This window comes from Kitasatospora sp. MAA19 (genome assembly GCF_029894125.1).
GTDB lineage: Bacteria > Actinomycetota > Actinomycetes > Streptomycetales > Streptomycetaceae > Kitasatospora.
In genome coordinates this window covers 1-46,976 of record NZ_JARXYZ010000052.1, presented here as the reverse complement: position 1 = coordinate 46,976, position 46,976 = coordinate 1, and the positions used below count along the sequence as shown (strand labels likewise).

The 46,976-nt window shown below is 73.9% G+C and carries 45 protein-coding genes; 17 read left to right on the top strand and 28 right to left on the bottom strand.

Annotated features, from left to right (window positions below; translation table 11 throughout):
* Positions 1-462: 462 nt before the first annotated feature.
* The gene (locus P3T27_RS38825; protein WP_280686060.1) at positions 463-1,467 is read right to left on the bottom strand and encodes a stage II sporulation protein M; all 1,005 of its coding nucleotides are present in this window, start codon (positions 1,465-1,467) and stop codon (positions 463-465) included.
* A gap of 283 nt (positions 1,468-1,750) precedes the next feature.
* Between P3T27_RS38825 and P3T27_RS38820 the strand changes: the two genes are divergently transcribed.
* Entirely contained in the window at positions 1,751-2,713 is a 963-nt protein-coding gene (locus P3T27_RS38820; RefSeq protein ID WP_280686059.1) for an RDD family protein, read from the top strand.
* Between the two features lie 8 nt (positions 2,714-2,721).
* Here the strand turns inward: P3T27_RS38820 and P3T27_RS38815 are convergent, their stop codons facing one another.
* Positions 2,722-3,357 (bottom strand): hypothetical protein, encoded by a 636-nt coding sequence (locus P3T27_RS38815; protein ID WP_280686058.1) that lies wholly within the window; start codon positions 3,355-3,357, stop codon positions 2,722-2,724.
* 119 nt (positions 3,358-3,476) lie between these two features.
* Here P3T27_RS38815 and P3T27_RS38810 point away from each other — a divergent pair, with 119 nt between their 5' ends.
* Positions 3,477-3,989 carry a SigE family RNA polymerase sigma factor gene (locus P3T27_RS38810; protein ID WP_280686057.1) on the top strand — a complete coding sequence of 171 codons (513 nt, stop codon included), beginning with the start codon at positions 3,477-3,479 and terminating at the stop codon, positions 3,987-3,989.
* Positions 3,986-5,017, top strand: a complete 1,032-nt coding sequence (locus P3T27_RS38805; RefSeq protein ID WP_280686056.1) for a hypothetical protein — start codon at positions 3,986-3,988, stop codon at positions 5,015-5,017. The genes P3T27_RS38810 and P3T27_RS38805 overlap by 4 nt, the downstream gene beginning before the upstream one ends.
* Before the next feature lie 71 nt (positions 5,018-5,088).
* Here the strand turns inward: P3T27_RS38805 and ahcY are convergent, their stop codons facing one another.
* From ahcY to P3T27_RS38775, 6 genes are all read right to left on the bottom strand, one after another.
* A complete protein-coding gene (gene ahcY, locus P3T27_RS38800; protein WP_280686055.1) occupies positions 5,089-6,537 on the bottom strand; it encodes an adenosylhomocysteinase in 1,449 nt (482 codons plus the stop codon).
* 368 nt (positions 6,538-6,905) lie between these two features.
* Entirely contained in the window at positions 6,906-7,883 is a 978-nt protein-coding gene (locus tag P3T27_RS38795) for a cation diffusion facilitator family transporter (RefSeq protein WP_280686054.1), read from the bottom strand.
* A 118-nt stretch (positions 7,884-8,001) separates the two neighbouring features.
* Positions 8,002-9,252: an SIS domain-containing protein gene (locus tag P3T27_RS38790; RefSeq protein WP_280686053.1), complete on the bottom strand. Its 1,251-nt coding sequence runs from the start codon at positions 9,250-9,252 to the stop codon at positions 8,002-8,004.
* A gap of 83 nt (positions 9,253-9,335) precedes the next feature.
* A complete protein-coding gene (locus tag P3T27_RS38785; RefSeq protein WP_280686052.1) occupies positions 9,336-9,518 on the bottom strand; it encodes a Trm112 family protein in 183 nt (60 codons plus the stop codon).
* Between the two features lie 105 nt (positions 9,519-9,623).
* The gene (locus P3T27_RS38780; protein ID WP_280686051.1) at positions 9,624-11,009 is read right to left on the bottom strand and encodes a phosphomannomutase/phosphoglucomutase; all 1,386 of its coding nucleotides are present in this window, start codon (positions 11,007-11,009) and stop codon (positions 9,624-9,626) included.
* Between the two features lie 177 nt (positions 11,010-11,186).
* A complete protein-coding gene (locus P3T27_RS38775; RefSeq protein WP_280686050.1) occupies positions 11,187-11,552 on the bottom strand; it encodes a DUF3499 domain-containing protein in 366 nt (121 codons plus the stop codon).
* 163 nt (positions 11,553-11,715) lie between these two features.
* Between P3T27_RS38775 and P3T27_RS38770 the strand changes: the two genes are divergently transcribed.
* On the top strand, positions 11,716-12,168 hold the full coding sequence (locus tag P3T27_RS38770) for a metallopeptidase family protein (protein ID WP_280686049.1): 453 nt from the start codon (positions 11,716-11,718) through the stop codon (positions 12,166-12,168).
* 54 nt (positions 12,169-12,222) lie between these two features.
* Here P3T27_RS38770 and P3T27_RS38765 read toward each other — a convergent pair whose 3' ends face one another.
* The 3 genes from P3T27_RS38765 to P3T27_RS38755 form a co-directional block, all read right to left on the bottom strand.
* Complete coding sequence (locus P3T27_RS38765) at positions 12,223-13,923, bottom strand: DUF5719 family protein (RefSeq protein WP_280686048.1); 1,701 nt, start codon at positions 13,921-13,923, stop codon at positions 12,223-12,225.
* A gap of 6 nt (positions 13,924-13,929) precedes the next feature.
* A complete protein-coding gene (locus P3T27_RS38760) occupies positions 13,930-17,814 on the bottom strand; it encodes a glycosyltransferase family 2 protein (RefSeq protein ID WP_280686047.1) in 3,885 nt (1,294 codons plus the stop codon).
* 217 nt (positions 17,815-18,031) lie between these two features.
* Entirely contained in the window at positions 18,032-18,304 is a 273-nt protein-coding gene (locus P3T27_RS38755) for a WhiB family transcriptional regulator (protein ID WP_063349134.1), read from the bottom strand.
* A 628-nt stretch (positions 18,305-18,932) separates the two neighbouring features.
* Here P3T27_RS38755 and P3T27_RS38750 point away from each other — a divergent pair.
* From P3T27_RS38750 to P3T27_RS38740, 3 genes are all read left to right on the top strand, one after another.
* Positions 18,933-19,556, top strand: a complete 624-nt coding sequence (locus tag P3T27_RS38750) for a cysteine dioxygenase family protein (RefSeq protein ID WP_280686046.1) — start codon at positions 18,933-18,935, stop codon at positions 19,554-19,556.
* An 80-nt stretch (positions 19,557-19,636) separates the two neighbouring features.
* The gene (gene cofD, locus P3T27_RS38745; RefSeq protein WP_280686044.1) at positions 19,637-20,596 is read left to right on the top strand and encodes a 2-phospho-L-lactate transferase; all 960 of its coding nucleotides are present in this window, start codon (positions 19,637-19,639) and stop codon (positions 20,594-20,596) included.
* 150 nt (positions 20,597-20,746) lie between these two features.
* Positions 20,747-22,039, top strand: coding sequence for a coenzyme F420-0:L-glutamate ligase (locus P3T27_RS38740; protein WP_280686043.1), 1,293 nt, complete (start codon positions 20,747-20,749; stop codon positions 22,037-22,039).
* Positions 22,040-22,243: 204 nt separating this feature from the next.
* Here the strand turns inward: P3T27_RS38740 and P3T27_RS38735 are convergent, their stop codons facing one another.
* Positions 22,244-23,161, bottom strand: coding sequence for a DNA-3-methyladenine glycosylase 2 family protein (locus tag P3T27_RS38735; protein WP_348534200.1), 918 nt, complete (start codon positions 23,159-23,161; stop codon positions 22,244-22,246).
* Positions 23,162-23,215: 54 nt separating this feature from the next.
* Between P3T27_RS38735 and P3T27_RS38730 the strand changes: the two genes are divergently transcribed.
* Positions 23,216-23,707 (top strand): SgcJ/EcaC family oxidoreductase, encoded by a 492-nt coding sequence (locus tag P3T27_RS38730; RefSeq protein ID WP_280686041.1) that lies wholly within the window; start codon positions 23,216-23,218, stop codon positions 23,705-23,707.
* Here P3T27_RS38730 and P3T27_RS38725 read toward each other — a convergent pair.
* Positions 23,704-24,246, bottom strand: a complete 543-nt coding sequence (locus P3T27_RS38725) for an N-acetylmuramoyl-L-alanine amidase (protein ID WP_280686040.1) — start codon at positions 24,244-24,246, stop codon at positions 23,704-23,706. The genes P3T27_RS38730 and P3T27_RS38725 overlap by 4 nt on opposite strands.
* Positions 24,247-24,361: 115 nt before the next feature.
* On the opposite strand from P3T27_RS38725, the gene P3T27_RS38720 reads away from it, so the two are divergent.
* From P3T27_RS38720 to P3T27_RS38710, 3 genes are all read left to right on the top strand, one after another.
* A complete protein-coding gene (locus P3T27_RS38720; protein ID WP_280686039.1) occupies positions 24,362-25,153 on the top strand; it encodes a TIGR03089 family protein in 792 nt (263 codons plus the stop codon).
* Between the two features lie 141 nt (positions 25,154-25,294).
* A complete protein-coding gene (locus tag P3T27_RS38715) occupies positions 25,295-26,536 on the top strand; it encodes an LCP family protein (RefSeq protein WP_348534199.1) in 1,242 nt (413 codons plus the stop codon).
* A gap of 193 nt (positions 26,537-26,729) precedes the next feature.
* Positions 26,730-28,394, top strand: a complete 1,665-nt coding sequence (locus P3T27_RS38710) for an LCP family protein (RefSeq protein WP_280686038.1) — start codon at positions 26,730-26,732, stop codon at positions 28,392-28,394.
* A gap of 41 nt (positions 28,395-28,435) precedes the next feature.
* Here the strand turns inward: P3T27_RS38710 and P3T27_RS38705 are convergent, their stop codons facing one another.
* The 5 genes from P3T27_RS38705 to ssuE all read right to left on the bottom strand — a co-directional run bounded on the left by P3T27_RS38705 (position 28,436) and on the right by ssuE (position 34,724).
* The gene (locus P3T27_RS38705) at positions 28,436-28,927 is read right to left on the bottom strand and encodes an acyltransferase (protein WP_280686037.1); all 492 of its coding nucleotides are present in this window, start codon (positions 28,925-28,927) and stop codon (positions 28,436-28,438) included.
* A gap of 48 nt (positions 28,928-28,975) precedes the next feature.
* Positions 28,976-30,016 carry a glycosyltransferase family 2 protein gene (locus P3T27_RS38700; RefSeq protein ID WP_280686036.1) on the bottom strand — a complete coding sequence of 347 codons (1,041 nt, stop codon included), beginning with the start codon at positions 30,014-30,016 and terminating at the stop codon, positions 28,976-28,978.
* A gap of 412 nt (positions 30,017-30,428) precedes the next feature.
* Positions 30,429-32,996, bottom strand: a complete 2,568-nt coding sequence (locus tag P3T27_RS38695) for an ABC transporter permease (RefSeq protein WP_280686035.1) — start codon at positions 32,994-32,996, stop codon at positions 30,429-30,431.
* A 19-nt stretch (positions 32,997-33,015) separates the two neighbouring features.
* Positions 33,016-33,804, bottom strand: coding sequence for an ABC transporter ATP-binding protein (locus P3T27_RS38690; RefSeq protein WP_280686034.1), 789 nt, complete (start codon positions 33,802-33,804; stop codon positions 33,016-33,018).
* A gap of 365 nt (positions 33,805-34,169) precedes the next feature.
* Positions 34,170-34,724, bottom strand: coding sequence for an NADPH-dependent FMN reductase (gene ssuE, locus P3T27_RS38685; protein WP_280686033.1), 555 nt, complete (start codon positions 34,722-34,724; stop codon positions 34,170-34,172).
* Positions 34,725-35,199: 475 nt separating this feature from the next.
* Between ssuE and P3T27_RS38680 the strand changes: the two genes are divergently transcribed.
* Positions 35,200-36,519, top strand: coding sequence for an LCP family protein (locus P3T27_RS38680; RefSeq protein ID WP_280686032.1), 1,320 nt, complete (start codon positions 35,200-35,202; stop codon positions 36,517-36,519).
* 41 nt (positions 36,520-36,560) lie between these two features.
* Complete coding sequence (locus P3T27_RS38675) at positions 36,561-36,806, top strand: hypothetical protein (RefSeq protein ID WP_280686031.1); 246 nt, start codon at positions 36,561-36,563, stop codon at positions 36,804-36,806.
* 6 nt (positions 36,807-36,812) lie between these two features.
* Here P3T27_RS38675 and P3T27_RS38670 read toward each other — a convergent pair whose 3' ends face one another.
* Both P3T27_RS38670 and P3T27_RS38665 read right to left on the bottom strand, forming a co-directional pair.
* Positions 36,813-37,367: a hypothetical protein gene (locus P3T27_RS38670; protein WP_280686030.1), complete on the bottom strand. Its 555-nt coding sequence runs from the start codon at positions 37,365-37,367 to the stop codon at positions 36,813-36,815.
* A gap of 116 nt (positions 37,368-37,483) precedes the next feature.
* Positions 37,484-38,296, bottom strand: a complete 813-nt coding sequence (locus P3T27_RS38665) for an arylamine N-acetyltransferase (protein WP_280686029.1) — start codon at positions 38,294-38,296, stop codon at positions 37,484-37,486.
* A 305-nt stretch (positions 38,297-38,601) separates the two neighbouring features.
* Here P3T27_RS38665 and P3T27_RS38660 point away from each other — a divergent pair, with 305 nt between their 5' ends.
* On the top strand, positions 38,602-39,336 hold the full coding sequence (locus P3T27_RS38660; RefSeq protein ID WP_280686028.1) for a hypothetical protein: 735 nt from the start codon (positions 38,602-38,604) through the stop codon (positions 39,334-39,336).
* Positions 39,337-39,472: 136 nt separating this feature from the next.
* Positions 39,473-39,832, top strand: a complete 360-nt coding sequence (locus P3T27_RS38655) for a 5-carboxymethyl-2-hydroxymuconate delta isomerase (RefSeq protein WP_280686027.1) — start codon at positions 39,473-39,475, stop codon at positions 39,830-39,832.
* Between the two features lie 102 nt (positions 39,833-39,934).
* Here P3T27_RS38655 and P3T27_RS38650 read toward each other — a convergent pair whose 3' ends face one another.
* The gene (locus tag P3T27_RS38650) at positions 39,935-40,429 is read right to left on the bottom strand and encodes a peptidylprolyl isomerase (protein ID WP_280686026.1); all 495 of its coding nucleotides are present in this window, start codon (positions 40,427-40,429) and stop codon (positions 39,935-39,937) included.
* A 72-nt stretch (positions 40,430-40,501) separates the two neighbouring features.
* Entirely contained in the window at positions 40,502-41,599 is a 1,098-nt protein-coding gene (locus P3T27_RS38645; RefSeq protein WP_280686025.1) for an alkene reductase, read from the bottom strand.
* Between the two features lie 94 nt (positions 41,600-41,693).
* Here P3T27_RS38645 and P3T27_RS38640 point away from each other — a divergent pair, with 94 nt between their 5' ends.
* Complete coding sequence (locus P3T27_RS38640; RefSeq protein WP_280686024.1) at positions 41,694-42,089, top strand: MerR family transcriptional regulator; 396 nt, start codon at positions 41,694-41,696, stop codon at positions 42,087-42,089.
* 9 nt (positions 42,090-42,098) lie between these two features.
* On the opposite strand, the gene P3T27_RS38635 is transcribed toward P3T27_RS38640, so the two are convergent.
* The 3 genes from P3T27_RS38635 to P3T27_RS38625 all read right to left on the bottom strand — a co-directional run bounded on the left by P3T27_RS38635 (position 42,099) and on the right by P3T27_RS38625 (position 44,974).
* Positions 42,099-42,548, bottom strand: coding sequence for a MarR family transcriptional regulator (locus P3T27_RS38635; protein WP_280686023.1), 450 nt, complete (start codon positions 42,546-42,548; stop codon positions 42,099-42,101).
* 80 nt (positions 42,549-42,628) lie between these two features.
* Positions 42,629-44,200 (bottom strand): alpha/beta hydrolase, encoded by a 1,572-nt coding sequence (locus P3T27_RS38630; RefSeq protein WP_280686022.1) that lies wholly within the window; start codon positions 44,198-44,200, stop codon positions 42,629-42,631.
* 114 nt (positions 44,201-44,314) lie between these two features.
* A complete protein-coding gene (locus P3T27_RS38625; RefSeq protein WP_280686021.1) occupies positions 44,315-44,974 on the bottom strand; it encodes a class I SAM-dependent methyltransferase in 660 nt (219 codons plus the stop codon).
* Between the two features lie 113 nt (positions 44,975-45,087).
* Here P3T27_RS38625 and P3T27_RS38620 point away from each other — a divergent pair, with 113 nt between their 5' ends.
* Positions 45,088-45,237 (top strand): hypothetical protein, encoded by a 150-nt coding sequence (locus tag P3T27_RS38620; protein ID WP_280686020.1) that lies wholly within the window; start codon positions 45,088-45,090, stop codon positions 45,235-45,237.
* On the opposite strand, the gene P3T27_RS38615 is transcribed toward P3T27_RS38620, so the two are convergent.
* From P3T27_RS38615 to P3T27_RS38605, 3 genes are all read right to left on the bottom strand, one after another.
* Positions 45,234-45,701 (bottom strand): GNAT family N-acetyltransferase, encoded by a 468-nt coding sequence (locus tag P3T27_RS38615; protein ID WP_280686019.1) that lies wholly within the window; start codon positions 45,699-45,701, stop codon positions 45,234-45,236. The two genes, P3T27_RS38620 and P3T27_RS38615, sit on opposite strands and share 4 nt — an antisense overlap.
* Positions 45,702-45,829: 128 nt before the next feature.
* Positions 45,830-46,696 (bottom strand): oxidoreductase, encoded by an 867-nt coding sequence (locus P3T27_RS38610; RefSeq protein ID WP_280686061.1) that lies wholly within the window; start codon positions 46,694-46,696, stop codon positions 45,830-45,832.
* A 185-nt stretch (positions 46,697-46,881) separates the two neighbouring features.
* A partial coding sequence (locus tag P3T27_RS38605) for an acyl-CoA dehydrogenase family protein (RefSeq protein WP_132919430.1) occupies positions 46,882-46,976 on the bottom strand: 95 nt, incomplete at its 5' end.

The following is a 46,976-nucleotide window of genomic DNA, read 5'->3' as shown; positions in this document are numbered from 1 at the left end:
TCCAACCCCAGAAGAATCTGAGGCCGGGGATGTCAACATATCTGGCGTTGACTTTTGGCACGCTGTTGAGTTCTCAAGGAACGGACACTTCCTTCAGGCTGCCTTCCAGCAGGCCCTCCGGGCGCTTCGTTCTTTCGTGTTTCCAGCTTATCAGATCCTCGCGGCCGTTCTTACCGGCTTCGTTTCTCCGAATTCCCGCTGGCGGGATTTCCTGCAAACTTCGCTCCGAAGCTTATCAAAGCTTTCGGTGTGCTCAGTCCGTGGGATTTGCTTCGTCAGAGGGCGCGCATTTCGTGAAACACGCCCACCTCGATTCGGCGGTGTCGTAGACACTAACGCCCGGGACGACCGTTGTCCAGTCGCTCCCAACCGTTCAAACCTACTAGCCCACCCCGACCACGTCAATGGTTTGGCTGAGATGCGAGAAGAGTAGCAGGTCAGAGGCGTGTGGATCACATCGCCTCAGGCCGCGACGGGCTGCAGGTCCGCCCGATCGGCGGCGTCCAGATCGCCGAGTTCTCCCGCCTCGGCGGCCTTCCGGCCCAACACCAGTGCGTAGAGGAGGAATGCCGTCTCCGCCAGCACGCCGATCGAGATGCGCGCCCAGGTGGGCAGGCCGGACGGAGTGACGAAGGCTTCCAGCACACCGGAGACGGCCAGCACCGTCGCGAGGCCGATGGCCATGCCGATGATGGAGCGGCCCTGTTCGGCCAGGGCCATTCCACGGGTCCGCGGGCCGGGGTCGACGACCGTCCAGCCGAGGCGCAGGCCGAGACCGCCGGCCACGAACACCGCGGTCAGCTCCAGCAGGCCGTGCGGGATGAGCAGGCCGAGGAAGACGTCGAGGCGCCCGGCGGAGGCCATCAGCCCGATGCCGACGCCGAGATTGACCACGTTGGTCCACATCACCCAGAGCACGGGGAGGCCCAGCGCGATCCCGAACAGCAGGCACTGCACGGCGACCCAGGCGTTGTTCGTCCAGACCTGCGCGGCGAACGAGCTCGCCGGACGGTCCGAGTAGTACGACTCGTACTGCCCGCCGGGGCGGGTCATCTCCTGCAGATGCTCCGGGGCGACGAGGCTGTTGCGGACCTCGGGGTGCGTGGCCATCCACCAGGCGAGCACCGCGGTGGCGAGCAGCGAGACGGCCGCGACCGGCAGCCACCAGCGGCGCGAGCGGTACAGCGCGGCCGGGAAGCTCACCGTGTAGTACCGGGCGACGTCGTGCCAGCCGCTGCTGCGCGAGCCGGTCACCGCACTGCGGGCCCGCGAGACCAGCCCGGTCAGCCGGCTCAGCAGGGCCGGGTCCGGCGCGGCGGCCTGGACCTTGGCCAGGTGGCCGGTGGCGCGCTGGTACAGGGTGACCAGTTCGTCGGCCTCCTCCCCGCTGAGCCGGCGCCGTCGGGCGAGGGCGTCCAGCCGTGCCCACTCCCCCTGGTGGGTGGCGACGAAGACGTCCAGGTCCATTCGGCGGCTCCATGGTCGGCGGTGGGCGCGAGGGGCCCGGGCGCGGGCGGCGGGTACGTACGGACACGCGCGGCCCAGCATGCCAGGAGCGGCGAGCGCCCCGGCCGCCGGGATCTCACTTCCCGTGCGGCCGCCGGGCGCCGTATGTTTGCGGCTGCGGATCGGACTGCGGAGAGCGGGTCGTGGGGGCCGGTCCGGGTGGTGTCCCTCCCCTCGACCGTGCCGCCCTCGGCGGCCTCCACTGGAGCCGTACGGGCTCCACGAGCGTGAACGGACAGGTGTCTTGAGCGACCTGGTGACGGGTGAGGCGGTCGTCCTCGACCTGCAGACGGCGAAGCTTCCGAGCCGGGCGCTGGCGATCGCGCTGGACCTGCTCGTGGAGTTCGCCGCCCTGCTGCTGGTCTCGCTCCTCCTGAGCGTCGCCCTGATCGGTCTGGACGGTGCCGCGCTGGCCGCCACCCTGCTCGGGCTGCTGGTGTTCTTCCTGGTGGCCGTGCCGGTGATGGTCGAGACCCTCAGCCACGGGCGCTCGCTCGGCAAGGCCGCGCTCGGCCTGCGGGTGGTGCGCACCGACGGTGGCCCCGTGCGGTTCCGGCACTCGCTGGTGCGCGGGCTGGTCGGCTTCATGGAGCTGGTCGCCCTGACCGGCGTGCCGGCGGTGATCACCTCGGCGGTGAACGTGGACGGCAGGCGGCTGGGCGACATCTTCGCCGGGACGGTGGTCGTCCGCGAGCGCACCCCGGGCGGCGGCACGGCGTCCCCGCTGCCGCCCGTGCACCCGCACCTGCTGCAGGCGATGGGCCGGGAGCTGGTCGCGATGGACCTGTCCGCGGTGCCGGAGTCGCTCTGGTTGGCGGTCCGCCAACTGCTCGGCCGCATAGGCCAGTTGGATCCGGCCGTGGCACTCCGGATGTCCGCCCGGCTGGCCGACGACCTGGCCGCCCGTACCGGCCACCCGGTGGCACCGGGGCTGCACCCGGCGGCGTATCTGGGCGCCGTGCTCACCGAGCGCCAGCGCCGGGAGTGGATGCGGGCCCAGGCGCAGCAGCGGATGACCGCCCCCGCAGCCCCCGCCCCCGCCCGGCAGGCCCCCGCACCCCAGCCGCCCACCGCGGACGGCCGGCCGCTTCGGGTCCTCGGCGTCCCGGCCGCGACCACCCCCACGACCCCGGCCCCGGCGCCCGCCGCCCCGTCCTTCGAGAAGCCCGCCCCCGCCCCGGGCACCGGCTTCGCCCCGCCCGCCTGAGACGTGTCCTAACTTCCGAACTCCACCGGCCAGGCGTTCGGCGGCGACGCCAGCTCCTCCAGCTCGATCCCGGCGGCCGCCAGCACCACGTCGCCCGACAGGTGCACGACCTGCTGCTCGCCGGTCTCCAGGTCCGCCACCTGGTACCGCTCGACCCGTAGCGGGCCCGAGTCGGTCTCGTGCGTGTCGACGCCCTCCAGCAGCCACCCCTGGTCGAAGGTGCGCGGCGCCAGCACCGGTTCGGTGAACGCGACCAGCCGCACCCGCGCGCTCGCCCCCTCCCGCAGCCGCAGCAGCCGGGCAGTGGCGACCAGGAAGGCCGGCGAACCGCCGGTGAACCCGTGCGCCCGGTCGTGGCCCTCCACGGCGTGCTCGCCGCCCGGGTCCGCCGCGTCGGTCCGGACCCAGGCCACGCCGTCCACCGCGCCGCCGCGCACCAGCCAGCCGCCGGCCCGCAGTTCCATCCGCAGCGGGCGGGCGCGCGAGTCCAGGGTGAGGTCGACGCCGCCGATCACCTGCCCGTCCGGCGCGTAGGTCTTGGAGACGTACCGCCAGCCGGCCGCCCCGGGGGCGCAGCTGAAGCGCTCCTCGCCGAGCAGCACGTGGTCATGGGTGTCGTGGAGCGAGTACCGGCCGTTGGGCATGCCCGAAAGCCTACGTGGACGATCTCCGGACCCGGCGTGCAACGTTCGGGGCGGGTGCCCGCATTAGGGAGGTGGACGGCGCGGCTGAGCGCCATCGCTACGAGGAACGGGGGGTGCAGATGGCGAAGCAGGCACACGACGCGGAATTCACCGAGTACGTGGCTTCCAGGGGCGGCTGGCTTCGGAAGGTCGCCTATCTGCTGTGCGGGGACTGGCATCGGGCCGACGACCTGGCCCAGGAGACCATCACCAAGCTCTACGTGCACTGGTCGAAGGCCAAACGGATGGAGAACGTGGACGGTTACGCCCGCAGGGTGTTGATCAACACGTTCCTGAGCGAGCAGCGCTCCCCCTGGTGGCGCCGCACGACCCGCACCGACACCGAGCCGGACATCGCCGCCGCGAGCGTCGATCTGGACGTCTCGATCGACCTGCGCCGCGCCCTTGCCACGCTGCCGCCCCGCCAGCGGGCCACCGTGGTGCTCCGCTACTACTGCGATCTGTCGATCGATCAGGCTGCCGAGGCGCTGGGCTGTTCGTCGGGCAACGTGAAGAGCCAGAGCTCACGCGCGCTGGTTGCCCTGCGCAGCACTCTCGCCTCCCGCCCCGCCGTCGCAGAGAGGACGTCATGACCACCACCGAGCACAGCGACCTGGCCGCCCGCCTGGTAGCCCTGGCCGACGAACCGGCGCCGCCGGCCGCGTTCGACGTCGCCACGTCCATCACCCGGGGACGGGCCCGCCTGCGCCGCCGGCAGCGGTTCACGGTCGGCGCGGTGGCCGCCGCGACGGCCCTCGTGATCGGCGCCACGCTGGTGCTGGAGCCCAGCCCCGCCGGAGCGCCCGCCGCACCCGCGGCCCCGGCCTCGGTCGCCCCGGCCCCCTCCACTCCCCCGGCCAAGACCGGTACCGGCGTCCTGGCCACCGAAGTCAAGTTCGGCTGGCTGCCCGACTGGGTGGACGGCGAGCGCGGCATCAGCTACTTGGGGAGCGTTACCAGTGCCAGTGAGGGGGGGATGGGCGGACGGAGCCTCATGCTCTCGCTCTTCCCCGCCGGGCCCGAGCCGGCCATCGACGTCGATCCGAAGCAGAAGCAGGAGAAGGTGCCGGCCCCCGACGTGAACGGCCGGACCGCGTACTGGCTGGTCCATCCGACCGCTCCCACCTTCGACAACTCATCCCGGCTCCTGCGCTGGCTGACCCCCTCCGGTCGGTGGGCGCAGCTCACAGGGTGGCGCGGCCGCTCCCAGGACGTCCCCGACGACGCGCTGCTTCGGGTCGCCGCCGGCGTCCAGGTCGGCAACTGGGACGTCCCGCTGCCGTTCTGGCTGGCCGGGCCTCCCAGCTCGGTCCGGCTGACCGGCGCCTCGTTGACCCGCCCCCAGGGCTCGCTGCCCTGGGGCGCCCAGGTCACGTTCTCGGCCGAGGACAAGAAGGTCCGGGTCTCGGTCGCCCCGGACCGGGCGATCCCTCCCGGGGAACCGGCGCAGGAGCCGTTCCAGGCGTTGTGCCGGGTTGACCAGGGGATCAAGGTCTGCGTGGGAGGGGCGGAAGGAAAACCGCCCGCGCTCGCCCAACTCGGCGGCCTGCAGGGCCTGCTGAACCTCGTGCACGTCACCGGCGCCGACGAGAGCAGCTGGACCACCGACGTCCTCCGCTGACCGCGCCCGTACGCCGGTGGCCGGCACCCCTGGGGTGGGGTGCCGGCCACCGGCGTCGGGGCGTCACCGCATCAGTAGCGGTACTGCTCCGCCTTGTACGGGCCCTCGACCGGAACGCCGATGTAGTCGGCCTGCTCCTGGGTCAGGGTGGTCAGCTTCACGCCGAGCGCGGCGAGGTGCAGGCGGGCGACCTTCTCGTCCAGGTGCTTGGGCAGCACGTAGACGCCGATCGGGTACTGCTCGGTCTTCGTGAACAGCTCGATCTGGGCGATCGTCTGGTTCGCGAAGGAGTTGGACATCACGAACGACGGGTGGCCGGTCGCGTTGCCCAGGTTCAGCAGGCGGCCCTCGGACAGCATGATGATGGTGTGGCCGTCGGCGAAGCGCCACTCGTGGACCTGCGGCTTGACCTCGGTCTTCACGATGCCGGGCAGCTTCGCCAGGCCCGCGATGTCGATCTCGTTGTCGAAGTGGCCGATGTTGCCGACGATCGCCTGGTGCTTCATCTTCTCCATGTGCGAGGCAAGGATGATGTCCTTGTTGCCCGTGGTGGTGATGAAGATGTCCGCGATCGAGACGACGTCCTCCAGGGTGGTGACCTGGTAGCCGTCCATCGCCGCCTGCAGCGCGCAGATCGGGTCGATCTCGGTGATGATCACGCGGGCGCCCTGGCCGCGCAGCGACTCGGCGCAGCCCTTGCCCACGTCGCCGTAGCCGCAGACGACGGCGACCTTGCCGCCGATCAGCACGTCGGTGGCGCGGTTGATGCCGTCGATCAGCGAGTGGCGGCAGCCGTACTTGTTGTCGAACTTCGACTTGGTGACGGCGTCGTTGACGTTGATCGCCGGGAACAGCAGGTTGCCGTCACGGTGCATCTCGTACAGGCGGTGGACACCGGTGGTGGTCTCCTCGGTCACGCCCTTGATGGTGGCGGCGACCTCGGTCCACTTGTTCGGGGTGTCCTTGAGGGTGCGGTTGAGCAGCTCCAGGATGATCCGGAACTCGTCGTTGTCCGCGGTGGACGGGTCCGGCGCGGCACCGGCCTTCTCGAACTCGACGCCCTTGTGGATCAGCAGGGTGGCGTCGCCGCCGTCGTCCAGGATCATGTTCGGGGTCTGGCCGTTCGGCCAGGTCAGCGCCTGCTCGGTGCACCACCAGTACTCGTCCAGGGTCTCGCCCTTCCAGGCGAAGACCGGCACGCCCTGCGGGTTCTCCGGGGTGCCCTCCGGGCCGACGGCGATGGCGGCGGCCGCGTGGTCCTGGGTGGAGAAGATGTTGCAGGAGCACCAGCGGACCTCGGCGCCCAGGGCGGTCAGGGTCTCGATCAGGACGGCGGTCTGCACGGTCATGTGCAGCGAGCCGGTGATGCGGGCGCCGGCCAGCGGCTGCGACTCGGCGTACTCGGCGCGGATCGACATCAGGCCGGGCATCTCGTGCTCGGCCAGCTGGATCTCCTTGCGGCCGAACGGCGCCAGGGAAAGGTCGGCGACCTTGAAGTCACCGGTGGTGTCGGTCGACATACGTCTGCTCCTCGCTGATGGGGTGGGCATGGCCAAGGTCCTGGTGTGCGGTCGCAGCGCGGCGGGGCCGTACGGGTGCACGGCTACGCCGGGGCGGCCGGATCCGTGGTGACGGACCGGTTCCCTGCTGCACAGCACAAACCGTCGGAGGACCTCTCTCCCTCGACCGGGGCACACCCTACGGGTGCGGACCGCCGATCGACCGCCATCAGCAGCGACGTTCTGGCTCTGGTGACGAATCTACACCGGCGGCCCCGCCGGCCGTCCGCCGATGAGTGTTTTCGGCCTCGGATCCGATCGGTCCTCAAGCCGGATCCCAGCCCGCCATCGGCCCGCCACCTGCCTGCCGCCGGGCCGCCGGCGGCCCGTCAGTGCGCGGTGTCGGGCCCGGGCCCGCCCGGGGTGGCCGCCGGGTCCTCGCCGGCGGCGGCCTTCTCGGCGCTGTAGACGTCGGGCTCCAGGTAGATCGCCCGCGCGATCGGGACGACCGCCCGCACCCGCGCCTCGGCGGCGTCGATCGCCTCCGCCACGCGGGCGGCGCTGTCCTGCGCGTTGACCGCGATCTTGGCGGCGACCAGCAGTTCCTCCGGGCCCAGGTGCAGGGTGCGCATGTGGATCACGCCGGTGACCGACTCGCCGTCCACCAGCGCCGCGCGGATCCGCCGCACCGACTCCCGGTCCGCGGACTCGCCGAGCAGCAGCGACTTGGTCTCCAGGGCGAGCACCACCGCGATGAGCACCAGCAGGACGCCGATGCACAGGGTGCCGACGCCGTCCCAGACGCCGTCGCCGGTGATCACCGTGAGCGAGACGCCGAGCAGCGCGAGCACCAGACCGATCAGCGCGCCGGTGTCCTCCAGCAGCACCACCGGCAGCTCCGGAGCCTTGGCGGTGCGGATGAACTGGACCCAGCCCTGGCCGCCCTTGGCCTTCGCCGACTCGCGCATCGCGGTCAGGAAGGACCAGCCCTCCATCACGATCGCGAAGACCAGCACGCCGACCGCCCAGCCCCAGGCGTCCAGCTTCTCCGGGTGGCTGACCTTGTGCCAGCCCTCGTAGATCGCGAACAGGCCGCCGACGCTGAAGAGGACGATCGCCACCAGAAAGCCGTAGATGTAGCGCTCGCGGCCGTACCCGAAGGGGTGCTCCTCGTCCGCCGCCCGGCGCGCCCGCCTGCCACCGATCAGCAGCAGCACCTGGTTGCCCGAGTCGGCGACCGAGTGCACGCCCTCGGCCAGCATCGACGAGGAGCCGGTGAAGGCGAAGGCGGTGAACTTGGCCGCCGCGATCGCCAGGTTCGCGGACAGCGCCGCAACCAGTGCCCTGGTGCCGCCTTCAGTACTCATGCTCGGGGTCCCTCCGCCGCAGTGGCCGGTCGCGCTGCTCTCGTCGAGCGCTTACCGTACCGGCCGTCGAGGTGGCCGAGGTATCGGCGCGAGCGGCCGGGGCCGTGTCCGCGCCGGCTCAGGACTGCGCGGCGGCGAGCCCGAGGTAGACGGCGGCGAAGTCGGTCAGCGCGAGCAGGTCGGCGAGCGCGTGCAGCGGGTCCGGCCGGGTGCTCGCGTACTCCGTCAGCCGGACCTCGTGGGCGGCGGCCAGCCGGTGCGCGCGGGTGACGCCGAAGCTGCGCGGGCCCGCGTCGTCCTCCGGCACCTCGGCCGGGGCGTCCGTCTCGTCGGGCGCACCGCCGGGCGCACCCGGGACGTGCCGCAGCAGCAGGACCTGCAGGTGCAGCGGATCCGGCTCGTCGACCCGGTCGCGGAAGAAGTCGTCCGGGTCCGCGCCCGCGCCCAACTGGCCGGTGAACATGCCGCGGTGGGCGGTGAGCACCTGCGGCAGCAGCCCCGCCAGCGCCGGGCGGCCGGCCCGTTCGGCGAGCTGGGCGGCGAAGCGGTCGGCGACCGCCCCGGCGATCGGGCCCTCCGCCCACAGCAGCGGAACCGTCCCGGCCAGCCGCGCGGCCAGGCCCTTCGCCGGGTTGGTGTACGCGGCGGCGTCGGGGCGGCAGCGGACGGCGGTCGCGTCCAGCAGGTCGGCGACGGCCGGCAGCGCGTCGTACGGCAGCTGGGTGATGCCGATCTTCTGGGCGAGCGCGAGCAGCGGGGTGAGGTGGGACCACAGCGCGGCCGGGTCCTCGGCGGGCAGGTCCGGTTCGGCGGACGGGCCGGCGGGCGCCTCGTCCTCGGACAGCACGGAGGCCACGTACGGCAGCGGCAGCGCGCGCACCTGCAGGGCGGCCTCGGCGAGCGGGCTGCCCGCCGGGGCGGTGACCACGATCGCGCAGCCGCGCGCGTAGGCCTGCTCGGCGAGGCTGACCAGGCCCGGTTCGCCGCCGTCGGCGGAGCTGACCACCAGCAGGTCGAGCGGGCCGGCCCAGCCGGGCAGCTGCCAGCCGAGCCCGGTGGTGAAGGCGGGCGGCGCACCCGCCCGGTCGGCACGCGGGGCGACCGCCTCGGTCGGCGGCAGCGGGGTGATCAGTGCGGCGTTGCCGGCCAGCGCGGCCAGGATCTCGCCCGCCGTCAGGGCGCTGCCGTGGCCGGCGACCAGGACGGCGCGCGGGCGGCCGTCCGGGCGCAGCCGGTCCAGACCGGCCGCGCCGGCCAGCCGCAGCGCGGTGCGGACCCGCGCGCCGGAGCCGGCCAGGGCCAGCAGGGCGCGGTCACGGTCGGCGCGCTGGAGGGCGGCCGGGTCGTCGAGCAGGGTGTCGTCGAGCATGCGGCGGGCCTCCGGCTGCTGTCCTGTGCGCGCTGGGCTGGCGGGGAGCGCTGGGCGGGGGGACGGTTCGTCCGCCCCAAGGATCAGGCCGGGCGGCGGGCCTCGTCCACCAGCAGGACCGGAATGCCGTCCCGGACCGGGTACGCGAGGCCGCAGTCCGCACCGGTGCAGACCAGCTCGGGCTGCTCCTCGGTCCCGCCCTCGGTGAGCGCGGCCCGGCACTGCGGGCAGACCAGGATCTCCAGCAGGAAGGATTCGAGCTTCATGGGTGTCGGGCTCCCGGTCTTGGGGGTGGGAAGGCTGGTCGGGATCGGCATGGCGGTGCCCCGGCCGATAGGCAACCCTACCGGCCGGGGCACTGGAGGCCTCGGTCAGGCGCGGACGACGGCGAGCACGCCGTCGCGCAGCTCGGCCATCTTCGCCGGGTCCTTGGCCTCGACGTTCAGGCGCAGCAGCGGCTCGGTGTTGGAGGCGCGCAGGTTGAACCACCAGTCCGGACCGGCCACGGTGAGGCCGTCCAGCTCGTCGACGGTGGTGCCCTCCAGGCCGGCGTAGGCGGCCCGGACGGCGGCGGTGCTGGCGGCCTGGTCGGCGACGGTGCTGTTGATCTCCCCGGAGGCGGCGTAGCGGTCGTACTCCGCGGTGAGCCCGGACAGGGTGCCGGACTGGCCGCCGAGCGCGGCCAGCACGTGCAGCGCGGCGAGCATGCCGGTGTCGGCGCGCCAGAAGTCGCGGAAGTAGTAGTGCGCGGAGTGCTCGCCGCCGAAGACGGCGTCGGTGACGGCCATCTCCTGCTTGATGAAGGAGTGGCCGACCCGGGTGCGCACCGGGGTGGCGCCGAGCTCGCGGACCACCTCGGGGACGGTCCAGGAGGTGATCAGGTTGTGGATGACGGTCGGCTCGGCCTCGCCGGCGGCCTTGGCGCGGGCGATCTCGCGGGCGGCGACCAGGGCGGTGATGGCGGACGGGGAGACCGGCTCGCCGCGCTCGTCGACGACGAAGCAGCGGTCGGCGTCGCCGTCGAAGGCCAGGCCGAGGTCGGCGCCGACCTCGCGGACCTTGGCCTGCAGGTCGACGATGTTCTTCGGGTCGAGCGGGTTGGCCTCGTGGTTGGGGAAGGTGCCGTCCAGCTCGAAGTACATCGGGACGAGGTCGATCGGCAGGCCGTCGAAGACGGTCGGCACGGTGTGGCCGCCCATACCGTTGCCCGCGTCCACGGCGACCTTGAGCGGGCGGATCGCGGTGAGGTCGACCAGGCCCAGCAGGTGGTCGGCGTAGCCGCGCAGGGTGTCCTGCTCGGACAGCGCGCCGGGCTTGACGTCCTTGGCCGGGACGGTGACGGTGTCGTCCTCGGCCGTCCAGGACTCGACCAGCTCGCGGATCTCGGAGAGGCCGGTGTCCTGGCCGACCGGGGCGGCGCCGGCCCGGCACAGCTTGATGCCGTTGTACTGGGCCGGGTTGTGGCTGGCGGTGAACATCGCGCCGGGCAGGTCGAGCTTGCCGCTGGCGTAGTAGAGCTGGTCGGTCGAGCAGAGGCCGATCTGGACCACGTCGGCGCCGTAGGCGGCGGCACCCTCGGCGAAGGCCCGGCTGAGCGACGGGGAGGAGGGCCGCATGTCGTGGCCGACGACGATCGCGGACGCGCCGGTGACCTGCACGAACGCGGCGCCGAAGGCCCGGGACAGGTGCTCGTCCCACTGGTCCGGGACGACTCCTCGGACGTCGTACGCCTTCACGAGCTGCTTGAGGTCGCGCACTGCGGCTCCACCCTGGTCTCTGTACTGATCGGTGTGCGTGTGATCGGCGGCTGGCCGCCCACGGTCACGATACGTCGGGGTCACCGCCCGTTCGGTCGACGGTCCGCGGTGACGGTAGACGGGCAGCGTACCCGGGTCGAACGAACGCCCGGTGCGGGCCGGGTGCGGGGTGCGGCGTCAGTTGTCCGGCGAGCGGAGGACGCGGAGGTGGCCGCGGCGGCCGCCCTCGGTGGACTCGCCCTCGGGCGCGCGGCCCTGACGGGGGGTCTGCGGGCGGGCGGCCTCGCGGACGGCGTTGGCGAGGGCCTCCAGGTCGTCGCTGCTGCGGCGCAGCGGCCCGGCCTCGGCGGCGAGCCGGACGACCTCCCAGCCGCGCGGGGCGGTGAGACGCTCGGCGTGCTCGGCGCACAGGTCGTAGCAGTGCGGCTCGGCGTAGGTGGCGAGCGGGCCCAGGACGGCGGTGGAGTCCGCGTAGACGTACGTCAGCGTCGCGACGGCCGGCCGGCCGCACGCGGTCCGCGAACAACGACGTACAGAGCTCACGAGGGTGGACGGTACCGCACTCCTCGCTGGGGAGCGAAGACCGCCTGTCCGGCGGGGGTGCCGTGTCGCGGTCGGCGCGCCGGTCCGCGCACCCGCCACCCCGGGCGTTTCCCCGTCGGAGTAGTCCACTTCCGACCGTCCAAGGACTACCCTCGGCAGTGATATGGACAGCTCTGCACCGCAGTCATCGACGGGACCCTCGCGCCGTCCCCGGCACCGCGACCGGCACGGCAGGGGGCTGCGCGGCCCGCTGGCGCCGCCCCAGGTGCCGATCTCGCTCACCCGCTCCGAACTGTTCGACGACTACGTGCGCGAGTCGGTGGAGCGTCTCGAACGGCGCTGGCCGCAGTTGATCGAGGTGGAGTTCGCCGTCCAGGAGGTGCCGCTGCGCGAACCGGACGCGGCCGACACCGAGGACGGTGTGCCGCTGGGGCGGGTGTCACCGGGCAAGCAGGGGCGCAAGAGCCAGATCGTGGTGTACCGGCGGCCGGTGGAGATCCGGGCGAAGACCCGGGAGGACCGCGCGGCGCTGGTCCACGAGATCCTGATCGAGCAGGTCGCGGAGCTGCTGGGGCTGTCTCCGGACGCCATCGACCCGCGCTACGACGAGGACTGAGCACGCGCACAGGGGCGGTACCCGGCGGACCCGGGTACCGCCCCTGGCGGCCGGTCAGCGCAGGACGACGCCCGGATCCTGGCCGGCCCGCGGGACCTTGACGGTGCTGCGGTCGTCGTGCAGCGCCTGGACGGTGAACATCGGCACGTCCTTGGTGGGCAGCGAGAGCATCCGGGCGGCCACCACCGGTCCGCCGGATACGGTCTCGACGGTGAGCGCGAAGCTCCCGTTCAGCCCGCCCGGCTCGGGCGCCGGGAGAGCGACCGTGCCGCCGGCCGGCAGCTCGACGTCCTTGCTCACCGGGGTGCCGCCGCCGGTGCCGGCCGAGGCGGTGACCCGCACGGTGGCGGCGTCGCCGGTGGAGGTCAGGAACAGCGTGGACGCGCCGGCCCGGTTGTCGGCGACGGTGGCGCGGGCGCCGACCGGGGCGCTGCCGGTGAGCCAGGCCGCGTCGCTCTTGCCGCCGCCCCCGGCCCGGTCGACGCGCAGGCCGGCCACGATCGGGGTGGGGTGCTTGTCGTCGGTGGGCGACAGCCGCAGCCCGGCGACCTCGTCGCGGGTGACCTTGCCGAGGTCCACGGCGGCCACCATGCCCGCCTTGATGTGGATCGACTCGTTGCCGGCCGGGGTGAACCAGCCGTTCTTGCCGGAGAGCTGGATCTTCAGGTCGGCGTCGTCCTCCGGCGGCGCCCAGACCACCAGGTGGGCGGCCGAGGTGTCGGCCGGCAGGCCGGGCAGCACCTGGGTGGGCGCCGGGTCGGCCGAGGCCGGGATCCAGTCGGCGCCCTTGCTCCCGTCGGCGGCGTGCAGGGCGGCGCCCACCCGCCCGCTGCGGGCGACCACGTGCACGGCGAGGTCGGTGACCGCGCCCTTGCTGATGGTCGGCAGCAGCACGGACTGGGAGCTGCCGGGGGCGACGGTGATGCCGTTGGCGGCGTCGTTCTCGATCAGGCCCTTGTCGCCGTACAGCTTGATATCGACGACGGCGGCGGAGGACTCGGTGTTCACCAGGCTGACGTAGTCGACCCGGTCACCGGCCGTGCTGGCCCCGGCGAACCAGAAGCTGGTCCCGGCGGGGGTGCAGGTGAGGCCGGACAGGCCGAGTCCGCGCTGCTCGGTGACCACGGTGGTCTGGGTGACGGTGAAGCCGGGGGCGAGGGCGCCGGTGGCCACGGCCCCGGTGCCGGGGGCGGTGTCGCCGTTGGCGGCCGGGCCGGTGACCGGGGTGCCGGGCTTGGCCAGGGTCAGCCGGGCGTCGGCGGGCGCACCGCCCTTGTCCGGGGCGGCCGGGGCGGCCGGGGCGCCCGAACCGGACGGTGCCGGGGTGGCCGGGGCCGAGGGGGCCGCGGTCGGCGGGGTCGCGGGCGCGGCGGCGTCGGAGAGCCAGCCGGCCCCGCCGGTGGCACCGCCCGTCCCGGGCGGGGTGTAGGCGGTGAACGCGGTCGAGCCGGTCAGACCCTGGAGCGGCTGCGGGCAGACCGCCGCCGTCCGCTCGACCTGCGCGGTGGTCGGGGCTCCGGCGTCCGCCTTGGCCGGGGCGGCCGGCGGGCGCGCCTCGGCGACCCCGAACACCGCCGCGAGCACGACGGCCGCGGCCAGCAGGGACGGCGTGGTCCTGGTGCCCCCGGACCTCCCGGCCGGGCGGCCGGGCGCCGCGGGCTCCGGCGCCTCCGCCGGGGCGTGCCCGGACTGCTCGGCCTCGGCGGGCTCGACGGCCTCGGCCACGGACTTCTTCCTGAAAGCGGGCTTCTTCATCGCGGGTCAGCTCCCCGATCCGTGCTGGTGCGGGTACCGGCCCGTGCCATGGGGGTCGTTCGGGTCGTTGGGGTCGTTCAGGTCGTAGTAGGGCTCGGCCTGCGGCTGCCCCGGCACCCACGGCTGCTGGTGCCCCGCCTGCTGGTAGGGGTCGTAGCCGTACTGCTGCTCCGGCGGGTACGGCTGCTCGTAGCCCTGCTGCGGGTACGCCTGCTGCTGGTAACCGCCCCCGGCCTCCGACCCGGGGTGGCCCCACTCGCCCTGGCCGCCGTAGGACGCGGCCGCCGGCTGCTGGGCCGCGTACTGGTCGTAGCTGTACGGGTCGGCCTGCTGGTACGTCTGGTACGGGTCGGCGTACGGCTCGGCCTCCTGGACGGCGGCGGCCGCCTGGACCGCCTCGGCCACCGGCTCGCCGGCCGGCTGCTGCGGGATCGCTCCCGGCGGGCCGTCGTACACCCCGCCGTCCTCGGCGCCGCCCTCGCCGCGCTCGGCCATCCGGCGGGCCCGGCGGCTGCCGGGGGCGGGCGCCTGCGCCTGGGCCGCGGCGGCCAGCGCGGCGGCGGCCACCACCTCCTCGGGCAGGTCGTCGTCCTTGTGGCTGCGGCGGCCGGGCAGGGCCAGCACCAGGATGGTCAGGCCGAGCACCACCTGGGCCCAGATCCAGCCGGTGTGCGCGAAGCCGTCCTCCCGGGTGACGGCCAGCTTGCCGCCGCCGGCCGGGAGCTTGAAGCCCTGCGCCCAGCCGTCGACCGTGACAGCCTCCAGCGCGGTGCCGTCCAGGGTGGCCTTCCACGCGGGGGCCGCGGACTCGGCGAGCCGCAGCACCCGGCCGTCCGGGCCGGCCGGGACGGTGGCGGTGAGGTCGCGGGCCCCGGACGGGACGACCACCGGGGCGGCGCCCGGGGTGGTGATCACCGCGCGGACCGCGGGGGCGCCGTTGACCTGCCAGAGCGCGGAGTCGCCGTCCTGGTTGGCCTTGACCAGGCCGGGGGTGGTGTCCAGGACGTCCTTGTAGGTGCCGATCACCGGCTGCTCGACCAGCACGTAGGCGATGCCGAAGCCGGACAGCGCGCCGGCCTGGTCGGCGCCGGAGCCGGCCAGCAGGCTGCCGACCATCGTGTTCAGGCGGTCCTGGGTGCCGGTCGCCGGGTCGACGGTGGACTCGGCCTGGCCGAGCGTCAGACCCGCGCCGCGGACCACGGTGTAGCGGACCGCGCCGCCGCCCGGGTCACCGGTCACGACCAGGGTGCGGGACCGGTCGGTGGTGCCGGCCTCCTCGGCGATGAACGCGGGCACCTGGCCGGCCGGGGCCCGGTGCAGCGGCCCGCCGGCGCCGGTCAGCGCCCACCACAGGCCGGTGCCCAGCGGGGCCAGTACCGCGGCGGCCACCACCAGCGCGGCCACCGGCTGGCGCCAGCCGAAGGCGATCCCGGCCACCCGGGCGTTGGCGCCGTCGGCGCCGATCGCGGCGGCCGCCAGCAGGGCGATCCCGGCGATCAGGGAGGCCGGGCCGGCCCAGGCGGGCACCATCGGACCGCCGGAGGCCGGGGTGACGGAGGTGCCCGCCACCGCGACCGCGAAGACCAGGCCGGCGCCGGCCGCCCCCCAGGCCGCCAGCACCGCGCGGCGGCGGTCGGCGCGCAGCAGCGCGGCGAGCGCGGCGAGCACCACGCCGGCCGACAGCCACACCGGCGGCACCCCGGCGCCGCCCGGGTTGACCAGCAGCAGGCCGACCGCGCTCGCACCGGTGCCGTGCAGGCCGGGCAGGCCGGCCTCCAGCAGCAGCCACTGCGGGTTCGACAGCACCTTCAGCGACCACGGCGCCAGCACCAGGACCGGCACCGCGAGGATCACCAGGACGCGCAGGCCGAGCAGGCGCAGCGCGGCGCCGCCGGAGCCGAAGGCGCCGCCGCGCACGACCGCGACGACCAGCATCGCCAGGCAGAGCGGCAACGCGAGCGCCCAGGTCAACGGCACGAAGGAGGTGGCCAGGGTGAGCAGCAGGACGGTCATCCAGACCGGCCGCCACCCCGGGCGGGCACCCTTGGCGGCGCTCTCGTCGCGGATGCCGAGGCCGGCCGCGATCGCGGCGGCGCGGGCCAGCGGCGGCAGCAGCACGGCGAGGACGGCGGTGCCGATCCGGCCCTGGGCGAGCGCGCCGGTGGCGGCGGGCAGCAGCGCGTAGGCGGCGCTGGCCCAGGCGCGGACCAGCTTGGAGTCCAGCAGCGGCCGGGACACCAGGTAGGCGCTGACCGCGGACAGCGGCACGGTGAGCACGATCAGCAGGGTGAGTGCGAGGTCGGCGTGGCCGAACAGCACCCAGGACAGCACCGCGAGCACGCCGAGGTACGGCGGCGCGGCGGCGGTGGAGCCGGTGCCGACCGGGTGCCAGGCGTCCGCGTACATCGACCAGAGGCCGCCGGCGCCGTCGGCGGTCGGCAGCAGGGCGCCGCCGAACAGCTCGCCGCCGCCGAGCAGGCCGCGGCAGGCGATCAGGGCGAACACCAGCAGGGCCGCGAACAGCACCGGCGCCGGGCGCCGGGCCAGCTTCTTGATCAGCGTGAACTGCTCGACGACCAGGTCCTCGGCGTCCTCGTCGCCCGGCCCGGCCTCGACCGAGCCGTGCCGGCCGCCGGAGTCGTCCCCGCCCCCTATGCCGAGCGAGCCGATGACGCCCTCGACGGCCAGGCGGGCGGTGGCGCCGGGCGCCGGGAAGAGCGTGCGGTCGTCCAGGGCGTCGGCGGCCCGGGTGCGGGCGCGGCGCTTGCGCGCGGCCAGCAGCCGGGGGAAGCGGACGAGTTCGTGGCCCAGGCCGGCGAGTTCGTCGAAGGCCTGCCGCGGGTCCTTGCCGAGCAGGTTGGTGACGGCCCGCAGCAGCGTGCCGAGCACCAGCCGCAGCAGGACGTAGGGGAAGAGCGCGCCCTTGCAGTTGGCGAGCAGGGTGTAGACGGCGCCGGACTTGTCCCCCCGGTGCGGGTGGGCGGGGCCGCAGTCGATGGCGCGGCGCTCGCGGCTGGCCGCCTCGGCGTGCCGCAGCACGGCGTCGGGGGCGACCACCACGCGGTGGCCGGCGGCGTTGACCCGCCAGCAGAAGTCGGTGTCGTCGCGCATCAGCGGCAGCGCCTTGTCGAAGCCGCCGAGCTCCTCGAAGACGTCGCGGCGCACCAGCATGCCGGCGCTGGAGACGGCGAGCACCGGGCGGACCTGGTCGTGCTGGCCCTGGTCCTGCTCGCGGCGGTCCAGGCCGGTCCACCGGCGACCGGAGCGGGCGATGGTGACGCCGACCTCCAGCAGCTGGCGGCGGTCGTACCAGCTGCGCAGCTTGGGGCCGACCACGGCGGCACTGGGGGTGGAGTCGGCGACCTGGAGCAGTCGGCGCAGCGCGTCGGTCTGCGGCTCGCAGTCGTCGTGCAGCAGCCAGAGCCACTCGACGGGCTGGGTCTCGCGCGGGCCGCCGCGGCCGAGGTCGTCCTCCTGGGCGAGCGGGTCGCCGAAGTCGTCCCAGCCGCCGGTGACCGGGTCGTAGCCGGAGGGGTCGAGCCGGTACGGGAGGTCCTCCGGGCGCAGCGGCGGGCTGTTGAAGACGGCCTCGGCGACGGCGGTGCCGAAGCCGGCCCGGCGGCCGAGGATCAGCGGGCCGCTCTCGGGCATCCCGTCGGCGAGGCCGAAGTCGGCGAGCGCGTCGGCGAGCAGCTGCGGGGAGTTGTCGGTGGAGCCGGTGTCGACCGCGAGCACCCGCTGGACCTGGCGGTCCTGGCCGAGCAGGCCGGCGAGGGCCTGCGGCAGCCAGCGGGCGCCGTCGTGCGAGACGATCACCGCGGTGACCAGGTGGCGCGGATAGGCGGGCGGCCTGGCAGCGGTGAAGCCGCTCTGGTGGCTGTAGACGGTCATCGAGTGCGCGGGCCCCAGTTCTCGGTGGACACAGCCGGTGAACGGCAACCGGATGGCGCACCACACTAACGGCTCCGGATGACGGCTTCGTCCGCGGTGCCGGTGCGGAACCGGTGAAGAGGGGGCCGGGAACACGAAAGCGCCCCACCACCGCGGTGAGGCGCCCGTACTGCTGTGAGGTTGTCGAAGGGTCAGCGGGGGTCAGGGCCCACCCCGGTCAGACCGCGCTCTTCTTGAGCCGACGACGCTCGCGCTCGGAGAGGCCGCCCCAGATGCCGAACCGCTCGTCATTGGCGAGGGCGTACTCCAGGCATTCCGACCGGACCTCGCAGGCGAGGCAGACCTTCTTCGCCTCGCGAGTGGAGCCGCCCTTCTCGGGGAAGAAGGACTCGGGGTCGGTCTGGGCGCACAACGCGCGCTCCTGCCAACCGAGTTCCTCCTCTTCCTCCGCGATGCCGTCACCGATCAACAGCTCAAAGAGCTCGCTCATGTGGCGCGCCTCCTCTGCCCCTACTTGGCGTCCCCGTGGTTGCCGTTGCCTCGTGCGGCCGACGACACGAGTGAAATTACAGTTGCGTCACTCTGGCCCAGTCAAGCCGAGCTCTGGTATTGGGGCCAGGATTCACTCCCCGGCACCAAGCCGTTACGAATAGTGTACATATTCGGACACATTGGACCTTCAGCCCAAAAGCCCCGGACGGCCTCGAACCGTCCGCACCTATTCGCCGAGTGACGCTCGGTCACCATCACAGGCCGGTCATCGCCCTGCCTTCCCGGCGATCTTCCCATCGAAACATAGACGGTGATTTATCACCCCATCCGGGCAGCTTCCGGACCTAACCCCCTCGAATACCCCATCCCTGCGTTTGACACCGGGACCGTGGGTACGGTCTCCTTTCCCCCATGTCAGAGTTCGCCAGCCCCCGGAGCGGTTCCACGCTCCGTCGTGCCGTGAACTCTTGTTGTCGCCTCTGTTCCTGCTGTATCTAGGCGCCCGCGTCCCACCGCGCGCCGCCCCCAGGAAGCACAGAGGCCGCCCGCGATTCCGCCCCAGGACATCCCGGATCCGGCTGATCCCTGACGAACCAGCCGCCACTCCGAGGACGACTCCCGTGCGCATGACCCGCATCCGCCAGCGGAACCGCGACCGCAACAAACTCGCCCGTCGTGGACTCGCACCCGCCGCTGCCCGCCCCGCCCGGTCCGCCCGGGGCTGGACCGACGGCCTCAGCGACGTCTCCATCGCCGGCGACCCGCTCGCCTTCCCGCACCTGGCCCGCACCGACCTGCCCGCCCACCCCACCACCGTCGCCGACCACGCCCGGCTGGTCCGCGAGATCGCCGCCGACCGCGCCCGCTGGGAGCCACTGGTCCGCTACGACGCGCTCACCCGCTGGTACGCCCGGCTGGAGACCGGCCCCGGCTACGAGGTCTGGCTGCTCAGCTGGCTGCCCGGCCAGAGCAGCGGCTTCCACGACCACGGCGAGTCCTCCGGCGTGATGACCGTCGTCCAGGGCGAGCTGATCGAGCGCTCGCTGACCCACGAGGGAGAAGCGGCGCGCACCCTGCGCCCCGGCGGGCAGCGGGTCTTCTCCTCCGGCTACCTGCACGAGGTCGTCAACGGCACGCTCGAACCCGCCGTCTCCATCCACCTCTACACCCCGGGCCTCACCGAGATGAACCAGTACGGCGACACCTCCGTCCCCGAACAGCACCCGCAGGCCCAGGCCGGGACGCACTGAGCACCCGCCGTCGTCAGCCCGGCCGTCGCGCCCGGCGGCGGCCGGGCTGACGGGCAGTCCGGCCGTGGCAGGATGGCCCCATGCGCATCGTGGCACTGGCAGGCGGAATCGGCGGAGCGCGCTTCCTGCGCGGACTCCTCGCGGCGGTCGGACCGCAGGACGAGATCACCGTCATCGGCAACACCGGCGACGACATCCACCTCTACGGCCTCAAGGTCTGTCCCGACCTCGACACCGTGATGTACACCCTCGGCGGCGGCATCCACGAGGAGCAGGGCTGGGGCCGCACCGACGAGACCTGGTCGATCAAGGCCGAGATGCAGGAGTACGGCGTCGGCCCCGAGTGGTTCGGGCTCGGCGACCGCGACTTCGCCACCCACCTCGTCCGCAGCCAGATGCTCACCGCCGGTTACAGCCTCAGCCAGGTCACCGAGGCGCTGTGCGTGCGCTGGAAGCCCGGCGTACGGCTGCTGCCGATGAGCGACGACCGGGTCGAGACCCACGTGCGGATCACCGACGAGCAGGGCACCCGGGCGATCCACTTCCAGGAGTACTGGGTCAAGCTGCACGCCGCCGTCGACGCCGAGGCGATCATCCCGGTCGGCGCCGACACCGCCAAGCCCGCGCCCGGCGTCCTGGAGGCCATCGCCGACGCCGACGTGATCCTCCTCCCGCCGTCCAACCCGGTCGTCTCGATCGGCACCATCCTCTCCGTCCCCGGCATCCGGGAGGCCGTCGCCGCCGCCCCGGCACCCGTCGTCGGGCTCTCCCCGATCATCGGCGGCGCCCCGGTGCGCGGCATGGCCGACAAGGTGCTCGCCGCCGTCGGCGTCGAGGCCACCGCCGAGGCCGTCGCCCTCGACTACGGCTCCGCGCTGATCGACGGCTGGCTCGTCGACACCGCCGACCAGGACTCGGTCGCCGCCGTCGAGGCCGCCGGGATCGCATGCCGGGCCGTCCCGCTGCTGATGACCGACGTCGAGGCCACCGCCGAGATGGCCCGGGCCGCGCTCGCCCTCGCCGAGCAGGTGCGCACGTGAGCGAGCGGAGCTCGCGAACCGTCAAAAGGTGCGCGTTTCGCGAAGCGACCGCCGAGCGCGGCGAGGTGGGCGCATGAGCGAGCGGAGCTCGCGAACCGTCAAAAGGTGCGCGTTTCGCGAAGCGACCGCCGAGCGCGGCGAGGTGGGCGCATGAGCCTGGAGGTCCTGCCGGTCGAGGGGCTGCCGGAGGTCGACGCCGGGGCCGACCTCGCCGCGCTGCTCGCCAAGGCCGGCGACTACCGGGACGGCGACATCCTGCTGGTCACCTCGAAGATCGTCAGCAAGGCCGAGGGCCGGCTGCTGCACGCCGCCGACCGCGAGGCCGCGATCGACGCCGAGACCGTCCGGGTGGTCGCCCGACGCGGCCCCGCCCGGATCGTCGAGAACCGCAACGGTTTCGTCATGGCCGCCGCCGGCGTCGACGCCTCCAACACCGCCCCCGGCACCGTCCTGCTGCTGCCCGAGGACCCGGACGCCTCCGCCCGCGCGCTGCGCGCCGGGCTCCAGCGGCTCACCGGACGCCGGCTCGCCGTCGTCGTCACCGACACCTTCGGCCGCCCCTGGCGCAACGGGCTCACCGACGTCGCCATCGGCGCCGCCGGGCTCACCGTCCTGGAGGACCACCGGGGGCGCACCGACAGCCACGGCAACGAGCTGACGCTCACCGTCACCGCCACCGCCGACGAACTCGCCGCCGCCGCCGACCTGGTGAAGGGCAAGGCCACCGGGGTGCCGGTCGCCGTCGTCCGCGGGCTCGGCCACCTCGTCACCGCCGAGGACGGCGAAGGCGCCCGGCCGCTGGTCCGCCCCGCCGTCGACGACATGTTCCGGCTCGGCACCTCCGAGGCGCTGCGCCAGGCCGTCACCCTGCGGCGCACCGTCCGCTCCTTCACCGCCGAGCCCGTCGACCCCGCCGCCGTCCGCCGCGCCGTCGCCGCCGCCGTCACCGCGCCCGCTCCGCACCACACCACGCCGTGGCGGTTCGTCCTGCTGGAGACGGCGGAGGTCCGCACCCGGCTGCTCGACTCGATGCTCGCCGCCTGGCAGCGCGACCTGCGCGAACTCGATGGCTGGGACGACGCCCGGATCGCCCGCCGCACCGCCCGCGGCGACGTCCTGCGCGACGCGCCCTACCTGGTGGTGCCGTGCCTCGTCATGGACGGCTCGCACCACTACCCCGACCAGCGGCGCGCCACCGCCGAACGGGAGATGTTCACCGTCGCCGCCGGCGCCGCCGTGCAGAACCTGCTCGTCGCCCTCACCGGCGAGGGCTACGGCTCCGCCTGGGTGTCGTCCACCATGTTCTGCCGCGACACCGTCCGCGCCGCCCTCGACCTCCCGGCCGGCTGGGACCCGATGGGCGCCATCGCCGTCGGCCGCCCCGCCGAAGCCCCGCGGGCGCGCCCCGAGCGCAGCGCCGACGCCTTCATCGAGGTGCGGTAGCGACCTCGGCGAGCAATGCGGCCCTCCCGATCGTCGGGTCCCCCAGGTGCTGCACCGCCTCACGGGCGGCCAGCGCGTCGGCGGCCTCGTCGCGGGCGGCGCGCGTCCGCGCCTCGGCCCGACGGAGCAACTCGGCCAGGCGCACAGCGACTTGACGTGCGCCCAGGGGGAAGCCGCGACCTCGGCGTAGCGGCGCCGGGCCGGTCATCTGCCCCGGTGGTCGTTGGGGGTGAGGCGGGGGCCGTAGCGGGGGGCGTGGACGGCGGTGGCTGCCAGGAGGCGGCAGACGCGGTGACGGTGCGGGCGGTAGGGCTCCAGCAGGGCGAGCATCTGGGCGTCGTCGCTGCGGGGGCGGCCGGCCAGGGCCCAGCCGACCAGGTTGGGCAGGTGGAAGTCGCCGACCGAGACGGCGTCCGGGTCGCCGTTGCTGCGCTGCAGGGTCTCGGCGGCCGTCCAGGTCCCGATCCCCGGGACGGCGGTGAGGCGGGCGAAGGCCTCGGCGTGGTCCATCGCGGAGGCCTGCTCCATCCGGGGGGCCAGCCGGACGGCGCGCATGATCGTCGCCGAGCGCTTCGGATCCACCCCCGCACGGTGCCACTCCCAGCTCGGCACCAGGGCCCACTCCCGGGCCGACGGCGCCACCCGCAGGCCCTCGGCCGGGCCCGGCGCCGCGGTGCCGAAGTCCCTCAGCAGGGTGCGCCAGGCGCGGTACGCCTCGTCGGTGGTCACCTTCTGCTCCAGGATCGCCGGGACGAGGGATTCCAGGACCAGTCCGGTGCGGGTGAGGCGGACCCCGGCGGTGCGGCGCTGGGCGTCCCGCAGCGGGCCGGGCGGCAGCACCAGGGCCTCCGGATCGTCCTGCGCGCCCAGCAGCGCCGGCAGCCGTTCCAGCAGCCACTGCGCGCCCGGGCCCCAGGCGGTGGCCTCCACCTCGCCGGCCCCCGGCCGCGCCAGCACCCGCAGCGTCCCGATCCCCGCCGGGGTCCGGGACGCCCGCCAGATCGCGCCGTCGCCGGTGGTGCGGTACGCCGGGTCGGCGGGGCCCCGGCGCAGCGGCAGCAGCGTCCGGGCCGCGTCCAGCGGGAAGCCCGGCCGCCAGCGCCGTACCGACTCGCCCGTCACCGCCGTACGCCTCCTCCGCTGTCCGGCTCCACCGCCTTCGTCGACCATGGGGATATGAACGATACGCGGCTGCCGGAGCTGTCCTCCGGGGACGAGAGCGCGGTGCGGGCGCTGTACCACCGGGCGCTGGAGGGGTGGAACCAGCGGGACGGCTCGGCCTTCGCCGGGCCGTTCGCCGAGCACGGGGAGGTGGTCGGCTTCGACGGGACCAGGCACTGCGGGCGGTCGGTGATCGCCGCCGAGCTGGGACGGATCTTCGCGGACCACGCGACGCCGGAGTACGTGGCCAGGGTGCGGCGGGTGCGCGCGCTGGGGGCCGGGGTGGCGCAGCTGAACGCCGTCGCGGGGCTGGTGCCGGACGACGCGGAGGACCTGGACCCGGCGCTCAACGCGGTGCAGACGGTGATCGCGGTGAACGCCGGGGCGGGGTGGCGGATCGAGCTGCTGCAGAACACCCCGGCGCGGTACGACCTCCGGCCGGACCTGGCGGCGGCCTTGACGGCGGAGCTGCGGGGGCTGGTCGGGCGGGTGCCGGGGCCTGCCTAGAGGGTCTGGAGGTGGGCCGCGGCCGCGCGGAGGGCGGGGAGCCGGGCGTAGAGGGCGGCGCCGGGGCACTCGGTGTTGAAGGCGTCGCGGTGGCCGGAGACGGCGTCGAAGGCGACGACGGTGCCCTTGGGGTAGCGGCTGGCGTCGGAGCTGGAGGTGAGCTGGGCGCGGCCGTCCGCGGCGCGGCCGGTGAGGCCGAGCTTCCAGGCGGCGATGGCGGCGAGGCCGTCCAGGAGGGGCTGGGGCGGGGAGTCGGAGACGAAGGTGCCGATGGCGGCGACGCCCGCCGAGTCGGTGTTGAAGCCGAGGGTGTGGGCGCCGTGGACGGGCCGGTCGACGCCGAGGAGTTCGAACGGCCCGGTGGTGCGCGGGGCCAGGCCGGAGCCGGGGCCGAGCGGCAGTGAGGTGACCGAGCCGCCGCCGGCCGAGGCACGGCGCCGGGCACCGTCCGGGTCGGCCGGACCGGCGGTGGCGGCGGGCTGGAGGAGCAGGGCCACGGTGCAGCCGGCGAGCAGGCCGGCCGGGAGGGAAAGGCGCATAGACCGGATGGTGGCGGCAAATCGGACCGCTCGCCACGCCGCCCCGTGCCCCTCCCGCCACCCTCCCGCCACCCCTCCCGACGCCCCACCCGAAGGCCGTAGGCTGGGGCGCACCATGACTGCGCATTTCGCTGCCGATGCCCGCACCCCCGTCGAGCTGCTGCACGCATACCTGCGAGGCGGCACGCCCACGGTCGATCCCGCGGCCCCGCTGGTCACCTTCTACGACGACGCCACCGGCGAACGGGTGGAGCTGTCCGCCCGGACCTTCGACAACTGGGTGGCCAAGACCGCCAACCTCCTCCAGGACGAGTTGAACGCCGGCCCGGGCGACCGGGCCGCGCTGCTGCTGCCCGCCCACTGGCAGAGCGCCGTCTGGCTGCTGGCCTGCTGGTCGGTCGGGGTGACGGCGGTGCCCGCCGGAGACCCGGCCGCCGCCGACCTGGTGGTCAGCGGCCCGGACGGCCTGGCGGCCGCCCAGGCCTGCGAGGGCGAGCGGGTGGCCCTGGCCCTGCGCCCGCTCGGCGGGCGCTTCCCACAGCGCCCGGACGGCTTCCTCGACTACGCCGCCGAGGTGCCCGGCCAGGGCGACCGCTTCGCGCCGTACTCGCCCGTGGCCCCGGACGGCCAGGCGCTGGAGACCGCCGTGGACGGGCTGCCGCTGAAGCTGACCGGCGAGCAGACCGTCGCGCTGGCCCGCGAGGGGGCCGTCCGGCTCGGGCTGAAGCCCGGCGACCGGGTCCTCTCCACCCTGTCGTACGAGGACTGGGCGGGTCTGGAGGCCGGTCTGCTGGCCCCGCTGGCGGCCGGCGCCTCGGTGGTGCTGTGCCGCAACGCGCAGGAGCTCACGCCCGAGCAGTGGGAGAAGCGGACCGAATCCGAACGGGTGACACTGCGTCTCGGGTAATCCCCAGTTCCGGCCGGGCGGGTAGGGATCCCTGCCATGGCCGAGGACGACACCGCGCACCCCCCGACCGACACTTCCCCGACGGACGCTCCCCCTTCCGGACCGGGACCCGGACGCCCGCACCGGCGCCGGCGGTGGCTGTTGATCACCGCCGGCGTCGTCGCGTTCCTGCTGGTCGCCACCGGGGCGCTGTTCTGGATCGCCTACCGCACGCTGGACGGCAACATCCGCACCGACTCGGCCACCGACGAGCTGCTCGCCCGGCTGGAGGCCGAGCGGCCGAGCCGGACGGCCGGGGCCAAGGGTGCCGAGAACATCCTGCTGATCGGCAGCGACGACCGCTCCGGCGCCAACGCCTCGTACGGCGGCGAGCCCGGCGCCCAGCGCTCGGACACCACGATCCTGCTGCACCTGGCCGCCGGCCGCGGGCACGCGACGGCGGTCTCCATCCCGCGCGACGTCATGGTCACCGTCCCCGCCTGCGAGAAGCCGGACGGCACCCGCGGCAAGGCCGGGCTGATGCAGTTCAACTGGGCGTTCGAACTGGGCGGGCCGGCCTGCTCGATCCGCACCGTCGAGCAGCTGAGCGGCATCCGGATCGACCACTACGTGATCCTCGACTTCAGCGGCTTCAAGACGATGGTGGACGCGATCGGCGGGGTCGAGGTGTGCGTCCCGCAGGCCATCCACGACAAGGAGGCCAAGCTCGACCTGGCCGCCGGGCGGCAGAGCCTGCACGGCGAGCAGGCGCTCGGCTACGTCCGGGCCCGGGAGAGCCTGGGCGACGGCAGCGACACCCAGCGGATGGGCCGTCAGCAGCAGTTCCTGGCCGCGCTGATCCGCAAGGTGCAGTCGCAGGGCGTGCTGCTGAACCCGGCGCGGCTGTGGCCGGTGCTGGACGCGGCGACCTCCTCGGTCAAGGCGGACGGCGGACTGTCCTCGCTCGGCGCGCTGTACGACCTCACCCAGGACCTGCGGGGCGTCCCCTCGACGGACGTGGTGTTCCTGACGGCGCCGCGCCGGCCGTACCGGTACGACTCGGACCGGGACGAGTTCGTGCAGCCGCAGACCACCCAGCTGTTCACCGCGCTGCGGGACGACCGGCAGGTCGCCGTCCGACCGCCCGATGCGGCGCCGTCGCCGAGTGCCGGGGCGGGCGTGGGGGCGAGTCCCGGGGCGGGCGTTCGTGCGAGTCCCGGGGCGGGCGTTCGTGCGAGTCCCGGGGCGGGCGTGCGGGCGGGCGTGGGTGCGGGCGCGAGTCCGGCACCCGGTGCGGGGTCGAACGAAGTGGCCGGCGCGACGGCGGGGGCGTCACCTTCGGCGGGCGCCTCGCCCACCTTCGAGGGACGTACGGCCGACGTGGACGCCTGCGCACCGCACTGATCGGGGCTGCGCCGCAGGTCGGCGCGGGTTTTCCGGAAAGTTCCCGGGTTCTGGGAGCTTGACCGGGCTATTACCTGACCATGGCACGGATCACACCCGGAACGATTCCCCCGTTCGGCTCGTTTAGTGTGTCCGGATCGGCCCGCCGAATGGGCGAGCCGAAGCCGTCACCGGTCGGAGGTAGGGAACCCCCGTGCAGCAGGACAAACCGGAGGTCGATCCCGCCGACCAGTGGACGCGTGACCCGGAAACCGGCCAGTACCGGCTCGACCCGTCCGCCGGCATCCCCGGGCAGCGCCGCCGCCCGTCCGGCCGGAACGCCGCGGCGGCCCCGGCCGCGCCCGCGGTCGAGGCCGGGGAGGCCGCCGGGCCGGGCCGCCGGGACTCCCGACGCCGGGCGGCAGCCGCCGCCAAGCGGACCCGGCGCCGCCGGGCGCTCAAGTGGACCGCCGGGGCCGGCGCCCTGGTGATGGTCGCGGGCTGCGGCGGGGCGTACTACCTGTACCAGCACTTCAACAGCAACCTGACCTCCGTCAAGGTCCAGCTCGGCAACGAGGAGGAGCGCCCCAAGGCCGCCGGGGACGCGCTGAACATCCTGGTGCTGGGCACCGACAGCCGGCAGGGCCTCGGCCGTGAGTACGGCGACGAGGGCAGCGCCGGGCACGCCGACACCACGCTGCTGTTCCACATCTCCAAGGACCGCTCCAACGCGACCGCGATCAGCATCCCGCGCGACCTGATGGTGCCGATCCCGGAGTGCCAGAGCTCCGACGGCAAGAAGATCCCCGGCACCGCGCGGGACATGTTCAACACCAGCCTCGGCCAGGACGGGCGTGACCCGGGCTGCACCTGGAAGACGGTGGAGAAGATCACCGGGATCCGGGTCGACCACTTCGTGCAGGTCAACTTCGAGGCGGTGAAGACGCTCTCCAGCGCCGTCGGCGGGGTCGAGGTCTGCGCGGCCAAGGACATCAACGACTCGGACTCGCACCTGAAGATGAGCAAGGGCCGGCACGTGGTCCAGGGCGAGGAGGCGCTGGCCTTCGTCCGCACCCGGCACGCGGTCGGCTTCGGCGGCGACCTCACCCGGATCCCGCTCCAGCAGCAGTTCATCAGCTCGATGATCCGCAAGATCAAGAGCGACGACACCCTGACCAGCCCGAGCAAGCTCTACAAGCTCGCGGACGCCGCCACCAAGGCGCTCACCGTGGACTCCGGGATAGGCAGCGTCGACAAGCTGAAGGACCTCGCGCTGGACCTCAGCAAGGTGGACACCAAGAACATCACCTTCGCCACCGTGCCGGTCCTGGACGACCCCAAGGACAAGGACCGGCTGGTGCTCAAGCAGCCGGACGCCGGGCAGCTGTTCGCGATGATCGCGGGCGACCGCTCGCTGACCGAGACCGCCACCCCGGCCGCACCCGAGACCACCGAGGCCGCGCCGGCGCCCGCGCAGCCGGCTCCGACCGCCACCACCCCGGCGGTGGACCCCAAGGACGTCCGGGTGACGGTGCGCAACGGCAGCGGGACGCGCGGGCAGTCGGGGCCGACCGTGGACAAGCTCCGCACGAAGGGTTTCGCCAAGGCTGCGACGGCCTCCGACGCGCCCGTCACCGCGAGCAGCTCGGTGTCCTACCCGACCGGGCAGGAGGCCGCGGCCGCCGCCCTGGCCGCCGCCCTCGGCCTGCCCGGCGACGCCGTCCGGCCGGACCCGAAGGCCGACCCGAAGGGCTCGCTGGTGGTGGTGCTCGGCAAGGACATCCTCACCGCGCCGACCACCCCGGCCGCGCCCCCGACCGAGGCGCCGAAGGACCTCCAGCGGGTGCAGGCGGACGACACCGACGCCTGCGCCAAGTGACCCGAGCAGCCGGCCGGGCCGGACAGACCCCAGGGCGTGCCCTAGCCGGGCGCGAGGGTTCCGCCGGTCTCCCGGTAGTGCTCGCCGGTGCGGGGGCAGTGCCAGCGGCCGTCGCCGGCGGGCTCCAGCGGCTCGCCGGCGCGGCCGACCCAGCCGATCCGGCGGGCCGGGACGCCGGCGACCAGGGCGAAGTCCGGGACGTCCCGGTGGACCACGGCGCCGGCCGCGACCAGTGCCCAGCGGCCGACCGTCACCCCGGCGACCAGGACCGCCCGGCCGCCGATCGAGCATCCCTGACGAAGCGTCACCCCCTCGGCATGCCAGTCCTGTTGACGCTTGGGGCGGCCGTCGGGGGTCACCGCGCGGGGGTGGCGGTCGTTGGTGAGGACGGCGGCCGGGCCGATGAACACCCCGTCCTCGCGGACCTGGGCGAGGTGCCACACCGTCGTCCCCGCACCGACGGCGGCCCGTCCGTCGACGTCCGTGCTCGGCTCGATCCGGGCCGCGCCGGGCCCGCCCTCAGCTGTCCCCATGCGCACCGACGATAGCGGCGCGGGACGGGCCCTTGGGGCCGGGCGGCGTCAACTCGCCTTGGACAGCACGTCCGTGGCGGCCGGGTCGACACTGCTTATCACCCTGCGGGCCAGCGAGCGGGGCGAGGTGAGGAAGCCGAAGCCCCAGCTGAGGTGCATGGTGGCGAGCGCCACCGGCAGCAGCGCCTTGGCCTTGAACGACAGGCCGCGGCCCTCGACCAGCCCGCCGCCGACGATGCCCAGCAGGTAGGCGCCGGGCACGGCGAGGAAGGCCGGGTGGACGGCGGCGCCCAGCACCAGCCCGAGCGTGACGGCCAGGAAGGCGGTCGGCGGGGCCAGGTAGCGGAGGTTGACCGAGCCGCGGTGGTAGCGGGTGACCACCCGGCGCCAACGGCCGTAGTCCTTGTACTGCTTGGCCAGCGCCCGCACCGACGGCCGGGGCCGGTAGGTCACCTTGAGCTGCGGGGTGAACCAGACCAGCCCGCCGTCCTGGCGGATCCGGTAGTTGAGCTCCCAGTCCTGGGCGCGGATGAACTCCTCGTTGTAGCCGCCGAGCTTCTCCAGCACCTCGCGCCGGAACACCCCGAGGTAGACGGTGTCCGCCGGACCGGCCAGGCCGCCGGTGTGGAAGGCCGCGTTGCCGACACCGATCTTGGAGGTCATCGCGGCGGCGACCGCGTTCTCCCACTCGGTCTCGCCCTCGGCGTGCATGATGCCGCCGACGTTGGCCGCCTCCATCTCGCTGAGCAGCCGGACCGCGGTGGTGATGTAACCGGGGGTGAGCAGGCCGTGGCCGTCCACGCGCACCACTATCGGATGGCGTGAGCCGCGGATCGCGGCGTTCAGTCCCGCGGGAGTACGACCGGTGGGGTTCGCCACGGTCCGTACCCGCGGGTCCTCCGCCACCAGCTCGGCCGCGATCTCCGCGGTCCGGTCGGTGGACGGACCGAGGGCGATCACCACCTCCATCGGCCCGGGGTACTCCTGGTCCAGGATGCGCCGGACCGCCGTACGCAGGTGTCGTTCCTCGTTGAGCACCGGCATGATCACGGAGACAGCCGGCAGCTCCTCAGCAGCCTTGGTGTTCATCGGGGCCAACCGTACCGGTGCGGACGCGTCTCCGTCTTGTCCCGGTCTGGGCCGCTGCGCGCACCTCGCGACGCCGGGCCGGTCCCTTGATCACGCCCACCGTACTCCGCGCCCTCCACGGGCCCGCAACGGGGCCCGGACGGGCGGATTCCGGGGGGCGAACCCGGGCCCGGACGGGCGTTCGGCAGGCCCTCGGCGGGGCCCGGAGGCGGCCGGAGCGGGTTCGGTGCAGGTTCGGCGCAGGTTCGGAGCACGTGGTGAACGATGGTGAAAACCGCGCATCGCGCGGTCATCGCAGCCCACCAGGGGCGGTCCGTGCCGCAGGGGCCGGGTGCGCACAGCACCCGGCCCCTGCCCCCCGTTCCCCCCTCGGCGGCCCCCTCCGCCGGGTCGAGCGGCCCCCGCCGCCGGGTCAGTCCGTCGCGATGGCCGTGAGGACGTTCATCCGCCCGGCCCGGAAGGCCGGGACGAGGGCGGCGACCAGTCCGATCACCACCGAGGCGACCAGCGTCACCGCGAGCGTGGTGGTCGGCACGGAGAGCGTGTCCAGGCCCTGGTCACGCAGCACCCGCTGGGCGGTGACGCCCCAGGCCAGGCCGAGCCCGGTGCCGAGGACCGCGCCGAACACCGCGATCACCACGGACTCCAGCCGGATCATCCGGCGCAGCTGGCGGCGGGAGAGCCCGATCGCCCGCAGCAGGCCGATCTCCCGGGTCCGCTCGACCACCGACAGGGCCAGGGTGTTGACCACGCCGAGCACGGCGACCGTGATGGAGAGGCCGACCAGGCCGTAGATCAGGTAGAGCAGGGTGTCGACCTGGGACTGCACGACCTTCTTGTAGCCGGCCTGGTCCTTGATGGTCAGCTGCGGGTACTCCTTGAGCGCGTCCTCCAGGGCGGTCAGCGTCTTCGCGACGTCGGTCCCGGACGAGGCCTTGGCGAAGAACGTCCAGACCGGAGGCTGGTCGGCGGCCGGTACGGCCTTGGCCATGGTGTCGAAGTCGACGAAGGAGCCGTCGCCGAACAGCGAGCCCTTCGCGAACACCGCCCCCACCGGCAGCACCTGGGTGTGGTCCTTGTCGTAGGCGACGGTCACCCGGTCGCCGACCGTCAGGCCGTGGTCCTTCGCGAAGGCCTCGCCGATCCCCAGCTCGCCCCGCCCGATCGCGTCCAGCGAACCGGCGGTGACCGGGAGGTGGAAGTCGGTGGTGAAGAAGGCGGGCGGCGCGGCGGTGAGGTTCGTCCGCGCGCTCCGGCCGTCCGGCAGCTGGAGCCTGGGGCCGAAGAACTTCTGGGTGGTGACGTGGTCGATGCCCTGGGTCCGGCGGACCGCGTCCAGCATCTCGGGGGTGATCGAGGTGCGGCCGCCCTGGACGACGTAGTCCGCGCCCACCGACCGGTCGATCTGCGCGTTGGCCGAGGTGACCATCGAGGCGCTGAACACCGAGGAGCCGATCACCAGTGCCAGTCCGACCATCAGCGCGGCGGCGGTGGCGCCGGTGCGGCGCGGGTTGCGCATCGCGTTGCGCTGGGCGAGCCGGCCGGACGGGCCGAACACGGCCGGCAGCAGTGCGCCCAGCGCCCGGACCACGACGGTGGCCAGCAGCGGGCCGAGCACCACGAAGCCGATCAGGGTGAGCAGCACGCCCAGGCCCAGGTACCGGCCGCCGGTGGCCGCCTTCGCCGCCTTCGCCGCGAGCACCAGCAGACCGCCGCCACCCGCCGTCAAGGCGAGGCCGACCACCGTACGGACCAGGTTGGCGCGGCCCTCGGCCGGCGTGCCGTGGTCGCGCAGGGCGGCCATCGGCGCGATCCTGCTCGCCCGGCGGGCCGGGAACCAGGCCGCCACCAGCGTGACCACGATGCCCAGGGCGTACCCGGCGAGGAACACGCTCGGCCCGATCTGCAGGTCGCTCGCCTTGAGCTCCATGCCGATCGCGTTCATCAGCTTGATCAGGCCGACCGCGATCCCCAGCCCGGCCCCGATCCCGAGGGTCGAGCCCAGCACGCCGAGGATCAGCGCCTCGGCCAGCACCGAGCGGTTCACCTGCCGGCGGCTGCCGCCGATGGCGCGCAGCAGGCCGATCTCCCGGGTGCGCTGGGCGACCAGCATCGAGAAGGTGTTGATGATCAGGAAGCAGCCGACGAACGCCGAGATGAGCGCGAAGCCGAGCATCGCGTTCTTCATGAAGCCCAGGCCGCTGCCGACGTTCTTGGTGTTCTCGTCCTTCTGCTCGGCCGCGGTCTTGACCTGGTAGCCGGTGCCCAGCGTGGCCAGCGCGTCGGCCTTGAGCCGGTCGTTGCCGCGGCTGCCGTCGCCGAACGCCTCCACCGAGGTGTACGCCTGCTCGCCGAGCAGGACCTGCTGGGCGGTCGGGGTGTCCAGGAAGGCCAGCGCCGCACCGGGGTTGGTGGTGGTGAAGGAGGCGATGCCCGCGATGGTGAACTCGTGCCGGCCGCCGGCGTTGTCGACCCGGAGCCGGCCGCCGAGGCCGAGACCGGCCTTCTTCGCGGTGTCCGCGTCCAGCACCAGCTCGCCCGCGCCCTGCGGGGCGTGGCCCTGGGTGAGGCGCATCGCACTGCGCGGGGTCCCGGTCCAGTTGCCGACCAGGGTCGGGGCGCCGCTGGTCGGGCCGACCAGCTTGTTGGTGGCCGGGTTGACCAGGGTGGCGTTCTCGACCCTGACCTGGCCGACCGCCGTCTTCACCCCGGGCACCGCGGCGAGCTGCCGGGCGGCGTCGACCGGGACGGTCCGCGGCTTGTCGGAGGCCGACGGCTCCTCGTTCTCGGCCGGCTTGGGCGGCTGGACCGAGACGTCGGAGGCGGTCGCGGCGAAGAGCTTGTCGAAGGTGCTGGTCGCGGTGTCGGAGAACACCAGGGTGCCGGAGACGAACGCGACCGACAGCACCACGGCGATCAGGGAGAGGGCCATCCGGCCCTTGTGGGCGAAGAAGCTCCGCAGAGCGGTTCTGAGCAGCATGAGGTCTCGTCCCGCCCGCTCAGCTGGTGCGCTTGCCGTCGAAACGGCGCATGCGTTCGAGGACGGAGTCGGCGGTGGGCGCGTGCATCTCGTCGACGATCACGCCGTCGGCGAGGAAGAGCACGCGGTCCGCGTAGCCCGCGGCGACCGGGTCGTGGGTGACCATCACGATGGTCTGGCCCAGTTCGTCGACCGAGCGGCGCAGGAAGGTGAGCACCTCGGCGCCGGCCCGGGAGTCCAGGTTGCCGGTGGGCTCGTCGCCGAAGATGATCTCCGGCCGGGCGGCCAGCGCCCGGGCCACCGCGACGCGCTGCTGCTGGCCGCCGGAGAGCTGCGCCGGGCGGTGCTTGAGCCGGCCCGCCAGACCCACGGTCTCCACCACCTGGTCCAGCCAGGCCTGATCCGGGCGGCGCCCGGCGATGTCCATCGGCAGCGTGATGTTCTCCAGCGCGGTCAGCGTCGGGAGCAGGTTGAACGCCTGGAAGATGAAGCCGATCTTGTCCCGGCGCAGTCTGGTCAGCTGCTTGTCCTTGAGACCGGTGATCTCGGTGTCGCCGATCCAGATCCGGCCGCCGCTGACCGTGTCCAGGCCGGCCAGGCAGTGCATCAGGGTCGACTTCCCGGAGCCGGACGGGCCCATGATCGCGGTGAAGCGGCCGCGCTGGATGTCGACGTCCACCGCGTCGAGCGCGGTGACCCTGGTCTCGCCCGCGCCGTACGCCTTGGTCACCCGGCGGGCCGACGCGGCGACGGCGGACGCTCCGCCGGGAAGCTGGGGGTCGTGCACGGCTGCTGCTGCCGTCGTCACTGGAGTCTCCTAGGAAGTGGGCCCACCCGTCGCCCCCGGCCGGACGGCCCCCTTCGTGCGCGGCGGGCCGCAGCCGTGCGCGGGCACGCCGGAGGAAGGGGTCGTCGACCGGGGAGTGACCCCACCCACCAGGGCCGGCGGGCGCCGGCTCCGGGGAGAACCTCGCCCTCGTCGGAACGAGCGGGGACAGCCACAACGTTAGGAGTGGTGGCGGGCCGGCTCGTCATCCGCCGGAATGAAGCCGCCCAACCAGGGTTCTGCGGGGCGCGGCGCCGCTCCCCCTAAGGGGTGCCGCGGCCCGTCTCGGGGACGCCCCGTACGGGGTTCGGGCGCCGGCTCCCCCGGGCCGCCCCCTCGCCTGCTCCTCAGCCGGCCAGCGCCGGTGCGGCCAGCCGCTCCAGGGCCTGGGCGAAGCCCTCCACGACCGGGGCCAGCAGGGTGTCGGTCTCGCGCTCGACCAGGGTCGTCCCGTCCTCCCGGGCGGTGATGTGGCGGTCGAGCACGAACCAGCCCTGGGTGATGTGGCCGGCGCCCATCGAGCTGAGCACCGGGCGCAGCGCGTAGTCCACCGCCAGCACGTGCGCGGGCGAGCCGCCGGTGGCCAGCGGTAGCACGGCCTTGCCGGCCAGCGCGTACTGCGGGAGCACGTCCAGCAGCGCCTTCAACAGGCCCGAGTAGGCGGCCTTGTAGACGGGGGTGCCGATCACGACGCCGTCCGCGCGGGCGAACAGCTCGGTGACGGCGACGATCTCCGGGTGGTCGAAGTCGCCCGACAGCAGCGCGTGCGCGGGCAGGCTGCGCGCCTCGAACGGGAGGACGTGGTGACCGCGGGCCTCCAGGCGCGCGTCGACGTGGCGCAGCAGGCGGGTGGTGCGGGAGGTGGCGGACGGGGAGCCGGAAACGGACAGGACGGTGGCCATGGGTTCACCTCTGGCTGGAAGCGGGGGCGGCGCGACGCGGCGCAGCGGGACCGCTGCGGGGCGGGGCCCGGAAAGGATGTTTCGACGTGCTGCGACGCGGGACGTGCTGCGACGCGGGTCGGGGGTACGTCGACGCGGGGTGGGGGCGCGCTTCAGCCGCGACAGAGCGAACAGGCCACACCACGCCGCAGGTCGACGTGCCGCCGACGCGTGAGTGCCCAACGCTGATCCATACCCGAAATGCAAACACGCTGTGTTCGAGCGGGTCAAGAATCGTTTCGCCAGCTGAACCGCGGTGAACGGCGGGTGACACGGCTCACGTTGAACGCCGCCCCGCGCCCGGGCGCCCCACCGTCGTGCGGCCGCGCGGAAGTTGCGGCGGAACGATCCGACACGTGCATCAAAACTGCTACAAGCAGCCTGGTGGAGCCCCCGGGGGGAGTCAGCACGACCGGGGTCGGGCATCCTCGACGACATGAACACGTGGCAGGAGGGCCGCCCGGGAGGCGGCGGGAACCCGTACAACGACGGGAACCCGTATCGGGGCGGCGGCAACGGCGGCGCGTACGGGCGCGGCGGAGGCGGCACGGCGGCCGAACCGCCGCTGCCCGGGTCGCTGAACCCGCGCGGGCCGGGGGCGCCCGCGCCGCGACAGCCGGAGCCGTCCCGCGTCGGCGGCGTCCCGCCACAGGGGCCGGGCAGGCAGCCCGCCGGGCCCGGAGGACCGGGCGGTCCCGGTCGGCCGGGTGGCCCGGGAGGTCCGGGTGGCCCCGGCGGTGCGCGGCCGGGTGCGATACCCGCCAAGCGCTGGCCGCGGCGCCGGATCGTCAAGTGGTCGGTCTTCGGCGTCCTGATCGCCGTCATGGTGACCGCGGTCTCCACCTGGTTCTGGGCCGGCTCCAAGCTCAACCACGAGAACGTGCTGGCCGACTACCCCGGACGACCGGCGGCCGGCAAGGGCACCAACTGGCTGATCGTCGGCTCCGACAGCCGCCAGGGCCTCACCGACTCGGAACAGGACGACCTGCACACCGGTCACGACACCGAGGGCAAGCGCAGCGACTCGATGATGATCCTGCACGTCGGGGACAACGGGAACACCCTGATGAGCATCCCGCGCGACTCCTGGGTGCCGATCCCGGAACACCCCGGCAGCAACGGCAAGACCGTCAAGGGCACCACCGCGAAGATCAACTCGGCCTTCGGCAACGGCGGCGGCCGGCTGCTCGTCCAGACCGTCGAGCTCAACACCGGCATCCGGATCGACCACTATGCCGAGATCGGCTTCGCCGGCTTCGTCGGCATCGTCGACTCGATCGGCGGCGTCGAGATGCACATCGACCAGAACGTCCAGGACAAGGACTCCGGCCTCGACCTCAAGGCCGGCGACCAGACCCTCAACGGCAAGCAGGCCCTCGCCTTCGTCCGCCAGCGTCACCAGATGGCCGACCAGGACCTCGGCCGCATGCGCAACCAGCAGAAGTTCCTCGGCGCCCTCGCCCACCAGGCGGCCTCCCCCGGCACCGTACTGAACCCGTTCACCTTCTACCCGCTGGTCGACTCCGCCCTCGGCACCCTCATCGTCGACGACGACGCGGGCCTCACCGACCTCGGCTCGCTCTTCCTCGCCATGAAGGACGTCAACGGCGGCAGCGGCAAGTCCCTGACCGTGCCGATCGCCAACGCCGACTACCACACCAAGACCGGCGAGTCGGCGGTCCAGTGGGACACCAACAAGGCCAAGCAGGTCTTCGACGCCTTCAAGAGCGACAGCGCGGTCCCGGACATCAAGTGACCGCCCGCGACTCGGTGTAGTCGCGGCGACACAATGGGTGGATGTCACTCGTCACCGCGCTCGTCTACCGCCGCCGCCACCGCCTCCTGGGCCGCCTGGTCCAGGAGGCCCTCGCGCTCTACGGCATGGAGGTGCCCGCCGCCTGCGAGATCGGGCCCGGGCTCGTCGTGTTCCACCGCGGCTTCGGCACCGTGCTGCACCCGTACACCACGCTCGGCGCCATCTGGGCCGGCGTGCCCGCGCGCAAGGTCGGCGTGCGGGAGGGGGCGTGGGCGGCGGCGCCCTAGGCTTCGCTAACCCGCTTGCGGGAGAAGGCCCGTGCCGCACTCCGGGAAGCGGACCAGCCACTCCCCCTCGCCGCCGTCGGACTCGGTGGCGCCCGAGTAGCCGTAGTGGATCAGCCGCCCCTGGCCGCCCTCCAGCCAGCGGGCGTCGGTCAGGTGGACGGTCAGGGCCGCCGGGCGGTGCGGGTCCGGCCGCTCCAGCACCAGTTCCCGCTCGGCCTCGTCGGACCGAAAGGCCACCGCCGTCTTGGTGGTCGGCCGGCGCGCACCGCCGCCCTCGTACGTCCAGTACGCGACGACCGTCACGGTGAGCGATCCGTCCAGGCTCCCACCGCCCGGCCGCACGTACTCCTCGTCCGGGACCCAGCGCGCATGGTGGCGGATCTCCTCCGGCCCCCACCGCTCGTCCCAGCGCACCCAGTAGCCCGCCACCCGTTTGACCGTCATGGTCTCGCAGGCCACCCGCACCGCGATCCGCGCGGGGTTGACCGGCTCGCACGAGGCGAGCGAGACCACCGTCACCTGCTCGTACGTCACCGCGCCGTCGTCGGCGTCCTGTTCCATCGGTGAACCACCTTGCCGGAGAGTCGAGTTGGCCGCGGCTCCGACCGCGCACGAAGAGCCTAGGGCGGCCGTGGGCGGGCCGGACCGATTGCGCGATTCCGGCCCGGGCCGGTCCGCTACCCGGCTACCCTGCCCCCGTCACCGGGCAGCCGGTCGAGGGTGATGCCGAAGTGGTCGCGGTAGGCGGCCAGCGCCTCGGGGACGGCGAGCTGCTCCTCGGTGCGGGTGCCGTCCGGGGCCGTGCGGATGAGCTTCGTGCCGTTGAGGGTGATCCGGCCGCCGTCCTCGGCGAGGAGGGAGCACGTCGCCCCGCGGGCGAAGGGGGACTCGGGCGAGGTGGTCTGCCACCAGCAGGTCTGGCGGAAGTCCGCGAGCGGGTAGGGGCGGCGCTCCAGCCGGTACTGCGGCTTGCCGTCCATCAGGACGTCGAGCTCGCCGTGGTCCCCGTACGGGCTGAGGGTGAACGCGCCGTGCGGGTCGGCCTGCGGGGCGCGCTCGTCGAGGCGCAGCGGGTGGCGGCTGAACCGGCCGAAGCCGACGTCGACCAGCCAGGGTTCGTCGAGGTCGACCCGCAGCGCCAGGTGGTCGAACGGCGGTCCGGGCTGCTCGCCGTTGAAGACGCGGGCGGCGAGCAGGCTCACCCGGTAGCCGAGCGAGCGCAGCAACTCGGCGAAGGCGCCGTTGAGTTCGTAGCAGAAGCCGCCCCGGCGGCGGGCTACCAGCTTCTCCACCAGCGCGCCGGGGTCGAGGATGACGGGCTCGCCGAGGTGGATGCTCAGATTCTCGAACGGCACGGCCCGGAGGTGGGCGAGCTGGAGCCGTGCGAGCGCCTCCGGGGACGGCGTGCCGACCTCCGCCACCCCGATCCGCGCCAGGTAGGCGGCCTGCCCGTCGGGGGTCAGCCCTTCGTGCGGCTTCTCGTGATCCATCCGGCCATTCCACCCTGTGCCGGGCCTGTCGACCATCGGTCCTTGGACCTACGTCGCCGATCATCCCCGCGCCGGACGTCGGACAGGCCGACTTCCGGCGCGGCCCACCACCCGGGCGCTGCGGCCGGCACGGAAGCGGCCCTCACCCGGGGACGGCGAGGCCTGCTTTCGCGGATCTCCTGCATGGCCGTCAATCCCGCTGTCGAGGCCGGACGTTGACGCGCCCGGGCAGCTGATCACCCAACCGGGGGACATGCCTGGTCAGGTGCACCCCTCCCGGGCGGGTGCTCGCACACAATCGGCCCATGACCGAACCTCTGAGCCGACGCCACGTGCTCGGCGCCGCCGCCGCGGCCGGCTTCGCCGCCCTCCTCACCACCGGAACGGCCAAGGCCGCCACGGCTGGCACCCGCACCGCACCGCCGGACCCGGCCGAGGCCCCGGCCGAGGAGCCCGCCGAAGAACCCGCCGAAGAACCCGCCGAGGACCCGGAGGCCCACGCGGACGACCCCGCCGAGGACCCGGCGGCCGCCGCCGACGACCTGGTCGAAGAACCGGCGGCCCCCCTCGACGACCCCGACCGCATCCACCGCGCCACCCGCACCGGCCGCGCGCCCGTTCCGCCCGGCGTCTACAGCATCAGCAAGCCGCGCGAGCATCTCCTCACCCTCGAAGGCCACCGCGACCCGGTGGTCGTCCTGCCGCCCACCGGCACTCCGGGCGCGCAGGAGTGGCGGGTGCAGACGCTCCCGAACGGCAACGTCACCCTCCGCAACCTCCGGGAGAACGCCTACGCCGGCTTCGACGGCGACCCGGCGCCCAACAAGCCGATCTTCGGCAGGCCCACGCCCACCGAGTGGGTGCTGCGCCAGAGCGCCGAGCCCTTCGCCTTCCACATCGTGGCCCCCGGCGGTCCGGTCGACGGCGTCGAGTTCGCCCTCGACCTCAGCCTGCTGGCGATCTTCCCGCCCCGCACCGCGCTGCGGCGCTACGAGCCCCGCGACCAGCGCCAGGCCTGGCGGTTCGAGCCGCACGAGTAACCGACCCTCCCCCGCGCCCACCCGGCCGGAGCCCGGCGAGCAGTCCGGGCTCCGGCCCCGCCGTGTCCCGCCGCGGCACGCAGGACGAAGATAGGTGGATGTAAAACACAATCGTCCAGGGCGAGGGGTCCGCGCCATGCCGCACATCACCATCGACTACTCCCCCCGGCTGGCCGACGCCTTCGACCGGCAGGCGCTCCTGCGGGAGCTGCACCCGATGGTGCTGGAGGAGGCCGGCTCCGCGGGCGTGTGCAAGACCCTCTGCCGCCCGGCCGCCGAGACCTGCGTCGGCGATCCCGACACCGACCGGGCCGGCCGGACCGGCTTCGTCCACATCACGGTGGCCCTGCTGCCGGGCCGCTCCGACGGCCTGAAGGCCCGGCTCGCCGAGGACGTCCTCGCCCTGCTGGGCAAGCACCTCCCCCACGACGCGGTCTCCTCGGTGGAGGTCCGGGACCTCGCCGCCTCCTACCGCCTGCGCCCCGCGCAGCCGTAGGGCGCCCCCCGGCCACCCGTCCCCGGGAAAACCACCGCCCCGGATCGGGAAGTCGGACCGACCGACTTTCCGCTCCGGGGCGGTACGTGGAGGAGGAGGCGACTACTCGACGATGCCGGACTTGGCGATCTTGATGGCCTTCGAGGTGCGGCCGCTCTGCGAGCCGAGCTTCTCGATCGCCGTCACGACGTCCAGGCCCTCGACGACCTCGCCGAAGACGACGTGCTTGCCGTCCAGCCAGTCGGTCACGATGGTGGTGATGAAGAACTGCGAGCCGTTGGTGTTGCGGCCGGCGTTGGCCATCGAGAGCAGGCCCGGCTTGCTGTGCTTGAGCTGGAAGTTCTCGTCGGCGAACTTCTCGCCGTAGATGCTCTTGCCACCGGTGCCGTTGTGGTTGGTGAAGTCGCCACCCTGGAGCATGAACTGCGGGATCACGCGGTGGAAGCCGGAGCCCTCGTAGCCGAAGCCGTTCTGGCCGGTGGCGAGCTCACGGAAGTTGCGGGCGGTCTTCGGCACGACATCGTCGTACAGCTTGAAGACGATGCGGCCGGACGGAACGCCGTCGATCTCGATGTCGAAGAAAACGTTGGAAGCCATGCAGGGATCATGGCACGACCCGTCGGCCGACGCGCGTCACCCCCCGGGGGACCGCCGTGTGAAGGTGTCGTGTTATCCGGCCAGCGTCGGGTAGTCGATGTACCCCTCGGCACCGCCGGTGTACATCAGGCCGTCCCGGACGGGATTGAGCACGGCGCCGGTACGCAGCCGCTCGACCAGATCGGGGTTGGCGAGGAAGCCCCGCCCGAACGAGATCAGGTCGGCCCCGGCCGCGAGCAGCCGCTCCGCCGCCGCCCGGCCGCCGTCCTCCGGCAGCGGCTGCCCCCAGCCGAGCACCGGGTTGGCGATCAGCACGCCCGGCCAGCTCTTGCGGATCTCCTGGAACACCGTGTCCTCGGGGTCGGCGAAGACCACGTGCAGGTAGGCCAGGCCGTCGCCCGCCAGCTCGGCGACCAGCGCGCGGTAGATCTCCGCCGTGTCGCCCTCCGCCATGCCCTGGCCTCCGAAGCCGGGCGACACCCGCAGGCCGACCCGCTCGGCGCCGATCTCGGCCGCCACCGCCCGGACCACCTCGACCACGAAGCGGATCCGACCCGCCACCGACCCGCCGTACTCGTCGGTGCGCCGGTTGCTCCCCTGAGCGAGGAACTGGTGCAGCAGGTAGCCGTTGGCGCCGTGCACCTCGACGCCGGCGAAGCCCGCGTCGACGGCGTTGCGGGCGGCGGCCGCGAAGTCGGCGACGGTCTGCCGGATCTCCTCCGCCGTGAGTGCTCTCGGGACGACGGCCTCCCGGTGCCCGCTCGCGGTGTGGACGGTGTCGGGCAGGGCGATCGGCGAGGGCGCGACGGGGTGCAGGCCGCTGTTCTCGGGGTGGCCGATCCGGCCGCCGTGCTGGAGTTGCAGGAACATCCGGCCGCCGGCCGCGCCGACCGCCTCGGTCACGGTGCGCCACCCGGCGACGTGCCGGGCGTCGTAGATGGCCGGGATGTCGGCGTAGGTCTGGCCGACCCGGTTCGGGGTGGCGGCCTCGGCGATGATCAGCCCGGCGCCGGCGCGCTGCGCGTAGTAGGTGGCCATGATCGGCTGCGGGACGCCGTCGGCGCCGGCCCGGGTGCGGGTCATCGGGGCCATCACCAGGCGGTTGGGGAGGTGCAGCGGGCCGAGGTCGGCGGGCTGGAAGAGGCTCGGGGTTTTGGTGTTCGTCGTCATGCGAAGACCGTAGAAGCTAACATCGGTGTCAGGTTCAAGCGTTGGGTTCAAGCGCTGGGTTCAAGCGTTCGGTCACGGCGACGGGGTGGACGGCATGCGGATCGGTGAACTGGCCCGGCGGACGGGCGTGAGCGAGCGCTCGCTGCGCTACTACGAGCAGCAGGGCCTGCTGGTCGCCGAACGGACGGCGGGCGGGCACCGGGACTACCCGGAGCGGGCGGTGGACCGGGTCGTCCTGATCCAGGAACTGTTCGCGGCCGGACTGCACAGCCGGAAGATCTACGAGATCCTGCCCTGCATGCGCGACTCCGACGGCGGCCCGAACGAGATCGCCACCCCGCTGCTGGTCGAGGAGCTGGCCGCCGAGCGGGACCGGATCGACCGGATGATCAGCGATCTGGCCCGCTCCCGCGAGGTGCTGGACGAGGTGATCGCGACCGCCTCCGGCCGGCCGCAGGCCGAAACCGAAGCCACAGCCACAGCCGCCTAGGCCTGTGGCTCAGGCCTTCAGCTTGCGCCAGACCGTCTCCAGGGCCGCGATGTCGCCCTCGTCGAGCCGGTCGGTGAAGACCGGCGCGAGGACGGCCCGCCGGGTGGCGTCGGCCTCGGCGAAGGCGGCGCGGCCCTGCTCGGTCAGTTCGATCCGCACCGACCGGGCGTCGGCGGCGGAGGGTGAGCGGGCCACCAGGCCGCGTGCGGCCAGGGCGTCGACCACGCGGGAGACCTGGCTGCGGCTGAGCATCGTCTTCGCGCCCAGGTCGGAGGCGGCGACCGGCTCCCGCTGCCCGTTGAGCCAGAGCATCACCTCGAACCAGGACAGCGACAGCCCGTGCACGCGGGTCAGCTCGCGGTCCACCTGGGCGGCGAGGGTGGTGCCGGCCCAGACCAGGCCGTAGAAGGCGTGGTCCTGCTCGGACAGCGGGCCCAGGGTGAGATCGGCACGGTTCATGACGTTCATCGTACCGAGGTGCGTGCGCGTGCACGGATTCCGTGCACGCGCACGACCCCGGCCGCTCGGGGCCGGAACGACTAGAACGGCCGGCGGTCCGGCTCGCACACCGTGCCGGCCGGCGGCAGCGCGCCGCTGACCAGGTACCGCTCCTCGTACCGCCAGGCGCAGGCGCTCGGGTTGCCCAGCGCGGTGTGGCCGTACCCGTCGACGGTCAGCAGGCGGCCGCGGGCGAGGGTGTCCGCCAGCGTGCGGGAGCCCTCGTACGGCCAGGCCGGGTCACCGGTGAGGCCCACGACCAGGATCGGCGCGGAGGTCGGGCGGTCCCACGGGCCGGTGTAACGGTCCCGGGCGGCCTCGGCCGGCCAGCCCGTGCAGCGCTGGGTCTGCCAGACCCAGTACGGGCCGGTGGCACCCGCGCGGTCGCGGGCCAGCGCGGCCGCCGCCGGGTGGGAGGAGGCGGGCGGGTTGGCGGTGTCGGCGCAGAGCGTCCCGAGGGTCTGCGCCTGCCGGAGGGCGCCGCCGGTCGGCAGCGGCGCCGAGGCGTCCGGGGCCGCGGTCCACAACTGCTGCAGCAGCCCGCCCAACGCCGGCCAGCCGAAGCCGGGGACGCCGGGGAGGGGCGCGGCCGTGTAGAGCCTCGGCAGCAGGGTGCTCACGGCGGAGGCCTGGTCGAAGGTGACCGTCTGCGGCGCGGTGCCGAGCGTCACCGGCGTCCGGCCGAGCCGGTCGATCAGCTCGTCGAACTTGGCGCGGGTCGCCGCCGGGCCGCCGTCCGCCGCGAAGGCGCACGCGGCGGGGCCGGCGTCGCCGCACTGGTCGAGGAAGGCATCGAGGGTCCGGGTCGCGGCGAGGTCGCCGCCGGTGCGCAGGAACGGCGGCAGGGCGCGCTGCCCCGGGCCGCGCCCGGTGGACCAGGCGACCGGGTCGGGGGCGCTGTCCAGCACCAGCGCGCGGACCCGGTCCGGGAAGAGGTTGGCGTAGGTGGTGCCCAGGTAGCTGCCGTACGAGGTGCCGAGGTAGCTCAGCCGGCGGTCGCCGACGGCCGCGCGCAGCAGGTCCAGGTCGCGGGCCGTGTCGGCGGTGGACAGGTGGGCGAGCAGCCCCGTCCGGTCGGTGTCGGCACACTGGCGGCCGAAGCGCGCGTACGTCGCGGACCAGGCCGACTCCTGGGCGGCGCCGACCGGGTAGCCGGCGGGCAGCCCGGCCAGCAGTTGCTGCTCGGCCGCCGTGTCCGGGAAGCAGCCGAGGGTCGTCGATTCGCCGATGCCGCGCGGGTCGAAGCTGACGATGTCGAAGCGCTCGCGCACCTGCTCCGGGAACATCCCGTACACGGCGGGCAGCGCCTGGGTGCCGGGGACGCCCGGGCCGCCGGGGTTGAAGAACAGCGAGCCGATCCGGTGCGCCCGGTCGGTCGCGGGGTGCCGGATGACGGCCAGCTCGACCGTCCGCCCGGCCGGGTCGCGGTAGTCCGTCGGCACCGCGGCACGCGCGCACTCGAAGTCCGACGCACAGGGCTGCCAGTCCAGCCGGGGTACCGGCGCCGCGGGGGCGGCCGCCGCCGAGGCAGCCGGGGCGAGGCCGGCCAGCAGCAGCGCGGCGGCCGCGGCGGCGCCGAGCCGGAACGCGGAGGTGAGGCGGGGTCGGGGCATGGGCAGGATCTCCCGGTTCGATGGACTGACGTGCTGCCACCGAGCCTCGTGGCGGCGGCTGTCATCCCGCCCACACCCGCCGTCATGCTGCTGTCGGCGTCACCCCGGGAGCGCTCAGGAGCCTTGGGCCGGCTTGCGGGCCAGCACGTACGCCTGCGGGGTCTCCACGCCCTCCTCCGGCTCGCGGGACATCCGGGTGGTGATCCGCAGTCCGGCCGCACGGGCCAGCTCCTCGATCCGGTGCGGCTGCTGGCGGCGGAAGTCCAGCGCCACCGGGTGCCCGAAGGGCTGGTCGATCCGGAGCGGCTCGTCGCCGACCTGGAAGGCGAGCAGCAGGTGGCCGCCCGGGGCGAGCACCCGCGCGAACTCGGCGAACACCTCCGGCAGCCGCTCGGCCGGGGTGTGGATGATCGAGTACCAGGCCACCGCGCCGGTCAACTCGCCGTCCCGCAACGGGAGATCGAAGAGCGATCCCTCGGTGAAGTCCAGCCCGGGGTACGTCCGGCGGGCCAGCTCGACCATCCGCGGCGAGAGGTCGATGCCGCGGATGTCGAGGCCCAGGCCGTGCAGGTGGTGCGTCACCCGGCCCGGGCCGCAGCCGAGTTCGGCGACCAGACCGTCGGCACACTCGGCGAGCACCAGTTCGGCGAAGGCGGCGAGCAGCGCCCGGGACAGCGGGTTGCCGGCCAGTTCGTCGCGGTACCGGTCGGCGTAGTCGGCGGCGATGGCGTCGTAGAACGCCCGGGTCGTGGTGAGGAAGTCCGGCTCGGTCATGGTCCGGCACCCTATCCGTCACCCCCGGGCCGTAGCTCAACACCTCCGACACCCCGCAGGAGCGCGAGCACGGCGAGTTCGGCGACCCGCTGGAGCGGATCTGGGCGGCCTGCGTGCTGCCGTACGTCGGCGTCACCGACGTCCGCCGGACGGTGTTCCGCACCGTGACCGACTCCCCCGCCGCGACCCGCGCCGACTGGCTCCGGCAGGCCCGCGCACAGGCGGCTGCGCTGATCCGACGCGAATCGTCGGACACGCCCTAAAGCTCCAGCTCCGCCACCACCTGGTCGCCGCTGGTCTCGCCGGTCGGGCGGAAGCCGAGGCCGGCGTAGAAGCCGGCGGGGCCGTCGGGGCCGGGGACGTAGGTGACGGTGGCGCGGGTGCCGCCGCGGCGGCGGATCTCGGCACAGACCTGCTCGACGGCGAAGCGACCGTAACCGCCGCGCTGGTGCCCGGCGTCGACGAGCAGGCGCCAGAGGCCGGAGCGGGGGCGGTCGTCCGGCTGCTCGGGGTTGAACAGGATGTCGAAGAAGGCCATCACGAAGCCGACCGGCCGCTCCCCGTCCATGATCAGCCGGGGCCAGGCGGTGTCGCCGTACGCGTACGCCTCGGCCAGCGACTTCACCACCGGCGCGACCAGGCCCGCCTGCTCGGGGCGCACCGTGAGGGCGAGGGCGGCGTCGATGTTCTCGGGGGTGATCCGGGCCAGGCCGAGGGTGGAGGACATGGCGGGCAGCCTACGAAGCGAGGCCGCCCGCCGTCGCCCGGTTTTTCGGGGCCAGGACGGGCCAGGACGGGCCACGACGGGCTGCGGCCGGCTCGCCCGGGCCCGTGGTCAGGCAGCCGGTCCGGCGCTCACTCCCCGGCCGGGAAGTCGGTGCCGCGCCCGACCGCCTCCCAGGCCTCGGTCTCCCGGCGCGCGCCGTCCAGATTGCCGAGGATCGCGTCGACGGCGTCGTTGCCGAGCGCCAGCCGCAGCGGCGTCCGCTCGGCGTCCAGGGCGGCCAGGATCGCCGCCGCGGCCTTCGCCGGGTCGCCGGGCTGCTTGCCGTCCGAGTCCGGCAGACCGCTGCGGACCGGCCCGACCACCGGCTCGTACGCGGCGATCGGGGTGCTCTGGGCGAGCGCCCCGCCACCCGCGAAGCCGGTCCGGAACGCGCCCGGCTCGACGATCAGCACCTTGATCCCGAACCCGGCGACCTCCTGGGCCAGCGCCTCGGACAGCCCTTCCAGCGCGAACTTGGTGGCCGAGTAGGCGCCCACGCCGGGGAAGGAGAACCGCCCGCCCATGCTGCTCATCTGGACGACGGCGCCCGAGCCCTGGGCCCGCATGTGCGGCAGCACGGCGCGGGTGAGCGCGGCCGGGCCGAAGAAGTGCAGCTCCATCAGGTCCCGCAGCTCGCGGTCGGTGTACTCCTCGACGGCGCCGATCAGGCCGCGCCCGGCGTTGTTCACCAGGACGTCGATCCGCCCGTACCGGCCCAGGGTGTCCGCGACCACGGCGGAGATCCGGGCCGGGTCGGTGACGTCCAGCCGGACCGGCACCAGCCGGCCCGGGTGGGCGGCGGCCAGCGCCTCCAAGGTCTCGGGGCGGCGGGCGGCCGCGACCACCGTGTCGCCGGCCGCCAGCGCGGCCTCCGCGATGGCCTGGCCGAAGCCGGAGTTGGCGCCGGTGACCAGCCAGACCCTGCCCGTGGCGGCCTGCTCGGGGGTGTTGCCCATGATCCGTACGCTCCCGTAATCGTCGTGCATCACACTGAAGTTGACGATCATTTATGCCACCTGGGACGCCACGCCGTCCACCGTCCGTCATCCACCGAACGGACGGCGGGCCGGTGCATGCCAGCGGCCCCCGACCGCGGCGTGCGGTCGGGGGCCGAAGCCACGTCCGGTTTCCTGCTGCCGACTTACGGCAGGTTGCGGGCCATGACGATGCGCTGGACCTGGTTGGTCCCCTCGTAGATCTGGGTGATCTTCGCGTCCCGCATCATCCGCTCCACCG

Bases quoted from the DNA above. Each gene is read 5' to 3' on its own strand.
- P3T27_RS38720 (WP_280686039.1), top strand. From the start codon at position 24,362: ATGACTGCGCATTTCGCTGCCGATGCCCGCACCCCCGTCGAGCTGCTG.
- P3T27_RS38805 (WP_280686056.1), top strand. From the start codon at position 3,986: ATGACCACCACCGAGCACAGCGACCTGGCCGCCCGCCTGGTAGCCCTG.
- P3T27_RS38655 (WP_280686027.1), top strand. From the start codon at position 39,473: ATGCCGCACATCACCATCGACTACTCCCCCCGGCTGGCCGACGCCTTC.
- P3T27_RS38660 (WP_280686028.1), top strand. From the start codon at position 38,602: ATGACCGAACCTCTGAGCCGACGCCACGTGCTCGGCGCCGCCGCCGCG.
- P3T27_RS38790 (WP_280686053.1), bottom strand. From the start codon at position 9,252: ATGCTCGACGACACCCTGCTCGACGACCCGGCCGCCCTCCAGCGCGCC.
- P3T27_RS38650 (WP_280686026.1), bottom strand. From the start codon at position 40,429: ATGGCTTCCAACGTTTTCTTCGACATCGAGATCGACGGCGTTCCGTCC.
- P3T27_RS38785 (WP_280686052.1), bottom strand. From the start codon at position 9,518: ATGAAGCTCGAATCCTTCCTGCTGGAGATCCTGGTCTGCCCGCAGTGC.
- P3T27_RS38700 (WP_280686036.1), bottom strand. From the start codon at position 30,016: ATGAACACCAAGGCTGCTGAGGAGCTGCCGGCTGTCTCCGTGATCATG.
- P3T27_RS38610 (WP_280686061.1), bottom strand. From the start codon at position 46,696: ATGGGCAACACCCCCGAGCAGGCCGCCACGGGCAGGGTCTGGCTGGTC.
- P3T27_RS38725 (WP_280686040.1), bottom strand. From the start codon at position 24,246: ATGCGCCTTTCCCTCCCGGCCGGCCTGCTCGCCGGCTGCACCGTGGCC.
- ssuE (WP_280686033.1), bottom strand. From the start codon at position 34,724: ATGGCCACCGTCCTGTCCGTTTCCGGCTCCCCGTCCGCCACCTCCCGC.
- P3T27_RS38645 (WP_280686025.1), bottom strand. From the start codon at position 41,599: ATGACGACGAACACCAAAACCCCGAGCCTCTTCCAGCCCGCCGACCTC.
- P3T27_RS38760 (WP_280686047.1), bottom strand. From the start codon at position 17,814: ATGACCGTCTACAGCCACCAGAGCGGCTTCACCGCTGCCAGGCCGCCC.
- P3T27_RS38615 (WP_280686019.1), bottom strand. From the start codon at position 45,701: ATGTCCTCCACCCTCGGCCTGGCCCGGATCACCCCCGAGAACATCGAC.
- P3T27_RS38755 (WP_063349134.1), bottom strand. From the start codon at position 18,304: ATGAGCGAGCTCTTTGAGCTGTTGATCGGTGACGGCATCGCGGAGGAA.
- P3T27_RS38730 (WP_280686041.1), top strand. From the start codon at position 23,216: ATGAACGATACGCGGCTGCCGGAGCTGTCCTCCGGGGACGAGAGCGCG.
- P3T27_RS38750 (WP_280686046.1), top strand. From the start codon at position 18,933: ATGACCCGCATCCGCCAGCGGAACCGCGACCGCAACAAACTCGCCCGT.
- P3T27_RS38625 (WP_280686021.1), bottom strand. From the start codon at position 44,974: ATGACCGAGCCGGACTTCCTCACCACGACCCGGGCGTTCTACGACGCC.
- P3T27_RS38640 (WP_280686024.1), top strand. From the start codon at position 41,694: ATGCGGATCGGTGAACTGGCCCGGCGGACGGGCGTGAGCGAGCGCTCG.
- P3T27_RS38675 (WP_280686031.1), top strand. From the start codon at position 36,561: ATGTCACTCGTCACCGCGCTCGTCTACCGCCGCCGCCACCGCCTCCTG.
- cofD (WP_280686044.1), top strand. From the start codon at position 19,637: ATGCGCATCGTGGCACTGGCAGGCGGAATCGGCGGAGCGCGCTTCCTG.
- P3T27_RS38825 (WP_280686060.1), bottom strand. From the start codon at position 1,467: ATGGACCTGGACGTCTTCGTCGCCACCCACCAGGGGGAGTGGGCACGG.
- P3T27_RS38665 (WP_280686029.1), bottom strand. From the start codon at position 38,296: ATGGATCACGAGAAGCCGCACGAAGGGCTGACCCCCGACGGGCAGGCC.
- P3T27_RS38815 (WP_280686058.1), bottom strand. From the start codon at position 3,357: ATGCCCAACGGCCGGTACTCGCTCCACGACACCCATGACCACGTGCTG.
- P3T27_RS38670 (WP_280686030.1), bottom strand. From the start codon at position 37,367: ATGGAACAGGACGCCGACGACGGCGCGGTGACGTACGAGCAGGTGACG.
- P3T27_RS38680 (WP_280686032.1), top strand. From the start codon at position 35,200: ATGAACACGTGGCAGGAGGGCCGCCCGGGAGGCGGCGGGAACCCGTAC.
- P3T27_RS38635 (WP_280686023.1), bottom strand. From the start codon at position 42,548: ATGAACCGTGCCGATCTCACCCTGGGCCCGCTGTCCGAGCAGGACCAC.
- P3T27_RS38795 (WP_280686054.1), bottom strand. From the start codon at position 7,883: ATGAGTACTGAAGGCGGCACCAGGGCACTGGTTGCGGCGCTGTCCGCG.
- P3T27_RS38705 (WP_280686037.1), bottom strand. From the start codon at position 28,927: ATGGGGACAGCTGAGGGCGGGCCCGGCGCGGCCCGGATCGAGCCGAGC.
- P3T27_RS38810 (WP_280686057.1), top strand. From the start codon at position 3,477: ATGGCGAAGCAGGCACACGACGCGGAATTCACCGAGTACGTGGCTTCC.
- P3T27_RS38695 (WP_280686035.1), bottom strand. From the start codon at position 32,996: ATGCTGCTCAGAACCGCTCTGCGGAGCTTCTTCGCCCACAAGGGCCGG.
- P3T27_RS38765 (WP_280686048.1), bottom strand. From the start codon at position 13,923: ATGAAGAAGCCCGCTTTCAGGAAGAAGTCCGTGGCCGAGGCCGTCGAG.
- P3T27_RS38630 (WP_280686022.1), bottom strand. From the start codon at position 44,200: ATGCCCCGACCCCGCCTCACCTCCGCGTTCCGGCTCGGCGCCGCCGCG.
- ahcY (WP_280686055.1), bottom strand. From the start codon at position 6,537: ATGTCGACCGACACCACCGGTGACTTCAAGGTCGCCGACCTTTCCCTG.
- P3T27_RS38770 (WP_280686049.1), top strand. From the start codon at position 11,716: ATGGACAGCTCTGCACCGCAGTCATCGACGGGACCCTCGCGCCGTCCC.
- P3T27_RS38740 (WP_280686043.1), top strand. From the start codon at position 20,747: ATGAGCCTGGAGGTCCTGCCGGTCGAGGGGCTGCCGGAGGTCGACGCC.